Origin of the sequence: Kitasatospora sp. NPDC001540 (genome assembly GCF_042894345.1) — a bacterium.
In the GTDB taxonomy this organism is placed as follows: domain Bacteria; phylum Actinomycetota; class Actinomycetes; order Streptomycetales; family Streptomycetaceae; genus Kitasatospora; species Kitasatospora phosalacinea_C.
In genome coordinates this window covers 1-57,671 of record NZ_JBIAVO010000004.1, presented here as the reverse complement: position 1 = coordinate 57,671, position 57,671 = coordinate 1, and the positions used below count along the sequence as shown (strand labels likewise).

43 protein-coding genes, 1 pseudogene and 1 riboswitch (1 of these 45 running past the window's edge) are annotated in these 57,671 nt (G+C 73.7%); of the genes and pseudogenes, 31 read left to right on the top strand and 13 right to left on the bottom strand.

From position 1 onward, the window contains the following. The 7 genes from uca to glgX form a co-directional block, all read right to left on the bottom strand. Positions 1–2,392, bottom strand: partial view of an urea carboxylase gene (uca, locus tag ACFY00_RS07135; RefSeq protein WP_388028120.1) — the 5' portion only. Its footprint begins 1,181 nt before the window's first position; only the first 2,392 of its 3,573 coding nucleotides appear in the window; its start codon is at positions 2,390–2,392; the stop codon falls past the left edge of the window. Further along, the gene (locus tag ACFY00_RS07130) at positions 2,389–3,072 is read right to left on the bottom strand and encodes an urea amidolyase associated protein UAAP2 (RefSeq protein ID WP_388028118.1); all 684 of its coding nucleotides are present in this window, start codon (positions 3,070–3,072) and stop codon (positions 2,389–2,391) included. Before ACFY00_RS07130 ends, uca begins: the two co-directional genes overlap by 4 nt. Beyond that, entirely contained in the window at positions 3,069–3,878 is an 810-nt protein-coding gene (locus tag ACFY00_RS07125; RefSeq protein WP_388028116.1) for an urea amidolyase associated protein UAAP1, read from the bottom strand. Before ACFY00_RS07125 ends, ACFY00_RS07130 begins: the two co-directional genes overlap by 4 nt. Positions 3,879–4,033: 155 nt before the next feature. Then, positions 4,034–5,524 (bottom strand): amino acid permease, encoded by a 1,491-nt coding sequence (locus tag ACFY00_RS07120; protein WP_388028114.1) that lies wholly within the window; start codon positions 5,522–5,524, stop codon positions 4,034–4,036. 127 nt (positions 5,525–5,651) lie between these two features. Next, a complete protein-coding gene (locus tag ACFY00_RS07115; RefSeq protein WP_388028111.1) occupies positions 5,652–7,484 on the bottom strand; it encodes an ABC transporter ATP-binding protein in 1,833 nt (610 codons plus the stop codon). Next, the gene (locus ACFY00_RS07110) at positions 7,481–9,325 is read right to left on the bottom strand and encodes an ABC transporter ATP-binding protein (RefSeq protein WP_388028109.1); all 1,845 of its coding nucleotides are present in this window, start codon (positions 9,323–9,325) and stop codon (positions 7,481–7,483) included. Before ACFY00_RS07110 ends, ACFY00_RS07115 begins: the two co-directional genes overlap by 4 nt. Positions 9,326–9,437: 112 nt before the next feature. Then, positions 9,438–11,639 carry a glycogen debranching protein GlgX gene (gene glgX / locus ACFY00_RS07105; RefSeq protein WP_388028107.1) on the bottom strand — a complete coding sequence of 734 codons (2,202 nt, stop codon included), beginning with the start codon at positions 11,637–11,639 and terminating at the stop codon, positions 9,438–9,440. A gap of 220 nt (positions 11,640–11,859) precedes the next feature. Here glgX and ACFY00_RS07100 point away from each other — a divergent pair, with 220 nt between their 5' ends. The 4 genes from ACFY00_RS07100 to ACFY00_RS07085 all read left to right on the top strand — a co-directional run bounded on the left by ACFY00_RS07100 (position 11,860) and on the right by ACFY00_RS07085 (position 16,553). Beyond that, on the top strand, positions 11,860–13,053 hold the full coding sequence (locus ACFY00_RS07100; protein ID WP_388028105.1) for an Ig-like domain-containing protein: 1,194 nt from the start codon (positions 11,860–11,862) through the stop codon (positions 13,051–13,053). 176 nt (positions 13,054–13,229) lie between these two features. Continuing rightward, a complete protein-coding gene (locus tag ACFY00_RS07095; protein WP_388028104.1) occupies positions 13,230–14,501 on the top strand; it encodes an Ig-like domain-containing protein in 1,272 nt (423 codons plus the stop codon). A 182-nt stretch (positions 14,502–14,683) separates the two neighbouring features. Next, positions 14,684–15,892, top strand: a complete 1,209-nt coding sequence (locus ACFY00_RS07090) for an Ig-like domain-containing protein (protein ID WP_388028102.1) — start codon at positions 14,684–14,686, stop codon at positions 15,890–15,892. Positions 15,893–16,118: 226 nt separating this feature from the next. After that, entirely contained in the window at positions 16,119–16,553 is a 435-nt protein-coding gene (locus ACFY00_RS07085; protein ID WP_388028581.1) for an ATP-binding protein, read from the top strand. Positions 16,554–16,791: 238 nt separating this feature from the next. On the opposite strand, the gene ACFY00_RS07080 is transcribed toward ACFY00_RS07085, so the two are convergent. From ACFY00_RS07080 to gcvT, 4 genes are all read right to left on the bottom strand, one after another. Continuing rightward, complete coding sequence (locus tag ACFY00_RS07080; protein WP_388028100.1) at positions 16,792–18,159, bottom strand: L-serine ammonia-lyase; 1,368 nt, start codon at positions 18,157–18,159, stop codon at positions 16,792–16,794. Between the two features lie 163 nt (positions 18,160–18,322). Beyond that, entirely contained in the window at positions 18,323–19,591 is a 1,269-nt protein-coding gene (gene glyA / locus ACFY00_RS07075; RefSeq protein WP_388028098.1) for a serine hydroxymethyltransferase, read from the bottom strand. 16 nt (positions 19,592–19,607) lie between these two features. Then, positions 19,608–19,982 (bottom strand): glycine cleavage system protein GcvH, encoded by a 375-nt coding sequence (gene gcvH / locus ACFY00_RS07070; RefSeq protein WP_030919412.1) that lies wholly within the window; start codon positions 19,980–19,982, stop codon positions 19,608–19,610. A gap of 90 nt (positions 19,983–20,072) precedes the next feature. After that, positions 20,073–21,191 carry a glycine cleavage system aminomethyltransferase GcvT gene (gene gcvT, locus ACFY00_RS07065; RefSeq protein ID WP_388028095.1) on the bottom strand — a complete coding sequence of 373 codons (1,119 nt, stop codon included), beginning with the start codon at positions 21,189–21,191 and terminating at the stop codon, positions 20,073–20,075. Positions 21,192–21,342: 151 nt separating this feature from the next. After that, positions 21,343–21,446: riboswitch (glycine riboswitch) on the bottom strand. Between the two features lie 138 nt (positions 21,447–21,584). Between gcvT and ACFY00_RS07060 the strand changes: the two genes are divergently transcribed. The 10 genes from ACFY00_RS07060 (at position 21,585) to ACFY00_RS07015 (ending at position 32,610) form a co-directional block, all read left to right on the top strand. Beyond that, the gene (locus ACFY00_RS07060) at positions 21,585–22,352 is read left to right on the top strand and encodes an enhanced serine sensitivity protein SseB (RefSeq protein WP_388028094.1); all 768 of its coding nucleotides are present in this window, start codon (positions 21,585–21,587) and stop codon (positions 22,350–22,352) included. A 127-nt stretch (positions 22,353–22,479) separates the two neighbouring features. After that, complete coding sequence (locus ACFY00_RS07055) at positions 22,480–23,304, top strand: enhanced serine sensitivity protein SseB C-terminal domain-containing protein (RefSeq protein WP_388028092.1); 825 nt, start codon at positions 22,480–22,482, stop codon at positions 23,302–23,304. A 602-nt stretch (positions 23,305–23,906) separates the two neighbouring features. Then, positions 23,907–24,905, top strand: a complete 999-nt coding sequence (locus ACFY00_RS07050; protein ID WP_388028091.1) for an ABC transporter permease — start codon at positions 23,907–23,909, stop codon at positions 24,903–24,905. 28 nt (positions 24,906–24,933) lie between these two features. Then, entirely contained in the window at positions 24,934–26,718 is a 1,785-nt protein-coding gene (locus ACFY00_RS07045) for an ABC transporter substrate-binding protein (RefSeq protein ID WP_388028088.1), read from the top strand. A 117-nt stretch (positions 26,719–26,835) separates the two neighbouring features. Then, positions 26,836–27,834 (top strand): ABC transporter permease, encoded by a 999-nt coding sequence (locus ACFY00_RS07040; RefSeq protein WP_388028085.1) that lies wholly within the window; start codon positions 26,836–26,838, stop codon positions 27,832–27,834. Continuing rightward, a complete protein-coding gene (locus tag ACFY00_RS07035) occupies positions 27,831–28,895 on the top strand; it encodes an ABC transporter ATP-binding protein (RefSeq protein ID WP_388028082.1) in 1,065 nt (354 codons plus the stop codon). Before ACFY00_RS07040 ends, ACFY00_RS07035 begins: the two co-directional genes overlap by 4 nt. Before the next feature lie 28 nt (positions 28,896–28,923). Further along, positions 28,924–29,973, top strand: coding sequence for an ABC transporter ATP-binding protein (locus ACFY00_RS07030; RefSeq protein WP_388028080.1), 1,050 nt, complete (start codon positions 28,924–28,926; stop codon positions 29,971–29,973). A 99-nt stretch (positions 29,974–30,072) separates the two neighbouring features. Then, entirely contained in the window at positions 30,073–30,984 is a 912-nt protein-coding gene (locus tag ACFY00_RS07025; protein ID WP_388028079.1) for a DUF6891 domain-containing protein, read from the top strand. Positions 30,985–31,117: 133 nt separating this feature from the next. After that, on the top strand, positions 31,118–31,897 hold the full coding sequence (locus ACFY00_RS07020) for a ferritin-like domain-containing protein (protein ID WP_388028077.1): 780 nt from the start codon (positions 31,118–31,120) through the stop codon (positions 31,895–31,897). Between the two features lie 53 nt (positions 31,898–31,950). After that, entirely contained in the window at positions 31,951–32,610 is a 660-nt protein-coding gene (locus tag ACFY00_RS07015) for a trimeric intracellular cation channel family protein (RefSeq protein ID WP_388028075.1), read from the top strand. On the opposite strand, the gene ACFY00_RS07010 is transcribed toward ACFY00_RS07015, so the two are convergent. Continuing rightward, positions 32,546–33,367 (bottom strand): IclR family transcriptional regulator, encoded by an 822-nt coding sequence (locus ACFY00_RS07010; protein WP_388028073.1) that lies wholly within the window; start codon positions 33,365–33,367, stop codon positions 32,546–32,548. The two genes, ACFY00_RS07015 and ACFY00_RS07010, sit on opposite strands and share 65 nt — an antisense overlap. 103 nt (positions 33,368–33,470) lie before the next feature. Here ACFY00_RS07010 and ACFY00_RS07005 point away from each other — a divergent pair, with 103 nt between their 5' ends. The 4 genes from ACFY00_RS07005 (at position 33,471) to mnmA (ending at position 37,908) form a co-directional block, all read left to right on the top strand. Next, entirely contained in the window at positions 33,471–34,652 is a 1,182-nt protein-coding gene (locus tag ACFY00_RS07005) for a cysteine desulfurase family protein (protein WP_388028070.1), read from the top strand. A gap of 88 nt (positions 34,653–34,740) precedes the next feature. Continuing rightward, entirely contained in the window at positions 34,741–35,232 is a 492-nt protein-coding gene (locus ACFY00_RS07000; protein WP_388028068.1) for a MarR family winged helix-turn-helix transcriptional regulator, read from the top strand. Between the two features lie 94 nt (positions 35,233–35,326). Further along, positions 35,327–36,733 carry an MFS transporter gene (locus ACFY00_RS06995; protein ID WP_388028067.1) on the top strand — a complete coding sequence of 469 codons (1,407 nt, stop codon included), beginning with the start codon at positions 35,327–35,329 and terminating at the stop codon, positions 36,731–36,733. 41 nt (positions 36,734–36,774) lie between these two features. After that, positions 36,775–37,908, top strand: a complete 1,134-nt coding sequence (mnmA, locus tag ACFY00_RS06990; protein ID WP_388028065.1) for a tRNA 2-thiouridine(34) synthase MnmA — start codon at positions 36,775–36,777, stop codon at positions 37,906–37,908. Here mnmA and ACFY00_RS06985 read toward each other — a convergent pair. Next, complete coding sequence (locus tag ACFY00_RS06985) at positions 37,905–39,545, bottom strand: hypothetical protein (protein ID WP_388028063.1); 1,641 nt, start codon at positions 39,543–39,545, stop codon at positions 37,905–37,907. The genes mnmA and ACFY00_RS06985 overlap by 4 nt on opposite strands. 151 nt (positions 39,546–39,696) lie before the next feature. Between ACFY00_RS06985 and ACFY00_RS06980 the strand changes: the two genes are divergently transcribed. From ACFY00_RS06980 to ACFY00_RS06920, 13 genes and pseudogenes are all read left to right on the top strand, one after another. Continuing rightward, positions 39,697–40,233, top strand: a complete 537-nt coding sequence (locus tag ACFY00_RS06980) for a TIGR00730 family Rossman fold protein (protein ID WP_388028061.1) — start codon at positions 39,697–39,699, stop codon at positions 40,231–40,233. A gap of 11 nt (positions 40,234–40,244) precedes the next feature. Further along, positions 40,245–40,934: an SDR family oxidoreductase gene (locus tag ACFY00_RS06975; protein WP_388028059.1), complete on the top strand. Its 690-nt coding sequence runs from the start codon at positions 40,245–40,247 to the stop codon at positions 40,932–40,934. A gap of 117 nt (positions 40,935–41,051) precedes the next feature. Beyond that, positions 41,052–42,023 (top strand): methionine synthase, encoded by a 972-nt coding sequence (locus ACFY00_RS06970; protein WP_388028579.1) that lies wholly within the window; start codon positions 41,052–41,054, stop codon positions 42,021–42,023. 20 nt (positions 42,024–42,043) lie between these two features. Beyond that, positions 42,044–44,377 (top strand): NAD-dependent DNA ligase LigA, encoded by a 2,334-nt coding sequence (gene ligA, locus ACFY00_RS06965; RefSeq protein ID WP_388028577.1) that lies wholly within the window; start codon positions 42,044–42,046, stop codon positions 44,375–44,377. Positions 44,378–44,740: 363 nt separating this feature from the next. Then, positions 44,741–46,267 (top strand): annotated as a pseudogene (locus ACFY00_RS06960) (putative bifunctional diguanylate cyclase/phosphodiesterase); the annotation flags it as partial. A gap of 167 nt (positions 46,268–46,434) precedes the next feature. Further along, positions 46,435–46,731, top strand: coding sequence for an Asp-tRNA(Asn)/Glu-tRNA(Gln) amidotransferase subunit GatC (gene gatC / locus ACFY00_RS06955; protein ID WP_030460841.1), 297 nt, complete (start codon positions 46,435–46,437; stop codon positions 46,729–46,731). A 5-nt stretch (positions 46,732–46,736) separates the two neighbouring features. Beyond that, entirely contained in the window at positions 46,737–48,230 is a 1,494-nt protein-coding gene (gene gatA / locus ACFY00_RS06950) for an Asp-tRNA(Asn)/Glu-tRNA(Gln) amidotransferase subunit GatA (RefSeq protein ID WP_388028057.1), read from the top strand. Further along, entirely contained in the window at positions 48,227–48,466 is a 240-nt protein-coding gene (locus tag ACFY00_RS06945) for a hypothetical protein (protein WP_376052632.1), read from the top strand. Before gatA ends, ACFY00_RS06945 begins: the two co-directional genes overlap by 4 nt. A gap of 26 nt (positions 48,467–48,492) precedes the next feature. Continuing rightward, on the top strand, positions 48,493–49,995 hold the full coding sequence (gene gatB, locus ACFY00_RS06940) for an Asp-tRNA(Asn)/Glu-tRNA(Gln) amidotransferase subunit GatB (RefSeq protein ID WP_388028054.1): 1,503 nt from the start codon (positions 48,493–48,495) through the stop codon (positions 49,993–49,995). A gap of 226 nt (positions 49,996–50,221) precedes the next feature. Beyond that, positions 50,222–50,425 (top strand): hypothetical protein, encoded by a 204-nt coding sequence (locus ACFY00_RS06935; protein ID WP_388028052.1) that lies wholly within the window; start codon positions 50,222–50,224, stop codon positions 50,423–50,425. Between the two features lie 74 nt (positions 50,426–50,499). After that, complete coding sequence (locus tag ACFY00_RS06930) at positions 50,500–53,523, top strand: AAA family ATPase (protein WP_388028050.1); 3,024 nt, start codon at positions 50,500–50,502, stop codon at positions 53,521–53,523. A gap of 198 nt (positions 53,524–53,721) precedes the next feature. Beyond that, on the top strand, positions 53,722–56,676 hold the full coding sequence (locus ACFY00_RS06925) for a putative bifunctional diguanylate cyclase/phosphodiesterase (protein WP_388028047.1): 2,955 nt from the start codon (positions 53,722–53,724) through the stop codon (positions 56,674–56,676). A 276-nt stretch (positions 56,677–56,952) separates the two neighbouring features. Further along, the coding region (locus ACFY00_RS06920) for a thiamine pyrophosphate-binding protein (protein ID WP_388028044.1) at positions 56,953–57,671 on the top strand (719 nt) is incomplete at its 3' end.

The following is a 57,671-nucleotide window of genomic DNA, read 5'->3' as shown; positions in this document are numbered from 1 at the left end:
CGACCAGCAGGTTGTCGTCCCCGCTGCGCCGGTACGTCACCGACGGGCGGCCCGGGCCCTCGGGCAGTCGGTCCAGCACGCCGCCGTCCAGCACCGCCGGGCGCGAGGGGGCGGGCACCGCGGCCGGGGCGCGGCGCAGCGCCGCCGCGTCGTCGGCGGTCACCGGCACGAAGCGGACGGTGTCGCCCGGCCGCAACTGCCCCAGCTTCCAGCGCTGCCCCGAGACCACCGTCGCCGGGCAGACGAACCCGCCCAGCGAGGGCCCGTCCGGCCCCAGCAGCACCGGCATGTCGCCGGTGTAGTCGACCGCGCCGACCGCGTACGGGGTGTCGTGGATGTTCGACGGGTGCAGGCCCGCCTCGCCGCCGTCCCGGCGGGCCCAGGCGGGCTTCGGGCCGACCAGGCGGACCCCGGTGCGGGCGCTGTTGAAGTGCACCGACCAGTCGGCGGCGTAGAACTCGGCGACGTCCTGCTCGGTGAAGAACTCCGGGGCGGCGTGCGGCCCCTCGACCGCGGGCAGCAGCCAGGGCGAGGTGAACTCCGGGCGGTCGGCGACCGGGCCCGCGCCCGGGCCGAGCGGGCCGGTGCCGCCGTGCAGCACGTCGCCGGTGCGCAGCGCCCGGCCGCCGTGGCCGCCGAAGCCGCCCAGCGTGAACGTCGCCGCGCTGCCCAGGAACGCCGGGGCGTCCAGGCCGCCCGCCACCAGCAGGTAGCAGCGCAGGCCCGGGCCGGGCGGCGCCGGGACGTCCAGCAGCCCGCCCGCCGGGACGAGCACCGGCTCCCACTGCGGCACCGGCGCGCCGTCCACCGTCACCGCCGCGGGCGCGCCGGTCACGCACACCCAGGTCGGGGCGGTGAACCGCAGCGCCGGGCCCAGCAGCGTGCACTCCAGGCCGGGCGCGCCCTCCGGGTTGCCCAGCGCCCGGTTGCCGAGCCGGAACGACAGGTCGTCCATCGGCCCGCACGGCGGCACCCCGACGTGCCAGTAGCCGGTGCGGCCCGGCCAGTCCTGCACGGTGGTCTGGGTGCCCGCCCGGACCACCTCGATCCGGGGCGTCGGGTCCGCGACGCGCGCCAGCGTCCCCGTGTGGTGGGCGGCCGCGGCCACCTCCGGCACCGCCGGGACGGCCCGCAGCAGGCCCAGGTTGGTCTCGACGCCGTGGATCCGGGTGTCCGCCAGGGCCTTGGTCAGCCGCTCCAGCGCGTCGGCGCGGTCCGCGCCGTGCACGACCACCTTCGCCAGCATCGGGTCGTACGCGGTGGTCACCTCGGTGCCGGTCTCCACCCAGGTGTCCACCCGGACGTCGGCGGGGAAGGCCACCTCGGTCAGCAGGCCCGCGCTCGGCCGGTGCTCGCGCGACGGGTCCTCGGCGTACACCCGGGCCTCCACCGCGTGCCCGCGCGGCGGGCCGACCTCGCGCACCACCCCGCGCTCGCCCCGGGCCAGGCGCAGCATCCACTCGACCAGGTCGACCCCGTACACCGCCTCGGTGACCGGGTGCTCCACCTGCAGCCGGGTGTTGACCTCCAGGAAGTACGCCTCCTCGCGCGCCGCGTCGTACACGTACTCCACGGTGCCCGCCGAGCGGTAGCCCACCGAGGCGCACAACTGCCGTGCCGAGTCGGCCAGTTCGCGGCGGACGCGGTCGGGCAGGCCGGGCGCCGGGGCCTCCTCCAGCACCTTCTGGTGGCGGCGCTGCAGCGAGCAGTCCCGGTCGCCCAGGGTCACCACCCGGCCGGTGCCGTCGCCGAACACCTGCACCTCCACGTGCCGGGCCCGCTCCACCAGCCGCTCCAGGAACACCCCCGCGGTGGCGAAGTTCGCGGCCGCCACCCGCTGCACGCCCTCCCAGGCGTCGGCCAGTTGCGCCGCGTCCCGGCAGGCCCGCATGCCGATGCCGCCGCCCCCGCCGGTGGCCTTCAGCATCACCGGGTACCCCACCGCCTCCGCCGCGGCCAGCGCCGCGGGCAGGTCGGCCAGCAGCCCGGTGCCCGGTAGCAGCGGCACCCCCGCCGCCTCGGCCGCCGCGCGGGCGGTGTGCTTGGCGCCGAACACCTCCAGCTGGGCCGGGGTCGGGCCGACGAAGGCCAGGCCCGCCGCCTCCACCCGGCGGGCGAACGCGGCGTCCTCCGAGAGGAACCCGTACCCGGGGTGGACCGCGCCCGCCCCGCCCTCCAGCGCGGCCGCCAGCACCAGGTCCGCCCGCAGGTAGCTGTCCTTCGCCGCGGCCGGGCCCAGCCGCACCGCGCGGTCGGCCATCCGCACGTGCGGGGCCGAGCGGTCCGGGTCGGAGAACACCGCGACGGTGGACAGGCCGATCCGGCGGGCGGTGCGGACGATCCGGGCCGCGATCTCGCCCCGGTTGGCGACCAGCAGGGTGTCGAAGCTCATCGCGGGCCCTCCCCGGCGGTTGCGGCGGGCACGGTGGCTCCGGTGCGCCCGGTGACCGTCATCCGCACCGGGGTCGGGTCGAAGCCGTTGCACGGGTTGTTGACCTGCGGGCAGTTCGAGACCAGCACCAGCACGTCCGCCTCGGCCCGCAGCACCACCCGCAGGCCCGGCGCGGAGAGCCCGTCCACGATGCCCAGCGTGCCGTCCGCCTCCACCGGCACGTTCATGTACCAGTTGAGGTTCGACACCAGGTCGCGCTTGCCCAGCCCGTGCCGGGCCCCCTCGGCCAGGAAGTTCTCCACGCAGGCGTGCTGCGACCAGGTGTGGTGGCCGTAGCGCAGCGTGTTCGACTCCTTCGAGCAGGCGCCCGCGATCGTGTCGTGCCGCCCGCAGTCGTCCGCCACCACCGTCATCAGCGGGGTGTGCTCGTTCGACATCAGCACCGTGCCGGTGGACACGAAGACACTGCCGGACGCCTGCAGGGTGTCGGCGGCGCTGTAGCGCACCGCGGTGTCGTGCGCGTCGTACAGCAGGCAGTCGACGGCCTGGTTGCCGTGCAGGTCGGTGACGGTCAGGAACTGCCCGCGGCGGACCACGGCGGACCAGGCGGCGCGGGCGGGGACGACCTCGTCCAGGACGACGGTCTCCGGGACGGCGGCGGGGATGGCGGTGGTGGTCATCGGGCCCCCAGGGCGGCGGTGTTGAGGTGGGCGCGGTGGCGCTCGGGCGTGGCGTCCCAGTGCGGGTCGCCGGGGGCGGTCACGGCGCCCGGGGTGACGGTGACCCGCAGCGGGGTGCAGTGCCAGGCCGGACGCGGGTCCAGCGGGTGGGCGGTGTTGGCCAGCAGCAGGGTGGTGCGCTGCTCCAGCCGCAGCACCACCTCGGCCCCCGGGCCGGCCGAACCGGTGGGGCGCAGCGAACCGTCCGGGTCCACCGTGACGCCGCGGAAGAACGAGACCGGGGCGGGCAGGTCGCGCGGGGCCAGCCCCTGCTTGGCCGCGGCCAGCAGCAGCAGTTCGCGCCCCGCCGGGGACGGGCCGTGCGCCGCGCCGTCCCCGTAGCGGGCGCGGTTTCGGGCCGCGGTCGACGCGCCCGCGAGGGCGTCGTGCCGACCGGAGGTGTCCGCGACCAGGGTGGCCAGCACCCGGCCCTGGTCCGAGAGCAGTTGGCTGCCGAGCCGGAGGTAGGCGTTCCACTGCACCTTCACGGTGTCCGCCGGGTTCAGCCGCTCCCAGGGGCGGTCGGTCACGAACAGCAGCAGGTGCGCGCAGGCATCCCCGTCCCGGTCGGTCAGCGCGACGTGCGCGCCCGCCGGGAGGGCCAGCTGGGTGTAGCCGCCGCCCGCGACGGTCTCCGACCACAACGTGCCTGCGGGCGGCGGCAGTTGCGGCATGCAGTCCACGACCGTGCCCGCCTGGGACCTGGCGTGGGCGCGGGCGGCCGTGGTGGTGGCGGTGCCGGCCTCGGCGTGGGGGGTTTCTGTCATGCGACAGAAATTAGGGAGGGGTGGATTCGGCGCCATTGCCCCGGCGTGACACGGGAGTTACCGTCCCCTCACGGTGAGGGCGGTGCGGTGCGGGCGGGGCGGACGCGCGGAGGCCGCCCGGGGTGCGGGCGGCCGTGGGCGGGTGGCGGGGGAGGTCAGGGGCGTCGGCGGCGCAGGCGGTAGGCCGCGCCGGTGGCGAGGGCGGCGGCGAAGGTCAGCAGGGCGAACCAGCGCAGGTACCAGTGGCCGCCCTCCGGGTCGTACACGGCGGCGCGCGGCCACGCCAGGTTCACCGTCATCGCCACCCCGTACAGCAGCGCCGCCGCGTTCACCGGCAGGCCCCAGCGGCCCAGCGAGAACAGCGGACGGCCCGTCTCGTCCGTCGCGGGCGCGCCCTCGCCCAGCGGCAGGCCGCGCAGGCGGCGGACCAGCGCCGCGCCCACCACCAGGGCGTACGCCGCGTAGACCAGGGCCACGCAGGTCGAGGAGAGCGCCACGAACGCCGCCGGGGACGCCAGGTTGAGCAGCAGGAAGCCGACCGCCGGGGCGCCCACCGCGAGCGCCGCCCGGCGCGGCATCCCGCTGCGCGGGGCGACCGCGGACAGGCGGCGCCACCCCGGCAGCGCGCCGTCCCGGGCCATCGAGAACACCATCCGGGCCCCCGCCGTCTGCATCGCCAGGGTGCCGACGCACACCGCGACCGCGACGTCCGCGAGCAGCACCCGCCCCAGCCCCTCGCCCAGCCGGCTGGTCAGCACGTACGGCAGCCCCTCCGCCGCCAGTCGCCCGTCGGTCAGGCTCGGCGCGGCCAGCACCCCGCCGAGCAGCAGCAGTCCGCCGCTCAGGCCCGCGGCGGCCAGCGCGGCCAGGATCGTCCGGGGCGCCGTCCGGCGCGGGGCCAGGGTCTCCTCGGAGAGCTCGCCCGCGCTGTCGAACCCGATCATCACGTACGCCGCGGTGAACGCCCCCACCAGCAGCGCCCACCCGCCGCCGCTACCCGGCGCGGTGTGCAGCAGCTCCCGCGGGGGCTGTTCGGCGTGGCCGAACAGCGCCACCACGATCAGCGCGATGCCCAGGATCTCCGCGCCCACCCCGACGCCGTTGACCAGCGTCAGCACCCGGTTGTCGACGGCGTTCACCACGGTGGTCAGCGCGATCAGCGCCGCCCCGAGCAGGACGGCGTTCGCCGCGCCGCTCGCCGTGGTCGGCGACGGGTCGCCGCCCAGCAGCTGGAAGCCCGACCACAGGGCGGGCAGCACCACCTGTAGCGCGAGGGCGGCGGCCGCCACCACGACGACCTGGCCCAGCACCATCAGCCAGCCCGTGAACCACCCGTACACCGGACCGGCCATCCGGCTCGCCCACTGGTAGATCGCGCCCGAGAAGGGGTGCCGGGCCGCGAGTTCGGCGAAGCACGCGGCCACCAGCAGTTGGCCGAGCAGCACGACGGGCCAGGTCCAGACGAAGGCCGGGCCGGCCGCGCCGTAGCCGAACGCGAACAGTTGGAAGACCGTGGTGAGCACCGAGATGAAGGAGAAGCCGGCCGCGAAGGAGCCGAACCGGCCGATGGTGCGGTGCAGTTGCTGGGGGTAGTCGGCCGCGACGGCGGTGGCGGCCGGGGGCGCGGACGTCGTGCTGGTGGTCATGGGGCACCGGCCTTCCGCAGGCGTTTTCTGTCGGGTGACAGAAATTAGGGGGCTGCGGATTCCCGGGTGTTGCACGGGAGTTGCCCGGTGGTTGCCGTCTCCTCACGGGGGAGCACCTGGTCCGTCCCTACACCAGGCTGTCCTTCCAGGTCCGGTGGAGGGTGGCGAAGCGGCCCTCGCCCGCGATGAGGGCGGCGCGGGTGCCGTCCTCGACGATGCGGCCCTGGTCCATGACGAGGACGCGGTCGGCGATCTCGACGGTGGAGAGGCGGTGGGCGATGATCACGGCGGTGCGGCCGGCCAGGACCGTCCGCATGGCGTGCTGGACGGCCTGCTCGCCCGGGACGTCCAGGGAGGAGGTGGCCTCGTCCAGGATCAGGACGGCCGGGTCGGCGAGCAGGGCGCGGGCGAAGGCGACGAGTTGGCGCTGCCCGGCGGAGATGCGGCCGCCGCGCTTGCGGACGTCGGTGTCGTAGCCGTCGGGGAGGGCGGCGATGAACGGGTGGGCGCCGATCGCGCGGGCGGCGGCCTCGACCTCGGCGCGGGTGGCGTCGGGCTTGCCGACGGCGATGTTCTCGGCGACCGTCCCGGAGAAGAGGAAGGACTCCTGGGTGACCATCACGACGTTGGCGCGCAGGTCGGCGGTGGAGAGCCCGCGCAGGTCGACGCCGTCGAGGGCGACGGTGCCGGAGGTGGGGTCGTAGAAGCGGGCCAGCAGCTTGGCGAGGGTGGACTTGCCCGCGCCGGTGGCGCCGACCACGGCGGTGGTCCGCCCGGCCGGGAGCCGCAGGTCGAACGGGGGCAGCACCTGCTTGCCGTTGGCGTAGGCGAAGGAGACCTCGCGGAAGACGACCTCGCGGCCCTTGCCCGCGGCGGCGGGCAGCGCGACGGGTTCGGCGGGCTCGGGGACGGACGGCTCGTGGGCGAGCAGGCCGGCCATCTTCTCCAGGGCGGCGGCCGCGGACTGGTAGCTGTTGAGGAACATCGCCAGCTGGTCGATCGGGTCGTACAGGCGGCGCAGGTAGAGCACGAAGGCGGTGAGGACGCCGAGTTCGAGGCTGCCGTCGGTGACCAGGAAGGCGCCGAGGACGACCACGCCGGTGATCCAGACGTTGGCGGTGAGCCGGGAGAGGAAGACGTACCGGGCCATCTCCAGCAGGCCGTCCGCGGTGGCGGTGGCGGACTGCCGGTTGAGGGTGCCGAACGCCTTCTCGTTGGCGGCCTCGCGGCGGAACGCCTGCACCGGGCGGATGCCGTTCATGGTCTCGGTGAAGCGGACGATGAGCCCGGCGGTGACGGTGCGGGAGCGGCGGTAGACCTGCTGGGAGCGGCGCCGGAAGGAGCGGATGACCAGGTACATCGGCAGGAAGGAGACCAGCGCGGCCAGGCCGAGGCGCCAGTCGACCACGACCAGGACGACCGTGATGTAGCCGACGGACAGGCAGACCATCAGGAGCTCCTGCAGGCCCTCGGCGAGCAGTTCGCGCAGGGTGTCCACGTCGCTGGTGGCGCGGGAGATGATCCGGCCGGAGGTGTAGCGCTCGTGGAAGTCGAGGCTGAGCCGCTGGGCGTGCCGGAAGATCCGGCCGCGCAGGTCCAGCAGGACGTCCTGGTTGATCCGGGCGGCGAACCGGATGAACGCCCGCTGCAGCAGGGTGGCGAGCAGCGCGCAGCCCAGGTACGCGGCGGTGACGGCGACCAGCGGCCCGGCGCGGTGGTCGCGCAGGGCGGGGATGCCGCGGTCGATGGCGACGGCGACCAGCAGCGGCCCGGCCTGCAGGGCGGCCTGCTGGAGCAGGACGGTGAGGACGGCGACGACGATCCGGCGGCGGTGCGGGGCCAGCAGCGAGCCGAGCAGGGCGCGCGGGGCGCCGGGCGGGACGGGGATGTCCTGGTCGTCGGCGGCCGGGGGGAGGAGGTCGTCCTCCGCGACGGCGGGTTCGGCGACGGCGGTGCTCATCGGGCCAGCGCCCCTTCCAGCTCGGACTCGCCGGACATCAGGGCCCGGTAGGCGGGACAGGAGCGCAGCAGCTCCTGGTGGGTGCCGACGGCGGCGATCCGGCCGTCGGCGAGCAGCGCGACCCGGTCGGCGAGCAGCACGGTGGACGGGCGGTGCGCGACGACCAGGGCGGTGGTGTCGGCCAGGACCCGCCGCAGGGCCCGCTCGACCAGGGCCTCGGTGCGCACGTCGAGCGCGGAGAGCGGGTCGTCCAGGACGAGGAAGCGGGGCCGGCCGACCACGGCGCGGGCCAGCGCCAGGCGCTGGCGCTGGCCGCCGGACAGGCTCAGGCCCTGCTCGCCGACCTCGGTGTCGAGCCCGTCGGGGAGCCGGTCGACGAAGCCGGCCTGCGCGGTGGCGAGGGCGGCGGCGACCTGCTCGGGGGCCGCGTCGGGGGCGCCCATCAGGACGTTCTCCCGGACGGTGGCGGAGAACAGGGTGGGCTCCTCGAAGGCGACGGCGACCTCGCGGCGCAGCCGCTCGCGCGGCAGGTCGCGGATGTCGGTGCCGTCCAGCGTGATCGAGCCCGCGGTGGGCTCGTACAGCCGGGGGAGCAGCGCGGTGAGGGTGGTCTTGCCGCTGCCGGTGGCGCCGACCAGGGCGAGCGTCTCGCCGGGGCGGACGTGCAGGTCGACGCCGGCCAGCAGGTCGGGGCTGTCGGCGGGCGCGTCGGGGTAGCGGAAGCGGACGCCGGTGAAGCGGATGCCGCGGTCCCCGGAGGGGGCCGGGCCGGACGGCGGGTCGGCCGGTTCCGGCTCGTCCATCACCTCGAAGTAGCGGTTGGCGGCGCTGGCGGCCTCGGCGGCGAAGCCGAGCAGCCAGCCGAGCGACTCGACCGGCCAGCGCAGGGCGAGCGCGGTGGACAGGAAGGCGACCAGGGTGCCGACCGAGAGCTGGTCGTGGGCGACCAGGACGGCGCCGGTGGCCAGGACGCCGCCGAGGGCGAGCTCGGGCAGGCCGACGATGGCCGCCCAGAGGTTGCCGAGCAGCCCGGCCTTGCGCAGTTCGGTCCCGCGCAGCTCGGCGCTGCGGCGGCGGAACTCCTCGGCCATGGTGCGGTGCCGGCCGAAGGCCTTGAGGATCCGGATGCCGAGCACCGACTCCTCGACCACGGTGGCGAGGTCGCCGTTCTGGTCCTGGGCGAGCCGGGAGGCGGCCGAGTAGCGGGCCTCGAAGTGGCGGGTGAAGAACAGCAGCGGGACGGCCGGGACGAGGGGGATCAGGGCGAGCCGCCAGTCCAGCGCGAACATCAGCGCGGTGCCGGTCAGGAAGACCGTGGAGTTGACGACCAGGAAGACCAGCGGGAAGGCCAGGAACAGCCGCAGCACGAACAGGTCCGAGGTGGCCCGGGAGAGCAGTTGGCCGGAGGGCCAGCGGTCGTGGAAGGAGATCGGCAGCCGCTGGAGCTTGGCGAACAGGTCTCCGCGGAGCCTGGTCTCGACCTTGGCGAGCGGGCGGGCCACGATCACCCGGCGGACGCCGAACAGCACCGCCTCGGCGACGCCGAGCAGCAGCAGCGCCCCGGCCAGCGGCCACAGGCCGGACAGGTCGCGCTCGGCGACCGGGCCGTCGACGATCCGGCGCAGCACGACCGGGACGGCCAGCACGCTGAGCGAGGCGAGCCCGGCGGCGGCCATCGAGCCGAAGATCCGCCAGCGGACCTCGCGCGCGTAGGGCCACAGGCGCAGCAGCGAGCGCACCGCGGACCGGGGTGCCGGTGCGGGTGGGGCCTGGGCGCCGTCGGTGGACGGTTCGTTCGGATCCGCGGGGGTGGGCGGAGCGGAGGTCTGGTTCTCGGCCATCGCCGAGAGGGTAGGCCGTCCCGCCGACATTTCTCATCCGGTTTTTTGCCCCTGTCGGCGAGATCCGGCCAGGCCGCGGCGGCCCGGTCCCGCCGCCACGGCCCGGCCGCGTTCACCCCGCGGTCAGCAGCACCGCCGAGCGGCCGGTCAGCAGCGCCTCCGTCACCGCCACCGCCTCCGGCGCCCCGGCCAGCGCGGTGTCCAGCACCGGGACGTGCGGGCCGGGCAGGGTGAAGCGCCGGGGCTCGGCGGCGGCGTTCAGCAGCAGCAGGAAGTCGGCGTCCCGGACCTCGCGGCCCTGCGGGTCGCGCTCGGACATCGCCCGGCCGGACAGCCGCATCGCCAGCGCCTGCCCGGGCGAGAACCAGTCCGCGTCGGTCATCTCCCGGCCCGCCGGGGTCAGCCAGGTCAGGTCCCGCTGCCCGTCCGGCCCGGCCGGGCGGCCGGAGAAGAACGCCCGCTGCCGCAGCACCGGGTGGGCCCGACGCAGGTGCACCAGCTTGGCGGTCAGCTCGGTCAGCGAGCGCCAGTCCGGGTCGTCCAGCAGCGACCAGTCCAGCCAACTGGTCTCGTTGTCCTGGCAGTACGCGTTGTTGTTGCCGCCCTGGGTGCGCCCCATCTCGTCGCCCGCGGTGATCATCGGCACCCCGCTGGAGAGCAGCAGCGTGGTCAGCAGGTTGCGCAACTGGCGCACCCGCAGCGAGCGGACGGCCGGGTCGTCGCTGTCGCCCTCCACGCCGTGGTTCCAGGACCGGTTGTCGTCGGTGCCGTCCCGGTTGTCCTCGCCGTTGGCGCCGTTGTGCTTGCGGTCGTAGCTGACCAGGTCGCGCAGCGTGAAGCCGTCGTGCGCGGTGACGAAGTTGACCGAGGCGTACGGGCGGCGGCCGCCGCGCTGGTACAGGTCGGAGGAGCCGGAGAGCCGGGTCGCCAGCTCGCGGACGTCCGGCCGGGCGCCGCGCCAGAAGTCCCGGACGGTGTCCCGGTAGTGGTCGTTCCACTCGCCCCACAGCGGCGGGAAGCCGCCGACCTGGTAGCCGCCCGGGCCGACGTCCCACGGCTCGGCGATCAGCTTGACCCGGCTGAGCAGCGGGTCCTGCGAGACGGCGGCGAGGAAGGGGTGCTCCATCTCCACGCCGTCCCCGCCGCGGGCCAGCGCGGCGGCCAGGTCGAAGCGGAAGCCGTCCACGCCCATCTCGGCGACCCAGTACCGCAGCGAGTCGGTGATCAGCCGGATCACCTGCGGGCGGCGGGTGTCCAGCGTGTTGCCGCAGCCGGTGTAGTCGGCGTAGCCGCGGCGGGAGCGGTCCGGCCGGTAGTAGCCCGGGTTGTCGATGCCGCGCAGGGAGAGCGTCGGGCCCATCACGCCCTGCTCGGCGGTGTGGTTGTAGACCACGTCGAGGATCACCTCGATGCCCGCGGCGTGCAGCGCCCGCACCATCCGCTTGAACTCGCCGACCTGCTGGCCCCGGCTGCCGCTCGCCGAGTAGCCCGCGTGCGGGGCGAAGTAGCCGAGCGTGTTGTAGCCCCAGTAGTTGACCAGCCCGCGGGCCTGCAGGTGGTCCTCGCTGACGTGGTGGTGCACCGGCAGCAGCTCCACCGCCGTCACCCCCAGCCGGGTCAGGTGCGCGATCGCCGCCGGGTGCGCCAGCCCCGCGTAGGTGCCGCGCAGCTCCGGCGGCACCTCCGGGTGGCGCATGGTGAAGCCGCGCACGTGCAGCTCGTACAGCACCGTCTCGGCCCACGGGGTCTTCGGCCGCTGGTCGTCGTACCAGTCGTCGTCGTCGTGCACGACCACGGCCTTGGGCACGTACGGCGCGGAGTCCCGGTCGTCCCGGACGGTGTCCGCCACGTCCCGCTCGGGCCAGTTGCGGACGGCCGCGCAGGTCGCGTCGTGGGCGGTGTAGGCGCCGTCGACCGCCCGGGCGTACGGGTCGAGCAGCAGCTTGGCGGGGTTGTGCCGGACGCCGGTCCACGGGTCCCACCGGCCGTGCACGCGGAAGCCGTAGCGGGTGCCGGGCAGCACGCCGGGCAGGTAGCCGTGCCAGGTCTGGTACGTCTGCTCGGTCAGCCGGTGCCGGCTCTCCCGGCCGCGCTCGTCGAACAGGCACAGGTCGACGGCCTCGGCGGTCGGCGCCCAGAGCGCGAAGTTGGTGCCCCGGCCGCCCTCCGCGTCGCTGCGGAACCGGGCGCCCAGCGGCTGCCAGCTGCCCGGCCACGGCGGGGCGGCCCCGGGCCGGGGCGCCGAGCCGTTCCACCGGACGGCCGACCGCGCCTGACGGCCCGTGCCCGCACCCAGCTCCTGCCACGCCGTCATGGCGACCCTCCCAGCCATCCGGGGGCCCGTCCCCGTTCTTCCGGTTGTTCCCTGTCCGACGGCCCTCGTCACCCCGGGTCGGGCGGAGTGACGCACCGTGATCGATCATGTGCCCAGCGGAGCCGGATGCGGAAACCCATTCGGCCGTGTCCGGCGGACGGAATCGCTCGTTGTGTCCGGTATCGGGTGGTAGCTGACGAAAACGGACACGGAGGACGGCATGCGCGCCGCGGTACGGCTCTGGGCACGGCGGGCGGCGGCGCTCGGGCTGCTGCTGCTGGCGGGCTGCTCCGGCGGCGACCGGGCCCCGGACGGCGACGCGGCCCCGCCGGTCTCCCGCGCCCAGCTCGCGGTGGAGCCCGGCGACGGCGCGCAGGACGTCCCGGTGGACGGCCGGGTCGCGGTGTCGGTCACCGGCGGACGGCTGCTGACCGTCCGGCTCGCCGACGACCGCGGCGCGACCGTCCCCGGCACGCTCACCGCCGACCGCACCGGCTGGCTGGCCGACCACCGGCTCGCCACCGCGACCGCGTACACCCTGGACGCGGTCGCCGAGGACGGCGCGGGCCTGCGCGCCGTCCAGCACGCGGGCTTCACCACCGTCGCCCCCGAGCACACCTTCGTCGGCTTCTTCACCCCCGAGGACGGCTCCACCGTCGGCGTCGGCATGCCCGTCTCGCTGCGCTTCTCGCACCCGATCGCCAACCGGGCCGCGGTCGAGAAGGCGGTCGCCGTCACCGCCGACCCGCCGCTGGAGATCGCCCCGCACTGGTTCGGCGACCAGCGGCTCGACTTCCGCCCCCGCGCCTACTGGCCGGCCGGCACCCGGGTCACCCTGCTGCTGCGGCTCAAGGACGTCGAGGGCGCGCCCGGCTACCTCGGCACCCAGGACAAGGACGTGCGCTTCACCGTCGGCCGCTCGCTGGTCGCCACCGTCGACCTGGACGCCCACACCATGACCGTCCGCCGGGACGGTCGGGTGCTGCGGACCCTGCCGGTCAGCGGCGGCAGCCCCGAGCACTCCACCTACCTCGGCACCATGGTGGTCTCCGAGCGCTTCGAGGAGACCAGGATGAACTCCCGGACGGTCGGGCTCGGCGACGAGTACGACATCAAGGACGTCCCGCACGCGCTCCGGCTGACCGCCTCCGGCACCTTCGTCCACGGCAACTACTGGAGCGACCCCGCGGTCTTCGGCGCCGCCAACACCAGCCACGGCTGCATCGGCCTGCCCGACGCCAAGGGCGGCTCGGACGACTCCCCGGCCGGCTGGTTCTACCGGCACACCATCACCGGCGACGTGGTCGAGGTCCGCGGCTCCCGCGGCGAGCGGGTCGCCCCCGACAACGGCCTCTCCGACTGGAACCTGGACTGGGCGCACTGGACCGCGGGCAGCGCCCCGGGCCGCGGCTGAGGGTTCACCGAACCGGCACCGGGCTCCCGCCGAAGATTCACCCGGACGGGCCCGTTATCCTGACCGCGCGCGACCGGGTCGGCACAGGGCGGACCCCGGATCGGGCCGACCCGGTGCAACCGATCCCGGGCGTCAGCACGTGTATTCGTCGGGAATACCGGGAGGGGAGCAGCGCAGTGGAGACGGTTCGTACGGCCGGAGCGGTGGCGGGACGCGGACGGCGGGCCAGGCGGTCCGCGACGGCGCTGCTGGTGGGCGGCGTCCTGCTGCTCGGCACCGCGGCCTGCAACGACAACGGCGGCGGTTCGACCGACGCCAAGGGCAGCGCGGGCGCGACCGCGGGCGGCGGGGGCGGGGGCGGCGGGTCCGCGAGCGACGCCCCGCCGAAGACCTCGGCGGCGCAGCTGACCGTCACGCCCGCCGACGGCGCGACCGACGTGCAGCCGAAGGACGGTCTGCAGGTGGCGGTGGCGAGCGGGAAGCTCACCTCCGTCGCGGTGACCGACAAGAACGGCAAGGCGGTCGAGGGCAAGATCGCCGACGACGGCCTGAGCTGGAAGCCCACCGGTCAGCTGGCCGTCGGCACCACCTACACCATCGCCGCGCAGGCGGTGGACTCGGCGGGCCTGGTCGCCGCCTCGACCACCAGCTTCACCACGCTGACCCCGGCGAAGACCGTCTCGACCAACGACAACATCGCCGACAACGGCACCTACGGCGTCGGCATGATCGTCTCGGTGCGCTTCGGCAAGTCGATCAAGAACAAGCAGGCGGTGGAGGCGGGCGTCACCGTCACCGGCTCCGACGGCACGGTGGCCCGCGGCCACTGGTACGAGAACAACACGCGGCTGGACTTCCGGCCGGAGAACTTCTGGGCGCCCGGCACCAAGGTGACGGTCAAGTACCGCCTGAAGAACGTCGAGGTGGCCCCCGGCGTGTACGGCGACATCGACAAGGACGAGCCGTTCACCATCGGCCGCTACCAGGTCTCCACGGTGGACGCGGCGGCCCACACCATGACGGTGGACCACGGCGGCGGCAAGACCGAGGTCATCCCGATCACCGCGGGCAACGACCAGAACCCGTCCTGGAACGGGACCATGGTGATCTCCTCCAGGGAGAAGGTCACCCGGATGAACTCGGCCACCGTCTCCAACGTCAAGGGCGACGAGTACGACGTCCCCGACGTGCCGCACGCGATGCGCCTGACCTCCACCGGCACCTACGTGCACGGCAACTACTGGAGCAGCGCCTTCGGCAAGTCCAACGCCAGCCACGGCTGCGTGGGCATGGCCGACGTCAAGGGCGGCGGCGACGCCACGGCGGCGGGCAAGTTCTTCAACTCCTCGATGATCGGGGACGTGGTGAAGATCAAGAACTCCAAGGGCCAGACCGTCGCCGGCGACAACGGCTGGAGCGGCTGGACCGTCCCGTGGAGCAAGTGGTAGGCCCGGTGCCCGTGCGGTGACGGCCCGGCGGTCGACCGACCGCCGGGCCGTCGGCCGTTCGTGACCGGACCGGGACACTTCACCCGCAACGTTTCCGCCGCCCGACCCGTCATATCAACCGAAAGGCCGGTCACCGGACCGGCCCGGGTGTGCGGTGTGGGGAGAGCGGAAGCGTGAAGGCGATGCGCGCGGGATACGCGGTGGGGGCGCTCGCGGGCGCCCTGGTCCTGATGGTGACGACGGCCGGGTGCAGCACCGGCTCGGCGAAGGCCGAGAGCCCCAAGGGCTCGGCCGCGGCCGGCGCCTCCGGTGACGCCAGCCCCAGCCCCGCGGTCTCGGCCGCGAGCATCGCGATCGAACCCGCCAACGGCAGCACCGGCGTCAAGCCGACCGGCGCGGTCAAGGTCTCGGCCGCCAACGGCAAGCTCACCTCGGTCAAGGTCACCGGCCCGGACGGCACCGAGGTCCCGGGCGAGCTCACCGCCGACGGCACCGGCTGGGCCCCCAAGGCGGGCCTGGCGGTCAGCACCGCCTACACCGTGGACGCGCTCGCCGAGGACGCCAAGGGCGTGGTCACCAACGCGCGCTCCACCTTCACCACCCTCACCCCCGACAAGGAGGCCGGCACCAGCGACAACATCGCCGACGACGGGACCTACGGCGTCGGCATGATCGTCTCGGTGCGGTTCGACCGCTCGGTGAAGAACAAGGAGGCGGTGGAGGCCGGCATCACCTTCGAGGCCTCCGACGGCACCAAGGTCAAGGGCCACTGGTTCGGCGACAAGCGGGTCGACTTCCGGCCGGAGAACTACTGGAACCCCGGCACCAAGGTCACCATCCACTACAAGCTGAAGAACGTGGAGACCGCGCCCGGCGTCTACGGCGACGTGGACAAGGACGAGCCGTTCACCATCGGCCGCTCGCAGGTCACCACCGTCGACGTCAACACCCACAAGATGGCGGTCGTCCGGGACGGCCAGCAGGTCGACACCGTCGCGTTCACCGCGGGCAAGCCCGGTTTCGACACCTGGAACGGCGTCATGGTGGTGGAGGCCAAGGAGGGCACCACCCGGATGACCTCGGCCGGCGTCACCAAGGAGGGCTCCGGCGACGAGTACGACCTGGTGGTTCCGCACGCCATGAGGTTGACGGACTCGGGCACCTACGTGCACGGCAACTCGTGGAGCGGCAGCGCGATCGGCAGCGCCAACGCCAGCCACGGCTGCATCGGCGTCACCGACACCAAGTCCGGCAGCCCGAGCGCCCCGGCGGGCAAGCTCTACGACTCCAGCCTGGTCGGGGACGTGTTCAAGGTGGTCAACTCCAAGGGCCCGGTGGTCGACTCGTCCAACGGACTGGGCGGCTGGAACACCCCCTGGACGCAGTGGTGACGCTCGGGCGTCCGTTCGGTTGCTGAGGGCATATGCCAAACGAATAGTGATCGTTTGCTCATTGTCCGTACGCGCCTGCTCGCGTTCCGCAATGATGGGGCGCATGGCGGCATGGGGCGAAGCAGAGCGGTCATCACTTCCACCGGCCCGCACCCACGGTGACGACCCGTCAGGGATCGCCCCCGGCGTGGTGCTGGCCGACCTGGAGCGGCTGACGCCGGAGGAGATGGAGCACCTCTTCTTCGGCGTCCTCAGCGACCCCGACGCCGCGGAGGAGGTCCGCCTCCCCTCCCGCCCGCAGTCCGCCGGGGTGGCCCGGCGCCTGGTCCTCTCGGTCTTACGGACGTGGAAACTCCACCAGCTCATGGAGGCGGGGGAGTTGCTGACCGGTGAACTCGTCGCCAACGCCGTCCGGCACACCGGCGGCCGGATGATCGGCCTCAAGGTCACCCGTCGCCCCGGCTGGCTCCGGATCGAGGTCCGCGACTCCTCCCGCGCCCTGCCCTGCCTGATCCAGGCCCCCGAGGTCGGCTACCAGAACGGCCACGGCCTGCGCCTGGTCGAGTCCCTCGCCGACCGCTGGGGCGCGGACCTGCTGCCGCGCGGCAAGGGCGTCTGGTTCGAGATGAAGATCCGCGAACGGGCCGCCGCCGCCGTCTGACCCCACCTCTCCGCCGCTGCCTGGCATCCGAAGGTGAACTGAGCCACACGCCTTGGTTTCGATTTTGTCCCCCCGCCCATAGCGTGCGATAGTCATGCAAGTCGGGCAGCACAACCCGGCACTCCCCATCCGGTGGGCACGCACCCCCTTGGCCCCCGGATGACGCACAGGGGCCCCGGACCGCGAACAACCGCGGACAGGGGCCCCGTACCGTTTCCGGGGGTGCGCCGCAGGCGCCTCAGCACTCGATGACGTTCACGGCGAGGCCGCCGCGCGAGGTCTCCTTGTACTTGACCTTCATGTCGGCACCGGTCTCCTTCATGGTCTTGATCGCCTTGTCGAGCGACACGTGGTGCCGCCCGTCGCCGCGCAGGGCCATCCGGGCGGCGGTGACGGCCTTCACGGAGGCCATGCCGTTGCGTTCGATGCAGGGGATCTGGACCAGGCCGCCGACCGGGTCGCAGGTGAGGCCGAGGTTGTGCTCGATGCCGATCTCGGCGGCGTTCTCGACCTGTTCGGGGCTGCCGCCGAGGACCTCGGCGAGGCCGCCCGCGGCCATCGAGCAGGCGGAGCCTACCTCGCCCTGGCAGCCGACCTCGGCGCCGGAGATGGAGGCGTTCTCCTTGAAGAGCATGCCGATCGCGCCCGCGGCGAGCAGGAAGCGGACGATGCCGTCCTCGTCCGCGCCGGGGATGAAGTTCAGGTAGTAGTGCAGGACGGCGGGGATGATGCCCGCGGCGCCGTTGGTGGGGGCGGTGACGACGCGGCGGCCGGAGGCGTTCTCCTCGTTGACGGCCATCGCGTAGAGGGTGACCCACTCCATCGCGTTGCCCGGGCCGACGCCCTCGGCGCGCAGGGCGCGGGCGGCGCTGGCGGCGCGGCGGCGGACCTTGAGGCCGCCGGGGAGGATGCCCTCGCGGGCCATGCCCGCGGCGACGCACTCCTTCATGACGGCCCAGATCTCCAGCAGTCCGGCCCGGATCTCGGCCTCGGTGCGCCAGGCCTTCTCGTTCTCCAGCATCAGGCCGGAGATGGACAGGCCGGTCTCCCGGGTGAGGCGCAGCAGTTCCTCGCCGGTGCGGAAGGGGTGGCGCAGGACGGTGTCGTCGGGCTTGACCCGGGCCTCGCCGATGGCGTCCTCGTCGACCACGAAGCCGCCGCCGACCGAGTAGTAGGTCTTCTCCAGCAGCACCTCGCCGGAGGCGTCGTACGCCCACAGGGCCATGCCGTTGGCGTGGTACGGGAGGGCCTTGCGGCGGTGCAGGACGAGGTCGTGGTCGGGGTCGAAGGGGATCTCGTGGCGGCCGAGCAGGCTGAGCCGCTTCTCGGCGCGGACGCGTTCGACGTCGAGGTCGGCGCGGTCGACGTCGACCGTGCGGGGGGAGTGGCCCTCCAGGCCGAGCAGGACGGCCTTGGGGGTGCCGTGGCCGTGGCCGGTGGCGCCGAGGGAGCCGTACAGCTCGGCCCGGACGGTGGCGACCCGCTCCAGCAGGCCCTCGGAGCCCAGCCGACGGGCGAACATCCGGGCGGCGCGCATCGGGCCGACGGTGTGCGAGGAGGAGGGGCCGATGCCGATGGAGAAGAGGTCGAAGACGCTGATGGCCACGGGGTGACGTCCTTGTCCGGTCTCGTGGTGGTGCTGGGTCCCGTCTCGTGGACGGGGCGCGGCATGGGACGGGGCACCGCGCGCACGTCTTCCAGTGTGCGCGGTGCCCCGGGAAAGCTCGGGCGGGCCGCCGGTCGGGCGGCCGGAACGAGCGGGGTGCTGCTTACAGCTCGGGGTAGAGCGGGTGCTTGGCGGCGAGCGCGCTCACCCGGGCCTTGAGGGCCTCGGCCTTCGCCTCGTCGAAGCCGGGCTTGAGGGCCTCGGCGATGACGTCGGCGACCTCGCGGAAGTCCTCGGCGCCGAAGCCGCGGGTGGCCAGCGCCGGGGTGCCGATGCGCAGGCCTGAGGTGACCATCGGCGGACGCGGGTCGTTCGGGACGGCGTTGCGGTTGACCGTGATGCCGACCTCGTGCAGGCGGTCCTCGGCGTCCTGGCCGTTGAGCTCGCTGTTGCGCAGGTCGACCAGGACCAGGTGGACGTCGGTGCCGCCGGACAGCACGGAGACGCCGGAGGAGGTCACGTCGTCCTGGAGCAGGCGCTCGGCGAGGATCTTCGCGCCCTCCAGGGTGCGGCGCTGGCGCTCCTTGAACTCCTCGGAGGCCGCGACCTTGAACGCGACGGCCTTGGCGGCGATCACGTGCTCCAGCGGGCCGCCCTGCTGGCCGGGGAAGACCGCGGAGTTGATCTTCTTGGCGTGCTCGGCCTTGGAGAGGATGACGCCGCCGCGCGGGCCGCCCAGGGTCTTGTGGGTGGTGGTGGTGACCACGTCCGCGTACGGCACCGGGGAGGGGTGCAGACCGGCGGCGACCAGGCCGGCGAAGTGCGCCATGTCGACCATCAGCAGGGCGCCGACCTCGTCCGCGACCCGGCGGAACTCGGCGAAGTCCAGCTGGCGGGGGTAGGCGGACCAGCCCGCGATGATCAGCTTCGGCCGGTGCTCCTTGGCGAGGCGCTCGACCTCGGCCATGTCGACCTGGCCGGACTTCTCGTCCACGTGGTAGGCGACCACGTTGTAGAGCTTGCCGGAGAAGTTGATCTTCATGCCGTGGGTCAGGTGACCGCCGTGGGCCAGGTTCAGGCCCAGGATGGTGTCGCCCGGCTGGATCAGCGCGAACATCGCCGCGGCGTTCGCCTGCGCGCCGGAGTGCGGCTGCACGTTGGCGTGCTCGGCGCCGAACAGCTCCTTGATCCGGTCGATGGCGATCTGCTCGACCACGTCGACGTGCTCGCAGCCGCCGTAGTAGCGGCGGCCGGGGTAGCCCTCGGCGTACTTGTTGGTGAGCACCGAGCCCTGGGCCTCCATGACCGCCACCGGGGCGAAGTTCTCGGAGGCGATCATTTCCAGGGTGGTCTGCTGGCGGTGCAGCTCGGCGTCGACCGCGGCGGCGATCTCCGGGTCGAGCGCGTGCAGGGACTGGTTGAGAACCGTCATCAGGGGGGTCTCCCGGTCAGGCGCCGGTGAAGGCGGTGTAGCCGTCGGCGTCGAGCAGCTCGTCGGTCGCCTCGACCCGGACCTTGAACAGCCAACCGCCCTCGAAGGGCTCCGAGTTGACCAGGGCCGGCTCGTCGATGACGGCCTGGTTGACCTCGGTGACCTCGCCGGTGGCGGGGGAGAAGAGGTCGCTGACCGACTTGGTGGACTCAAGCTCGCCACAGGTCTCACCCGCGGTGACGGTGTCGCCCACCGCCGGGAGCTGGACGTAGACGATGTCGCCGAGGGCGTCGGCCGCGTGCGCGGTGATGCCGACCGTCGACACCCCGTCCACGGCGGCGGTCAGCCACTCGTGCTCCTTGGTGTACTGCAGGTGCGTGGGGTTGCTCATGGCGTCATTCTCCAGGATCGCGGGAGGGGAGGGCGCGGCCGTCCGCTGGGCGGACGAACCGGAGGAGGACTGCTCGGGGGAGGTGCGGGGTCAGCGGGCGCGCTTGTAGAACGGCAGCGCGACGACCTCGACCGGCTCGGCCTTGCCGCGCACGTCCACCGCGACGGCGGTGCCGGGCTCGGCGTGGACGGCGTCCACGTACGCGATGGCGATCGGCCTGCCCAGCGTCGGGGACGGCGCGCCGGAGGTGATCCGGCCGATCACGGCGCCCTCGGCGTCCACCACCGCGTACTCGGCGCGCGGGACGCGCTTGCCCTCGGAGACCAGGCCGACCAGCTTGCGCGGCGGGTTGGACTCGGCCTGCGCCGCGGCCTCCTCCAGCGCCTTGCGGCCGACGAAGGCGCCGTCGTTGGTGGTCTTGTCGAAGCGCACCACCCGGCCCAGGCCCGCGTCGAACGGGGTCAGCTCGGTCGACAGCTCGTGCCCGTACAGCGGCATGCCCGCCTCCAGGCGCAGCGTGTCGCGGCAGGACAGGCCGCACGGGACCAGGCCCTCGGCGGTGCCCGCCCCGGTCAGCGCCGTCCACAGGTGCTCGGCGTCGGCGGGGGCGCAGAACACCTCGAAGCCGTCCTCGCCGGTGTAGCCGGTGCGGGCCAGCCAGACCCGGCGGTCGGCCACCGTGGCGGGCAGCAGGGCGTAGTACTTGAGGCCGGGCAGGTCGGCGTCGGTCAGCTTGGCCAGGATGCCGTTCGCCTCCGGGCCCTGGACGGCGAGCAGCGCGTAGGCGTCGCGGTCGTCGCGGACGGTGGCGTCGAAGCCCGCCGCGCGCTCGGTCAGCGCGTCCAGCACGACCTGGGCGTTGGAGGCGTTGGCGACCACCAGGTACTCGTCCTCGGCGGTGCGGTAGACGATCAGGTCGTCCAGGATGCCGCCGTCCTCGCGGCAGATCATGGTGTAGCGGGCGCGCAGCACGCCGAGCGCGGAGATGAAGCCGACCAGCGCGTGGTCGAGCAACTCGCCCGCCTGCGGGCCGGAGACGGTGATCTCGCCCATGTGCGAGAGGTCGAACAGGCCGGCCCGGGTGCGGACGGCGAGGTGCTCCTCGCGCTCGCTGCCGTAGCGCAGCGGCATGTCCCAGCCCGCGAAGTCGGTCATGGTGGCGCCGAGCGAGCGGTGCAGCGCGTCGAGCGCGGTCAGGCGGAGGGACACGACGGGACTCCCGGGATCTGGAAACGGGCAGGCTGGGGCGAATCTCCCCCATCTGTCGTCGAACCTGAGAGCTTCGCCGCCTCCTGAACAGGATGGCGGCTTGCACCGTGGGTGGGCGCACGGCGCGGCCGTGTCCACTTTCCAGATCTGCCTAGCCCGGGCGGTAGGGGTGCCTGAGAGATTCCGGGGAGGACTTGCTCCTTCGGCGCCGGTCGCGGCCTGAGCAGGCCGTTCCGGCTCTCCCGCGCGGGTTCGAGCGGCCGGTATGAAGTTTGGGCGGGCCCATCATGGCACGCCGGGGCCCACTCGTGGGAGAGGGGTCCGGCCGTCGGCGCACCGGGACGCCCCCGCGCGCCGCTAACCTGATCGCAACTGCGGACGTGGAGGGGCGACATGGGGTTCCCGCTGGGCGGGGTTCCGGAGGGCGGGGCCTGGCCGGTCAACGAGCTGGAGCGGGTGCTGACCGCCGCGCTCGGCGATCCGGGCGCGACGCCCCGGGTGATCGAGGTGCTGGCCCGCAGCCAGGTGTGGATCCCGCTGCCCTCCGGCACCACCCCGGACGCCGAGGCGCTCGACCTGCCGACGCTGGAGCTGGCCGGGGCGCCGTACGTGCCGGTGTACTCCTCGCAGGAGCAGTACCTGCAGCACTGCCCGGGCATCCCGTTCGCGATCGCCCCGATGTGGGAGTTCGCCCGCGGGCTGCCGCTGGGCATCGGCATCGCGGTCAACCCGGAGGCGCCGGTGGGCATCCCGGTGCCGCCGGAGGGCGTCGGCGAGCTGCGGCGCGGGCCGCGCGGCGAGGAGTGGGAGGCGCGGGGCGTCACCGAGGGCGCCCGGGTGGCGCTCAAGGAGCCCGAGCCGCACCAGGAGCCGTTCGCCTTCCTGGCCGCCGCGACCAGCGAACTCGTCGCGCTGCCGGGGGTGTTGACGGCCCGTCGGGCGCTGGCCCGGGTGGAGGGCGAGCCGACCCTGCTGTACGTCGGCGTCCAGCTCGACCCGGTGGCCCCCGCCGACCCGGTCGAGGTGAACACCGCGCTGGGCCGGGCGCTGGGAACCGCGCCGCCCGCCTGGGGCGTCCACCTGGTGCTGCTCGACCTGGTCGCCGATCCGGTGGTGGACTGGCTGCTGGGGCGGGTACAGCCCTTCTACGTGCGTCCGTGACGGCCGCTCGGGCCCGCTCCTCGGCCGCACGCGGTACGGCGGCATGACGGCCGTCGGGTGCGCCCCATAGGGTTGCCCCGGCACACCGGAGCACGGTGGCGAGCGGACGAGAGAGTAGGGCGGCGACGTGACGGGAGCAGCCGGCGACCCGGGGGCGGTCGAGCACGCCCTCGCAGCGGTCGCACCGGAGCGCTGGGAGGCGTACGAGGGCCTGCTGCGCGCGCTGGCCGGCGGGCAGGTCTGGATGCTGCTGTGGCACGGCAGCCCCGGCAGCCCGGACGCCCAGTACGGGAACATGGACGTCGGCGGGCACGGCTACGCGCCCTGCGCCACCTCCCCGGCCCAGTTGGCGGCCAGCGGCTGGACGCGGGCCCACGAGGTGGTCTCCGGCCCGGAGATCGCCGCCGCGCTCTACCGCTCGCGCTGGGGCCTGTGGCTGGACCCGCACCGCCCCGGTGGCGGCGTCGGCGTGCCCTGGGCCGACCTGCGGCGGATCGCGCTCGGCCTGGACCGGCTGCCGGCCGGCCCGCTGCGGATCTCCGAACCCGCCGTGCAGGCCTCCCCGTTCTTCGCCGTGCTGGAGCAGCAGGCGGGCGAGGTGCGCCCGCTGCGCTCGCTGCGGCGGGCCTGGGTGCAGCCGGCGCTGGGCGAGGCGTACCTGGCGATCGGGCTCGACCTGTACGACGCCTCCCCGCCGTCGGTGGAGGCGGCCCGGGCGCTGGTGCAGCGGGCCGCCGCGCAGGCGCCCGACGGGCCCGGGGTGTCCACCGTGATGATGGCGGACGAGTACGACCCGGTGGCGATGTGGATGTGGGCCAACGCCCGCCCGTTCTTCGACCGGCAGGGCCCCCCGCAGGCCCACCCGACCGGCTTCGGTTACGCAGCGCAACCGCCCGCCGGGCCCGCCCAGGGCTGGCCGCAGGCCCCCTGGCCGGGCTACCCGGGCCGTTGAACCTACCCTGACGCACTGCCGAAAAACCCCCGTCCCGCCCTTTCCCCAGGGTCGGCGGGGGTTTTTTGCCAGCTCTTGCCACCCCGTGATCTACGCGCGCAACCCCCGGCGCCAACTGGCGTTTTCCCGCCAGTGGCGGGGTGTCGTCAGCGTACCCCTTGACGGACATGTAACAGCCGTGTGAAGAGCGATATGCGTGCGCAACGGAAGTGCATGCCGACAGATCACAGTTGGGCATCCTTCGGCATGAGGGTCTTCCGCCGGGCACTTCCCATGACAGAGAGTGCTGCGCAATGCGGGGTGCGAGTCGATCCTCACGAAGGTGAACGCGCCCCGGCCACCGCATGAACCGCACGATGCTCATCTCGTGCGTCCGCACCGTGCACGTCGGAGGCGTCCCGCCCGGGATCGTCGCCGTCCCGGGCGCCCCCCTGACCGGAGGGCCGTCCGGAGGAAACCCGGCACCACCAGCAACGCCCTGCTTGCTCAACGCACTTCTGCACCGCCGCACCGGCACCCGGCACCACCGAACCGCTCTGCACCTCCGCACCGCACGCGACTCCGTGGGCCGGCCACCGTCGGCGAGGGGAACGAACTGACTCATGACCACACCCACCGAGACCTCGGGTCCGGCGTCCGGGGCGCAGCCTGACGGCGCGTCAACTCCCGAGCCGCCCAAGAAGATCGAGGGCCGCTCGCCGGGCCGCATCGCCTGGAGCCGGCTCAAGCGCGACAAGGTCGCGCTGGTCGGCGGCGCCGTCGTGGTGCTGCTGATCCTGGCGGCGGTCTTCGCCCCGGTGCTGACCGCGCTGTTCGGACACCCGGTCGACGAGCCGCACCCGGACCAGATCAACCCCGACCTGGGCCTGCCCAAGGGGGCGTTCGGCGGCATCAGCGGCGACTTCCTGCTCGGCGTCGACCCGACCTTCGGCCGCGACGTGTTCTCCCGGATCGTCTACGGCGCGCAGATCTCGCTGCTGGTGGCCTTCCTGGCCGCCGCGCTGTCGGTCTGCATCGGCGTCGTGATGGGCATCATGGCCGGGTACTTCGGCGGCTGGGTGGACTCGGTCATCAGCCGGGTCATGGACGTCCTGCTGGCCTTCCCGCAGCTGCTGTTCAGCATCGCGCTGGTCTCGGTGATGCCCAACAAGCTGTTCGGCCTGGGCGACACCGGCGTGCGGGTGGCGGTCCTGGTGACCGTGATCGGCTTCTTCGGCTGGCCGTACATCGGGCGCATCGTCCGCGGCCAGGCCATGTCGCTGCGCGAGCGCGAGTTCGTGGACGCCGCCCGCAGCCTCGGCGCGGGGCGCGCGCACATCCTGTTCCGCGAGCTGCTGCCGAACCTGACGGCGCCGATCCTGGTCTACGCGACCCTGATCATCCCCACCAACATCCTGAACGAGGCGGCGCTCAGCTTCCTCGGGGCCGGCGTCCGGCCGCCCACCCCGTCCTGGGGGCAGATGCTCTCGGACGCGGTCGGGATCTACCAGGCGGATCCCACGTACATGGTGATCCCCGGTCTCGCCATCTTCATCACCGTGCTCGCCTTCAACCTCTTCGGTGACGGCCTGCGTGACGCTCTCGACCCCAAGGGCAACTGAGCCCGCAACTCTGGAGGTTCCCCAACCCATGAAGCGAAACAGGACGCTCGCGGCCGCCGCTCTGGTGGCCACCCTCGCCCTCACCACGGCCGCCTGCGGCGGCAGCAAGGGCGGCGGCAGCAACGGCGGGGGCGACAACGCCTCGGGCAAGGCCGGTGCGGCGGCGGGCTTCAACGCGGCGGCCGACAAGGTGGTGAACCCGTCCACCAAGAAGGGCGGGACCCTGGAGATGTGGACCACCACCGACGTGGACTCGCTCGACCCCGGTCGCGCGTACTACGCCTCGGTGTGGAACTACGAGCGCTTCTACACCCGCACCCTGCTCGCCTTCGACGGCAAGCCCGGCAAGGACGGCCTGAAGCTCGTCCCCGACCTGGCCTCCGCCCAGCCGGAGATCTCCGCCGACGCCAAGACCTACACCTTCAAGCTGAAGCCCGGCCTGAAGTTCGAGGACGGCTCGGTCATCACCTCGAAGGACATCAAGTACGGCATCGAGCGCATCTTCGCGCAGGACGTCGTCTCCGGCGGCCCGACCTACCTGATCAACGAGCTGGACCAGGGCCAGGGCTACAAGGGCCCCTACACCGACTCCGACCCGAACAAGCTCGGCCTCAAGACGGTGGAGACCCCGGACGACACCACGATCGTCTTCCACCTGGCCAAGCCGAACTCGGACTTCCCGTTCCTGCTGGCCATGGGCTCCGCCGCCCCCGTCCCGCAGAAGCTGGACACCGGCTCCAAGTACGGCGACAAGCCGGTCTCCTCCGGCCCGTACAAGTTCAAGTCGGTCGAGCCGGGCAAGGGCTACGAGCTGGTCCGCAACGAGAACTGGGACCCGGCCTCCGACCCGTTCCGCAAGGCGCTGCCGGACGTCGTCAAGCTGACCGTCACCACCAACGCCGACGACATGGACGCCCGCCTGCTGGGGAACACCGCCGACCTCGACTGGGCCCAGACCGGCCTGTCGCAGGCCGCCCAGGTCAAGGTGCTGCAGGACCCGGCGCTCAAGGCCAACACCGACGACCCGTACAACGGCTTCATCCGGTACGTCACGATGGCCCCGTCGGTCGCCCCGTTCGACAACCAGCACTGCCGCAACGCGGTGCTGTACGCGGCCGACACCACCGCCCTGCAGACCGCCCGCGGCGGCTCGGTGGCCGGTTCGCTGTACGGCTCGATGCTGCCCCCGAACATCCTCGGTTCCGACGACTACGACCCGTTCGGCCTGACCAAGGGCAAGCCGAACCTGGACAAGGCCAAGGAGGAGCTGAAGGCCTGCGGCAAGCCGGACGGCTTCAAGACCACCATCGCGGTGCGCGGCAACAAGCCGAAGGAGGTCAACTCCGCGGTGGCCCTGCAGACCGCGCTCAAGGCGGTCAACATCGACGTCACCGTCGACCAGTACGACGGCAAGCTGATCTCCTCGGTCATCGGCGCGCCCGACGTGGTCAAGTCCAAGGGCTACGGCCTGATCGTGATGGGCTGGGGCGCCGACTACCCGACCGGCTCCGGCTACCTGCAGCCGCTGGTCGACGGCCGCTTCATCACCCAGAACGGCAACAACAACTACGCCGAGATCAACGACCCGGAGATCAACGGCTGGTTCGACGAGGCCGCCCAGGCGACCGACCCGGCCAAGGCCGCCGAGCTCTACAAGAAGATCAACCACAAGGTCGTCGACGGCGCCTACTACCTGCCGATGGTCGCCGACAAGGCCCTCAACTGGCGCAACCCGCGCCTGACCAACGTCTACATCTCCGACGCCTTCGGCGAGGTGGACTTCCAGGCGCTCGGCGTCTCCGACGGCAAGTGACCTGGCCCGCCCCTTAGTTCTCACCGCTAGTCCGAAGGGCAGGTGAAGGCCCTGCCCGGGCCGGCCGGGACGCCCCCCACCGGGGGACCCGGCCGGCCCGCGGCAGGGCCGACCGCAGTGCTCGTGTATCTCTTCAGGCGACTGGTCAACGTCGTCTTCATGCTGTTGGTGGTCGCCGCGGTGACCTTCGGCATCTTCTTCATGGTGCCGAAACTCACCGGGACCGACCCCGCGATGCTCTACGTGGGCAAGATCGCGGACAAGGTGGCCGTCGAGGGCATCCGCCACAAGATGGGTCTCGACAAGTCGATCATCGAACAGTTCTGGCTCTTCCTGAAGGGCGTGTTCGTCGGCCGCGACTACAACGCAGGCACCGACATGACCCACTGCGCGGCCCCCTGCCTGGGCTACTCGTTCAAGACCGAGCGGGAGGTCTGGCCGCTCCTGCTCAACCGGGTCGGCGTCGACTTCTCGCTCGCGGTCGGGGCCTCCGTGCTCTGGCTGCTGTTCGGCACCGCCACCGGCGTGGTCTCCGCGCTGCGCCGCGGCACCGCGCTGGACCGGATCACCATGACCGTCGCGCTGGCCGGCGTCTCGCTGCCGATGTACTTCACCGGCCTGGTCGCGCTCGCCCTCTTCGTCCACCAGCTCGGTTGGTTCCCCAACAACTACACCGACTTCACCGACGATCCGGTCTCCTGGTTCCAGGGGCTGGTGCTGCCCTGGGTGACCCTGGCGTTCCTGTTCGCCGCCACGTACGCCCGACTGAGCAGGGCCACCCTGCTGGACGTCCTCGGCGAGGACTACATCCGCACCGCGCGCGCCAAGGGCCTCAAGGAGCCGGTGGTCATCGGCAAGCACGCCATGCGCTCCACGCTGACCCCGATCCTGACCATCTTCGGCATGGACCTCGGCGGTCTGCTCGGCGGCGCCGTGCTCACCGAGAAGACCTTCAACCTGCGCGGGCTCGGCTACGAGGCGGTCACCTCGATCCAGTCCAGCGACCTCCCGGTGATCATGGGCGTGACCCTGTTCGCCGCGTTCTTCATCGTCATGGCCAACCTCGTGGTTGACCTGCTGTACGCCGTCGTCGACCCCCGGGTGAGGCTGACATGAGCAACACCGACAAGCCCAGCCTGGGAGACAAGAGCTTCCTGTCTGTTCGCGACCTGAAGGTGCACTTCCCCACCGACGACGGACTGGTCAAGTCCGTCAACGGGCTGAGCTTCGACCTGGAGCGCGGCAGGACCCTCGGCATCGTCGGCGAGTCCGGCTCCGGGAAGTCCGTCACCTCGCTGTCGATCATGGGCCTGCACCGCACCGGCACCAAGCGCGGTGCCCCGCGGATCTCCGGCGAGATCTGGCTGGACGGCGAGGACCTGGTCGCCGCCAGCCCCGACCGGGTGCGCAAGCTCCGCGGCCAGAAGATGGCGATGATCTTCCAGGACCCGCTGACCGCGATGCACCCCTACTACACGGTCGGCGCCCAGATCGTCGAGGGCTACCGGGCCCACCACCCCGGCGCCTCCAAGAAGGAGGCCCGCAAGCGCGCGGTCGAGATGCTCGACCGGGTCGGCATCCCGCAGCCCGACAAGCGGGTCGACAACTACCCGCACGAGTTCTCCGGCGGCATGCGCCAGCGCGCCATGATCGCGATGGCGCTGGTCAACGACCCCTCGCTGTTGATCGCCGACGAGCCGACCACCGCCCTCGACGTCACCGTCCAGGCGCAGATCCTCGACCTGATCCGCGACCTGCAGAAGGAGTTCGGCTCGGCGGTCATCATCATCACCCACGACCTGGGCGTGGTCGCCGAGCTCGCCGACGACATCCTGGTCATGTACGGCGGCAAGCCCGTCGAGCGCGGCCCCGCCGCCACCATCTTCGAATCCCCCGAGCACCCCTACACCTGGGGCCTGCTCGGCTCGATGCCCCGCCTCGACCGGGAGCTCCAGGACCGGCTGATCCCGGTCAAGGGCACCCCGCCGAGCCTGATCAACGTGCCGTCCGGCTGCGCGTTCCACCCGCGCTGCCCGTACGCCGAGCTCACCGGCGGCCGCTCCACCAGCGAGGTGCCCGCGCTCGCCGAGGCCGCGCCCCGGCACCACGCCGCCTGCCACCTGCCGATCGCCGAACGCCACCGGATCTTCACCGAAGAGATCGCGCCCCGGCTGTGAGCACGTACCACCCATTTGGAGAGCAGCGATGACGGACAGTCAGGCGGCGGTGCCGCAGCTCGCGAAGGTGCCCGCCCAGGCGCCCGGGCCCGACCGCGGACCCCTGTTGAAGGTCGCCGGACTGACCCGGCACTTCCCGGTCACCAAGGGGCTGCTGAAGCGCCAGGTCGGCGCGGTGCGGGCGGTCGACGGCATCGACTTCGAGGTCCGGGCCGGCGAGACCCTCGGCGTGGTCGGCGAGTCCGGCTGCGGCAAGTCCACCATGGGGCGGCTGGTCACCCGGCTCGACGAACCCACCGGCGGGACGATCGAGTTCGAGGGCACCGACATCACCCACCTGGGCGTCGCGGCGATGCGGCCGTACCGGCGCGACATCCAGATGATCTTCCAGGACCCGTACTCCTCGCTGAACCCCCGGCACACCATCGGCACCATCGTCGGCGCGCCCTTCCGCCTCCAGAAGGTCGCCACCGAGCACGGCGTCAAGCGGGCCGTCCAGGACCTGCTGGAGCTCTGCGGCCTCAGCCCCGAGCACTACAACCGCTACCCGCACGAGTTCTCCGGCGGCCAGCGCCAGCGCATCGGCATCGCCCGCGCGCTGGCCCTGCGCCCCAAGATGATCGTGGCCGACGAACCGGTCTCCGCGCTGGACGTCTCCATCCAGGCCCAGGTGGTCAACCTGCTGGACGACCTCCAGAAGGAGCTCGGCCTCACCTACCTGATCATCGCGCACGACCTCTCGGTCGTCCGGCACGTCTCCGACCGGGTCGCCGTCATGTACCTCGGCAAGGTGGTCGAGATCGCCGACCGGGACGCGCTCTACTCCCGGCCGATGCACCCCTACACCAACGCGCTGATGTCCGCGGTGCCGGTGCCCGACCCGCGCCGCAAGGAGCGCCGCGAGCGCATCCTGCTCACCGGCGACGTCCCCTCCCCGCTCAACCCGCCGTCCGGCTGCCGCTTCCGCACCCGCTGCTGGAAGGCGCAGGACGTGTGCGCGAGCCAGGAGCCGCCGCTCGCCACCACCGAGGCCGGGCACCAGGTGGCGTGCCACTTCCCGGAGAACGCGGGCGAGTAGTCCTCCGTCCACGAGGTCCGTCCGGCGAGGGGGTTCCCCCCGCCGGACGGACCTCGTCGTTCGTGCGGGAGTGACAGTGGCCGATGGCAGGGTGGGGGCATGCTGGAGATCGCGGTGCAGGACAGGTCCGGTCGGGTCGGGGTCCGGGTCTCGGAGGACGAACTCCGTGACCTGGTGCGGGACATGGGGCGGTGGCCGGACGCCTTCCTGGTGCTCCAACGGGTGCCGGACCTGCCGGACACCTACGCGCAGGCCTGTCCGGAGGACGGCGCCTGGACGGTCGAGCACCGGGACGGCGCGCAGTCGCGGCACTTCGCGACGCGGGTGGCCGAGCTGGAGCGGGTCGCCGAGCTGCTGACCGGGTGGGCCCGGCAGGACGCGGACTGGGCGGCGGGGGAGGAGTGGGAGCGGCTCGACTTCGGACCGGATCCGGAGCCCGCGCCGCTGGAGCTCCCGGCGGAGGACGAGGAGAGCCTGCTGGAGACGCTGCGACTGCAACTGGCGGGCGGGTACGCGACGTTGGCGCAACTGGCCGAGACCGCCGAGGAGCACCTCGTCCGGGACGGGAACCGGCCGGTCAGCGCGGAGCAGGCCAAGCAGCTGGTCGACCGGATGTGGCTGGAGCGGGTCGCCGAGCAGCGCACCTGGGTCGGCGAGACCGACCCGGAGCGGCTGGCCCGGGCGTTCGCCGCGCTGCAGGCGACCGGGATCACCGCCCGGGAGAACTTCACCTGCTGCCGCAGCTGCGGCAACGGCGAGATCGGCGCGGAGGACCCGCAGGCCCGCGGCTTCGTCTACTTCCACTTCCAGTGCACCGAGCACGCCGTCCTCGGCCACGGCCTGTCGCTGTACTACGGCGGCTTCGACGGCTCCCCGGAGACCACCGCCGCCGTCGGCCACGAGGTGGCGGCGGCGCTGCGCGCCGTCGGCCTCACGGTCAGCTGGGACGGCGACCCGTCGCGGGCCGTCGAGGTCGTCGACCTGGACTGGCGGCGCCGACTGGTCGGCTAGGCCCCCTGTCCGGCCGCCGCGGGCCGGGCCGTCCTTCGTCCGGCGCAGCCCGCGGCCCGAGCTGTTGCCGGGGGTCGGGGCGGTGCCTTGACTGGAGCGGAATGTCCCAGCTCCCGCGCGAGGGTAGGTCACCATGCTGTCGGCCCGCAGTCTGTTCCAGGAGATCCACGACGACGACCAGGCGTTCCGGCTGTTCTGCTCGATCGCCGCGAAGGGCGAGGACCAGGGCGGCTGGGAGAACGGCCGGATCGCCCGGCTGGTGCCCGACCCGGTGCTGGCGCCGAAGGTGGCCCGGCACGGCGCCGACGAGGACAAGCACGGCCGGATCTTCAAGGCGCTGATGCACAAGCGCGGCCTGACCGAGCGGGACGTCCCGGACGACACCGACTACACGATGATCCTGGAGCGGCAGGGCATCGGCCTGGCGCACGCCCGGCTGCGCCGCGACGAGCCGCTGACCGAGCAGGACGTGATCACGTACCTGGCGCACAGCCGGGTCACCGAGCAGCGGGCCTCCGAGCAGATGCTGATGCTGAAGCGGATCTTCGGCGACCACCCGGAGCTGGGGCGGGCGGTGCGGATGATCTCCAACGACGAGGACAACCACCTCGCGTTCTGCCACGAGGAGCTGCTGCGGCTCGCGTACCACGGGCACGGGCGGGCGATCCTGGACACCCTGCAGGCCACCGCCCGGGCGGAGATCCGCACCTACCGGGACGTCAGCCTGGCCGTGATGGCGCACCTGGGGGAGCTGCTGCGCTGGCCGAGGGCGAAGTCGGCGGCGCTGGCGGCGGGCATCCACGCGGTGTACGCGTACGAGCGGGCGGGCGGCTGGCGGCGGATGACCACGCTGAGGATGCCGACCCGGCTGAACGCGCTGGGCGGGCCCGCGCCGCACGAGCAGTTCGCCTGACCGCCCGGCGGCCGGGGGCATGGGGGGCGTGAGCCGGCGTGCAGACTGACCAGGTGACCTCCGAGATCTTCCCGCACACCGTCCAACAGGTCCTCGACCTGGTCGGCATCTTCGTGTTCGCGCTGTCCGGCGGCCTGATGGCCGTCCGCAAGAACATGGACATCTTCGGCATCTGCGTACTGGCCGAGGCCACCGCGCTGGGCGGCGGCATCCTCCGGGACCTGGTGATCGGGGCGCTGCCGGTGGCCGCGTTCACCAGCTTCGGGTACTTCCCCACCCCGCTGGTCGCCGGGGTGGTGGTGTTCTTCCTGCACCCCGAGGTGGAGCGGATCACCCGGGCGGTGATGGTGCTGGACGCGGCGGGCCTGGGCCTGTTCTGCGTCACCGGCACCATCAAGGCGCACACCTACGGGCTGGGCGCGATCGCCTCGGTGGCCTGCGGCATGCTGACCGCGGCGGGCGGCGGCGTGATCCGCGACCTGCTGGCGATGGAGCCTCCCTCGCTGCTGCGCTGGGACCGCGAGATCTACGCCGTCCCGGCGCTGGTCGGCTCGGCCGTGGTGGCGGTCCTGATCGGCACCGGGCGGCTGACCCCGCTGAACGCCTCGCTGGCCGCCGTGGTCGCGTTCACCATGCGGATGCTGGCGCTCAGGTACGGCTGGCGCGCACCTCGTGCTTGGCACCGCAACGGTTCTCGCACCAGCGAGGAGTAGGGGAGCCGCCGTACGCCAGCGAGATCGCCTCGACCGTGCAGAGCAGCTCCGGCAGCAGCTTGCTCAGCTCGGTCACCGAGGCGACCCGGACCGGGGCGGAGATCGAGCAGGCGGCGATGGCGGTGCCCTCGGTGCCCGCGATCGGGGCGGCGATGCAGTTCACCGACTCCTGGTACTCGGCCTGGTCCACCGCCCAGCCGCGGCGGCGCACCTCGGCCAGCTCGGCCCGGAACTCCTCCGGGTCGCGGATCGACTGCGGGGTGCGGGCCGGGAAGTCGGCCTCGGCGAGGAACGTGGTCAGCTTCTCCGCGGGCAGGTCGGCCAGCAGCACCTTGCCCGCCGCGGTGGCCACCGCGGGGGCGCGCCTGCCGATCCGGCTGGCCTCGCCGAGCCAGCTGCGGCCGTGGTCCGGGTACTTGGCCTCGACCTTGTCGAGGTACAGCACCTCGTCCTCCTCCAGCACGGACAGGTGCACGGTGTGCCCGTAGCGCTCGTTCAGCACCGCCAGGTACGGGGCGGCGACCTGCCGGATGTCGATGCCCTCCAGCGCCTGGTGGGCGAGCGCGAACAGCCGGCCGCCGAGCCGGTAGCGCTGGTCGGACTGCCGGTGGACGAAGCCGTGCTCCTGCAGGGTGCGCAGCAGCCGCAGCGCGGTGGACTTGTGCACGCCGATCTTCGCGGCGGCCTGCTCCAGCGACGCCGGACCCTCGCCGAGCGACGCCAGGATGGTCAGCGCGCGGTCGACCGTCTGGGACACGTCCCCTCCCTCTCACATCGGCGTGGCCGGAAGGCTAACGGCGCGTTGCAGAGGGTGCAATGGCCAAATCGTGACTCTTCGGCCGCCTACACTGGGTCCCGCTATGGCATACCTCGACCACGCCGCCACCACGCCGATGCTGCCCGAGTCGATCGCCGCGATGACGGCGCAGTTCGGGACCGTCGGCAACGCCTCCTCCCTGCACGCCGCCGGTCGGCGGGCCCGCCGGGTGGTCGAGGAGTCCCGGGAGTCGCTCGGCGAGGCGCTGGGCGCCCGGCCCAGCGAGATCGTGCTCACCGGCGGCGGCACCGAGTCCGACAACCTGGCGGTCAAGGGCCTGTACTGGTCCCGGCGGGACGCCGACCCGGCCCGCCGCCGGGTGCTGTGCAGCCCGGTCGAGCACCACGCGGTGCTGGACGCGGTGCACTGGCTGGCCGAGCACGAGGGCGCCGAGGTCGAGTACCTGCCGGTGGACGGGCTGGGCCGGGTGCACCCCGAGGCGCTGCGCGCGGCGATCGAGCGCGGCCCGGAGACGGTCGCGCTGGTCACCGTGATGTGGGCCAACAACGAGGTCGGCACCGTCCAGCCGATCCGCGAACTCGCTTCCGTCGCCGCCGAGTTCGACGTGCCGATGCACTCCGACGCGGTGCAGGCGCTGGGCCAGGTGCCGGTCTCCTTCGCCGACTCCGGGCTGACCGCGCTGACCGTCACCGGCCACAAGGTCGGCGGCCCGTACGGGGTCGGCGCGCTGCTGCTGGCCCGCTCCGCCAAGCCCGTCCCGCTGCTGCACGGCGGCGGCCAGGAGCGCGACGTGCGCTCCGGCACGCTGGACGCGCCGGGCGCGGCCGGGTTCGCGGTGGCCGCCGCGCTGGCCGTCGAGCGGCAGCCCGGGTACGCGGGCGCGGTCGGCGCGCTGCGCGACGAGCTGCTGGCCGTGGTCCGCTCGGCCGCGCCGGACGCGGTGCTCAACGGCGACCCGGGCGCGGACGGGCGGCTGCCCGCCAACGCGCACTTCTCCTTCCCCGGCTGCGAGGGCGACGCGCTGCTGATGCTGCTGGACGCGGCGGGCGTCGAGTGCTCCACCGGCTCGGCCTGCTCGGCCGGCGTCCCGCAGCCCAGCCACGTGCTGCTGGCGATGGGCGTCGACCCGGAGCTGGCCCGGGCCTCGCTGCGCTTCTCGCTCGGCCACACCTCCACCGCCGCCGACGTGGCGGCGCTGGCCGCGGCGCTGCCCGGCGCGGTGGAGCGGGCCCGGCGGGCCGGGCTGGTGCGGGCCGCCCGCTGAGGCCGGGGCCCCACGGCGGGCACGACGTTCCGTGCGGCGGCGTGACGTTCCGTACGGAACCTTCTGCTTCCGGACGTATTCTGGGGGCATGAACGCACCCCTCCCCGAGCGCACCGTCCGCGACCTCACCGGGATGCTGGTCCAGGCCGCGCACGCGATGAACACCCGGCTGTCGCTGGCCCTGGCCGAGATCGACAGCTCCCCGCGCAAGCACTGCGTGCTGGTGCACGCGATGGAGGCCGAGCGCACCCAGTCGCAGCTGGCCGCGATCGCCGGCCTGGACAAGACCACCATGGTGGTCACCGCCGACGAGCTGGAGCGCGACGGCCTGGCCGAGCGCCACCCGTCCGCGACCGACCGGCGGGTGAAGGTGATCCGGGTGACCCCCGCGGGGGCGGAGCTGGTGCGGCGCGGCGAGGTGATCGTCGACCGGGTGCACGGGGAGGCGCTGGGCGAGCTGTCGGCGGGGGAGCGGCAGGTGTTCGTGGACGCGCTGGACCGGCTGCAGCAGGCGAAGGAGTTCCCGATGGTCGGGGAGGGCGGCGTGGTGCGCAGGCCGCGGCGGGCCCGGCAGAGCTGACCGTCCGCTTTTAAATCGTCTACTATAAAACTATCTGCTACGGTCTCTCTTATCGGGAGAGCGCGCCCGCGCATCCCCGGGGAGGGAGAGAACCGTGTCCGAGAACCCGTCACGCGCCCGCTGGCTGGCCCTCGCGGTGGTGTGCGCCGGAATGCTGATGGTGATCCTCGACGGGTCCATCACCACCGTCGCGCTGCCCGCCATCCAGGCCGACCTGCACACCGGCACGGCCGGGCTGGCCTGGGTGGTGGACGCCTACGTGGTCGCCTTCGGCGGACTGCTGCTGCTCGCCGGGCGGCTCGGCGACCTGCTCGGCCGCCGCCGGATCTACCTCGCCGGGATCGCCGCCTTCACCGCCGCCTCCGTGCTGTGCGGCCTCGCCGTGAACGCCGGGACGCTGATCGCCGCCCGCTTCCTGCAGGGCGCGGGCGGGGCGATGGCCTCCGCCGTCGGCCTCGGCATGGTCGTCGCGCTCTTCCCCGACCCCGCCGACCGGGCCAAGGCCTTCGGCGCCGTCGGCTTCACCGGCGCCGCGGGCGCCTCGCTCGGCCAGGTGCTCGGCGGCGTCCTCACCCAGGGCCTCGGCTGGCACTGGATCTTCTTCATCAACCTGCCGATCGGCGCCGCCGCCCTGCTCGCCGGGCGCCGCCTGCTCGCCGCCGACCGCGGCCCCGGCCTCGGGGCGGGCGCCGACGCCCCCGGCGCCGTCCTGGTCACCACCGGCCTGATGCTCGGCGTCTACACCATCGTCGAGGGCGGCCCGGCCGGCTGGACCTCCGCCCGCACCCTGGCCACCGGCGCCGCCGCCCTCGTCCTGCTCGCCGCCTTCCTGCGCCGACAGGCCCGCACCGCCACCCCGCTGCTCCCGCTGCGGATCCTCGCCCGGCGCACCACCGCGCTCGCCAACCTGATCCAACTGCTCATGCTGGCGGCCCTGTTCGGCTTCCAGGTCCTGCTCGCCCTGTACCTCCAGCAGGTCCAGCACTACAGCGCCCTGGCCACCGGCCTGGCCATGCTGCCCGCCGCCCTCACCATCGCCGCCGTCTCCCTGCTGCTGGCCGCCCGCGCCATCGCCCGGCTCGGCGAACGCCGCACCCTGCTGCTGGGCCTGGCCCTGCTCACCGTCGGCATCGCCCTGCTCACCCGACTCCCGGCCGGACACCTGAACTACGCCGCCGACGTGCTGCCCACCACGCTCAGCGCCGCCGGGTTCGGCCTCGCCGCCACCGCCCTCACCGCCCTCGGCATGGCCGACGCCCGACCCGAGGACGCCGGGCTGCTCTCCGGCCTGCTCAACACCACCCAGCAGGTCGGCGCCGCGCTCGGCGTCGCCGTCCTCACCGCCCTGGCCGCCGGGCGCGGCACCGGCGGCTTCCACCTCGCCTTCGGCACCGGCGCCGCCCTGCTGGCCGCCGCCTTCCTGCTGACCCTCGCCCTGCCCCGCCCCGGCCGCCCGGCCGCGCCCGCCGACGCCGAGCCGCCCGTCCTGGTGCACGGCTGACCGCCGGGGCGCAGCCCGCCACCGTTACGCTTGGAGGCACCATGACTGACTTCCCCGGCGCCCCGACCACCCCGTCCACCGGCCGCCTGCGCGTGCTTGCCGCGATGTCCGGCGGCGTCGACTCCGCCGTCGCCGCCGCCCGGGCCGTCGAGGCCGGCCACGAGGTGACCGGCGTCCACCTGGCGCTCGCCAGCAACCCGCAGTCCTTCCGCACCGGTGCCCGCGGCTGCTGCACCCTGGAGGACTCCCGGGACGCCCGCCGCGCCGCCGACGTGATCGGCATCCCGTTCTACGTCTGGGACTTGGCCGAACGCTTCCGCGAGGACGTGATCGAGGACTTCGTCGCCGAGTACGCCGCCGGGCGCACCCCCAACCCGTGCCTGCGCTGCAACGAGAAGATCAAGTTCGCCGCGCTGCTCGACAAGGCGATCGCGCTCGGCTTCGACGCCGTCTGCACCGGCCACTACGCCCGGATCGTCGACCACCCCGACGGCACCCGCGAACTGCACCGCGCCGTCGACGCCGCCAAGGACCAGTCGTACGTCCTCGGCGTGCTCGACGCCGAACAGCTCGCCCACTCGCTCTTCCCGCTCGGCGACACCACCAAGGACGTCATCCGCGCGGAGGCCGAACGGCGCGGCCTCGCCGTCGCCAAGAAGCCCGACAGCCACGACATCTGCTTCATCACCGACGGCGACACCCAGGGCTTCCTGGCCGAGCGCCTCGGCACCGCCCCCGGCGACATCCTCGACACCGACGGAACCAAGCTCGGCGAGCACGACGGCGCGTACGGCTTCACCATCGGCCAGCGCAAGGGCCTGCGGCTCGGCCGCCCCGCCGCCGACGGCAAGCCCCGCTACGTGCTCGACATCTCGCCGGTCAACAACACCGTCACCGTCGGCCCGGTCGAGGGGCTCGACGTGCACGCCCTCACCGCCATCCGCCCCCGCTGGTGCGGCACCCCCGCCGTCGGCGAGGGCCGCTACACCGCCCAGCTGCGGGCGCACGGCGAGGAGGTGCCCGTCACCGCCGTGCTGAGCGACGACCGGCTGCACGTCCGGCTCGACACCCCGGCCCGCGGCATCGCCCCCGGGCAGGCCGTGGTGCTGTACGACGGCACCCGGGTGGTCGGCTCGGCGACCATCGCGAGCACCGAGCGGGCCGTCGGGGTCTAGTGACCCAGCTCGAAGTCGAGCTCGCTCAGGTGTGACAGCGGCGGTACGGTGACCGCCTCGCCGCGCAGCGCCCCGCGCAGGACCTCGCGCAGCCGCTCGTCGTCCAGGACCGCCCGGTAGTCGCCGAGCCAGGACAGCCGGCGGTCCAGCGACAGCGCGTGCTCCGCGGCGGCCCGGACCCCGGGGGAGAGCGGGCCGCGCCGGGAGAGTTCGGCGACGGCCCGGGTGCCGAGCAGGTACGGGGCGGGGTCCTCGTAGGAGCGGCGGACCGGCGGCGTCCGGAGCAGCCCGCGGGCCGCCGCCTCCGGGTCGGCGGGCGGCTTCGGGCCCTCGGCCGTGCCGTCCCAGGCCGCCAGCAGCCGGACACCCGGGTGGTGGTGCGGCCAGGCGTGCGACTCGCCCTCCCGGGCCCACTCGGCGACCTGCGGGCGCAGCACCGCCGCGTGCTCGTGCAGCGGGAGCAGCGCGTCGTACGGTTCGGGGCGGCGCGGGCCGCCCGTGTCGTAGCCCCGGCCCGCCTCCCTCTCCGGCGCGGTCAACCGCCACACCAAGCCGGGCAGGGCGCGCGGGTCACCGGTTCGGGCCAGTGCCCAGTGCGCCTGGTCGCCGACGCTGCCGTCGAGGAACTCGTCGCCGCTGTCGGCGTCGTCCAGCAGGGCGTGCAGCGCGTCGGCGTACGGGGCGGCCGCGCGGCCCAGGACGGCGAGGAAGGCCGTGGCCCAGTAGCGGACCTCGGGGGCGGGCGAGGAGAGCAGCGCGCCGGCGGTGGCGAGCCAGAGCGGGCCGGTGGACGGGAGGTCCAGCAGCGGGCGCCAGCCGGCCTCCAGGGCGGCCGCGCACAGCTCGTGGCGGCCCGCGTCCGCCGCCGCCCGGGCCAACCGGGCGCAGAGGTGGGTGGTGAGGCGCGGCGGCAGCCCGTGGCCGGTCCAGGCGACCTCCCGGTCCAGCGCCGCCGGGTGGTCGTCGCCGGGCTCGCTCCAGAGCCGTTCGACGGCGGCGGGCGCCGCCGGGTCGAGGACGGCCGCCACCCATCGCTCGGCCCAGCGTTCCGGTTCGGCGGCGTCCAGCGCGGCCAGCCCCCACAGGGCGGCCAGCCGGTGGGCGGCGGCGTCCGGCCCGGTGGCGCGGTGCAAGGTGTCGGTGAGCAGGGCGCGGGCCGCGTCGACGGCCGGGTCGGCGACCTCGCCCAGGCGTCTCAACTGCCTGATCCGGAGCCAGGGTTCGGGCTCCTCCGGGATCCGTGCCAGCAGTGGTGCGGCCCGCTCCACCAGGTACAGGGCCGTGCGGCGGACCTCCGGGTCCGGGTCGTCGAGCAGTGGTTCCAGGGCGGTGCGGTGCTCGCGCCAGGCGGCGGCCCAGCCGGGCGCGTGGCGCTCGGCGGCCTCCTGCCGGGCGACGCCGACCAGGTGCACCAGGACGCTCAGCAGCTCTTCTCGGTTCGGCCGGTCCGGGTCGCGGACCAGGGCGACCAGGAACGGCAGCGCGGCGGGCGCGGCCAGGTCCATGCCCCTCTCCCAGTGGTACAGCGACAGCGCCCAGGCGGTCGGCTCGCCCCGGGCGGCCCGCCGCAGCTGCTCCAGCACCGGTTCGGGGGCCCACGCCGTCAACCGCCGCCATGCTTCGTCCACTGCCGTCACGCGCGGCATGGTGGCAGGTCGGGGGAGCGGTGGGCCAAGGGTTTTCCCGGTCGTGCGGGTGGGCTGCCGGGAGGGCGGCGCGCCGTTCGGGATCGGCGGTCCGCAAACGGTTTGACCCGGGTGCGGCGGGCGGTGATAGGACTGGAGCACTATGAACATCACGGTCTTCTGCTCCGCCAACCCCCTCGACGCCAAGTACACCGCCCCGGCGGCCGAGTTCGCCCGGCTGCTGGGGGAGGCCGGGCACACGCTGGTGTGGGGCGGGTCGCACGCCGGGCTGATGGGCGAGCTCGCGGACGGGGTCAAGGCCGCCGGGGGGCGGCTGGTCGGGATCTCGGTGGAGTTCCTGCGGCACAAGGCGTACGAGGGCGCGGACGAGCTGGTCACCATGCCGGACCTGCCGACCCGCAAGGCCGAGCTGCTGGCGCACGGGGACGCGCTGGTGGTGCTGGCCGGCGGGGTGGGGACGCTGGACGAGATCACCGAGGTGCTGGAGCTCAAGAAGCACGGCCTGCACGACAAGCCGGTGGTCGTCCTGGACAGCGAGGGCTTCTACACCGGTCTGCGCCTCCAGCTGGAGCGGATGGACGCCGAGGGCTTCCTGCCCCGTCCGCTCGCCGAGCTGGTGACCTTCGCGCAGACCCCGGCCGAGGCCTTCGCCCACCTGTCCGCCCACCAGAACCAGTAGGGAAGATCGAATTGGGTGTTCACCTGATCACCGGAGCGGGCTCCGGCATCGGCGCCGTCGTCGCCGACCGGCTCGCCGCCCGCGGCGAGGAGCTGTGGCTGCTCGCCCGGGACGCCCGCCGCGCGGCCCAGTTGCGCGAGCGGTTCCCCGCCGCGAAGACCCTGGTCGGCGACCTGGACGACCCGGCCAAGCTGTCCTGGGCCTTCGGGCACCAGAGCCTCCCGGTCGAGCTCGACTCGCTGCTGCACGTCGCCGGGGTGGTCGAGCTCGGCACGGTCGCCGAGACCCCGGTCAAGGCCTGGCAGCACCAGCTCAACGTCAACGCCGTCGCGCCCGCCGAGCTGACCCGGCTGCTGCTGCCCTCGCTGCGGCTGGCCCGCGGCCACGTGGTGTTCGTCAACTCGGGCGCCGGGCTGCGCGCCGACCCGACCTGGGGCTCGTACGCGGCCAGCAAGTTCGCGGTGCGCGCGCTGGCCGACGCGCTGCGGCAGGAGGAGCACGCCAACGGCGTCCGGGTGACCAGCGTCTACCCGGGGCGGACGGCCACCCCGATGCAGGCCAAGGTGCACCAGCAGGAGGGCGCGGAGTACGACCCGGAGCGCTGGATCGCGCCGGAGTCGGTGGCCACCGCCGTCCTCACCGCGCTCGACCTGCCCAGGGACGCCGAGATCACCGAGATCACCGTCCGGCCGGGCAAGTAGCACGACCGCGGGGGCGCGGGTCGTTTCCCGCGCCCCCCGCGCGCCTCGTAGGCTCTCCCCGTGACTGACGTGGACGTTTTCGCGGAACTGTCCGGTGCGGCGACCGGAGTCGGGTCGATGCCCGGCGGGGACGTGCGGGAGATGGCCCGGGGCGTGGCGGCCGAGCTGGAGCAACTGCCGCACCTGCCCGAACTGCCCGCGCGCGGGCCGGGCGCCGACATGATCGGGCGCGGCGCCGGGCTGCTGACCGAGCTGTTCGTGCAGACCGAGCCCAGCGGCTGGCGCTTCACCGACCGCCCCGGGCGCGACACCAGGCGGGCGGTGTCCTGGCTCGGCGAGGACCTCGACGCGCTGGAGGAGTACACCCAGGGCTACGCCGGCCTGCTCAAGGTGCAGGCCGTCGGGCCGTGGACGCTGGCCGGGTCGATCGAGCTCAAGCACGGCGAGAAGGCGCTCAGCGACCCCGGCGCCTGCCGCGACATCGCGGGCTCGCTCACCGAGGGCCTGCGCCGCCACCTCGCCGACGTCCGCCGCCGCGTCCCCGGCGCCACCGTCGTCCTGCAGCTCGACGAGCCGCTGCTGCCCGCCGTCCTCGCCGGGTCGGTGAAGACCGCCAGCGGCTTCCAGCGGCTGCGCGCGATCGACCGCCAACACGCCGAGCAGACCTTGCGCGAGGTGATCGGCGGCCTCGGCGCGCCCGTCCTGGTGCACAGTTGCGCGCCCGGGGTGCCGATCCCGCTGCTGCGCCGGGCCGGGGTGGCCGGGATCAGCCTGGACTTCGGCCTGCTGACCGAACGCGACGACGACGACCTGGGCGAGGCGGTCGAGGGCGGCACGCTGATCCTGGCCGGTGTGGTGCCCTCCACCGACACGACCCCCGCCGAATCAAAAGCGGTGTCAGACCCGGCCGGTAGTGTCCAGGGTGTCAGGACGTTGTGGCGCAGGCTCGGGCTGGCCCCCGAGCTGCTGGGCCGCCGGGTGGTGGTGACGCCGACGTGCGGGCTGGCGGGGGCGTCCCCGGCGTACGCGCGGCGGGCACTGGCCGTGGCGGTGCGGGCGGCCCGCAGCCTGGTGGACAACCCCGAGTGACGAGCGAGGAGGACGGCGCGGTGGCGGCTGTGGAGGGCTGGGAGGACGTCCCGTTCGAGGTGCGGGCGCGGCACGCCGGGTTGGCGTCCGAGATCGAGGAGCACCGCTTCCGGTACTACGACCACGACGCCCCGGTCATCAGCGACGGCGAGTTCGACGCCCTGATGCGGGAGTTGGAGGCGCTGGAGGCCGCGCACCCGGCGCTGGTGACGCCCGACTCGCCGAGCCAGAAGGTCGGCGGCAGTTCGAACGAGCAGTTCGCCGCCGTGGTGCACCGGGAGCGGCTGCTCAGCCTGGACAACGCGATGGACGACGAGGAGCTGGCCGCCTGGGCCGAGCGGGTCGCCACCGAGCTGTCCGGCATCGACTACCACTACCTGTGCGAGCTGAAGGTGGACGGCCTGGCCGTCAACCTGACGTACCAGCGCGGCGAGCTGACGCTGGCCGCCACCCGCGGCACCGGCACGGTCGGCGACGACATCACCGCCAACGTCCGCACCATCGAGGGCATCCCGCACCGGCTGCACGGCGAGGACCTGCCGGAACTGGTCGAGGTCCGCGGCGAGGTCTACCTCTCCAACGACGCCTTCGACGCGCTGAACGCCGCCATCGCGGAGGAGAACGAGCGCCGCCGCCTGGAGAACGTCGAGCGCGCCGCGGCGGGCAAGCGGCTGCTGGCGATGACCAAGCTGTACATGAACCCGCGCAACGCCGCCGCCGGTTCGCTGCGCCAGAAGGACCCGCTGATCACCAAGGCCCGCGGGCTGCGGATGGTCGTGCACGGCATCGGCGCCCGGAAGGGCTTCGACATCGACTGCCAGTCGCACGCGTACCAGCTGCTGCACGACTGGGGCCTGCCCACCGCCAAGCACAACCAGGTGGTCGGCACGCTGGACGAGGTGCGGGCGTTCATCAAGCGCTTCGGCGAGCAGCGGCACTCGGTCGAGCACGAGATCGACGGCGTGGTGGTCAAGGTCGACGAGATCCCGCTGCAGGGCCGGCTCGGCTCCACCTCCAAGTCGCCGCGCTGGGCGATCGCCTGGAAGTACCCGCCGGAGGAGGTCACCGGCAAGCTCGCCGAGATCAAGATCGGCATCGGCCGCACCGGCCGGGCCACCCCGTACGCGGTGCTGGCCGAGCCGGTGAAGGTGGCCGGGTCGATGGTGCAGTACGCCACCCTGCACAACCAGCAGGTGGTGAAGGCCAAGGACGTGCTGCTCGGCGACACCGTCGTGCTGCGCAAGGCGGGCGACGTGATCCCGGAGATCCTCGGCCCGGTCTACGACCTGCGGGACGGCAGCGAGCGGGAGTTCGTGATGCCCGCCGAGTGCCCGGAGTGCGGCAGCGGGCTGCGCCCGATGTCCGAGGGCGACATCGACCTGCGCTGCCCCAACGCCCGGTACTGCCCGGCCCAGATCCGCGAGCGGATCGCCTTCCTCGGCGGCCGCAGCAGCCTGGACGTCGAGGGCCTCGGCTACGTCGCCGCCACCGCGCTCACCCAGCCGCTGCCGCCGGTCGAGCCGCCGCTGCGCAACGAGGGCGACCTCTTCGACCTGACCGAGGAGCAGCTGCTGCCGATCAAGGTGCTGGTGCGCGACCCGAAGACCGGCATGCCCAAGCTGGACGACGAGACCGGCGAGGAGAAGGAGGTGTTCTTCTTCGCGAACAACGCGGGCACGGCCAAGAAGAACACCACCGCGCTGCTCGACAACCTGCGGGCCGCCCGGAGCAGCCAGCTGTGGCGCTTCCTGAACGGCCTGTCGATCCGGCACGTCGGCCCGGTCGCCGCCCGGGCGCTGGCCCGCGAGTTCCGCGACCTGGACCGGATCTTCGCCGCCGACGAGAGCGAACTCGCCGCCGTCGAGGGCATCGGCCCGACCATCGCCCGCGCCGTCAAGGAGTGGTACGCCGAGGACTGGCACCGGGAGATCCTGGAGAAGTGGCGCGCTGCGGGCGTGGTCTTCACCGAGGAGGCCGGGGACGAGCCGGCCGAGCGCCCGCTGGAGGGCCTGACCGTGGTGGTCACCGGCACCCTCGCCGGGCACACCCGGGACGGCGCCAAGGAGGCGCTGACCTCGCGCGGCGCCAAGGTGACCGGCTCGGTGTCGAAGAAGACGCACTTCGTGGTGGTCGGCGACAATCCCGGTTCCAAGCACGACAAGGCCCTGCAACTCGGCGTTCCGGTGCTGGACGACGAGGGATTCGCCGTCCTGCTCGAACGGGGGGCGGACGCCGCCCGGGAACACCTCGGCCTGGAGCCGCTCGCCGCCCCGGAGGCCGCCGGAACCGGTGCGAACGAGCCGGACGCGGTGGGGGAGAATGTCGCAGAAGAGACGGAGAAGAAGGTTTCCTGACGGGTCGTTATCGTCCTGATGCCGCGTCAGTCGGGTGTTCGAGAAGGAAATCGGGCATTGTGTCACTGAACAACGCGCGGATATGACGTTGCGCTCGGAGCTGGCCCGAAAGTGCGCCCAGGTGGGGCACCCCGGCTTACCCTGGGCGCTACGAACTGTCAGCAGGAGTGTGTGGCGCCGGCCTTGCGCCGGAGTCCCGGGGACACGCCCTCGTCTGACGTCCACCGGCACCTCCCGGAGAGGGGTGCCTCACCGTGAGGCGGCCCCGCCGGGGGGCGGGCCCGACGGAGGACTGGGCTTATGGATCGTACGACCGGCGGCGCGCCCACACGCCCGCCGCAGGGGGTGGCGGGGGCGGTACTGCTCCTCGGCGTGCTGCTGGCCGGGGCCGCGCCGCTCATCCCGCTGGCCGTCCTGGTGTACCGCTACGAACCCGAACTGCTCCCGCTGTTCGCGGTTCCCCTCGCCGTGCTGGTCGCCGCCTGGAGGATCGCCCGGGACCGGGCGCGGGACCAGCTCACCGACCCGCTGACCGACCTGCCCAACCGGCAGGCCCTGCTGATCGCCACCCAGGAGGCGCTGGCCAGGCACGAGGCCGAACCCGGCCACGGCGTCGGCCTGATCCTGCTCGACCTGGACCGCTTCCGCTCCCTCAACGACGCCCTCGGCCACACCGCGGGCGACCGGCTGCTGGTGCACATCGCCCGCCGGCTGCACCGCGCCCTGCGCACCGGCGTGGGCGGCCCGCGGGAGGGCGAGGACGGCACCGCGCTGCCCCCGGCCGTCGGCCGCGGGGAGCGCCCGGTGGTGGCCCGGATGGGCGGGGACGAGTTCGCCGTGCTGCTGCCGGGGATGGGCAGCACCGAGGCGCTGGAGCGGACCGCGAAGGCGCTGATCGCCGAACTCGCCGCGCCGATCCGGCTGGACGGCTTACTGCTCGTCCTGGAGGCCAGCGCCGGAGTGTGCGCCTACCCCGCCCACGCCCAGGACGCAGAATCGCTTCTGCGCCGGGCCGACGTCGCGATGGGCCACGCCCAGCACGGCCGCAGCGGCGTCGAGTGCTACGACGAGTCCCGCGACCTCGACACCCCGTACCGGATCGGCCTGCTCGGCGACCTGCGGCGGGCCATCGAGATGAACGAGGTCCAACTGCACTACCAGCCCAAGGTCGCCTTCGACGGCAGCGTCGTCGGCCTGGAGGCGCTGGTCCGCTGGGAGCGGCCCGGGCAGGGGCGGGTCGCGCCCGACGAGTTCATCGCCCTCGCCGAGTCCTCCGGGCTGATGCCCCGGCTCACCGACTACGTGCTGGAGAGCGCCGTCGGGCAGATCGCCCGCTGGCGCCACCAGGGCCTGATGGTCCCGGTCGCCGTCAACGTCTCGCCCCGCGACGTCCTCAGCCCCGGCTTCGCCGCCCGGGTCGCCGGACACCTCACCCGGCACCAGGTCCCCGCGGTGGCCCTCCAACTGGAGATCACCGAACGGCTGCTGCTCGACGACAGCCGACGCGCCGCCGACACCCTCGCCGAACTGCGCCGCTACGGCGTCCGGATGTCCCTGGACGACTTCGGCACCGGCCACTCCTCGCTGGTGCGGCTGCGCAGCCTGCCGGTCGGCGAACTCAAGATCGACCGCTCCTTCGTCTCCCGGATGGTCGCCGACGACCACGACGCCGCGGTGGTGCGCTGCTCGGTGGAGCTCGCCCACTCGCTGGGCCTGACCGTGGTCGCCGAGGGCGTCGAGGACGACGAGACCTGGGAGCGGCTGCAGGACATGGGCGTCGACGCCGTCCAGGGCTGGCTGGTCTCCGCGGCGCTGCCCGCGGACCAGGCCACCGCCTGGCTGCTGGTGCGGCGCAACGACGCGCCGCCGGTGGAGTCGCTGCCGCGCTGAGCGCACCCGTGGGGGCCGTCCCGGGAACGCTCCCGGGACGGCCCCCACGCGTGCGGCCGGTCGGCCGTCCCCCTTCTGCCCATAGGATGGCCCCTTAGGACCGAAAGGACCGGCACGCCCCGAGGGCGCCGCCCGGCCCACCAGAACTCACCCTTGAGGATCGCTGCATGCCTGGCATCACGCGCGAGGAGGTCGCCCACCTCGCCCGGCTGTCGCGTCTGGAGTTGCAGGCGGAGGAGTTGGACCACTTCGCCGAGCAGCTCGACGTGATCATCGGCGCGGTCGCCCGCGTTTCCGAGGTCGCGGGGCAGGACGTCCCGCCGACCTCCCACCCGCTCCCGCTCACCAACGTGATGCGCGCGGACGAGGTGCGACAGTCGCTGACCCCGGAGCAGGCGCTGTCCGGCGCCCCGGCGAGTGAGGACCAGCGTTTCCGCGTGCCGCAGATCCTCGGGGAGGACTGACCGAGATGACCGAGCTGATCAAGTACACGGCGGCCGAGACGGCCACCGCGATCGCCGCGGGCGAGGTCACGGCGGTCGAGGTCGCCCAGGCCCACCTGGACCGGATCGACGCCGTCGACAAGAAGGTCAACGCCTTCCTGCACGTCGACCACGAGGGCGCGCTCGCCGCGGCCCGCGCCGTCGACGCCAAGCGCGCCTCCGGCGCCGAGCTGGGCCCGCTCGCGGGCGTGCCGCTCGCGCTCAAGGACGTCTTCACCACCCGGGGCATGCCGACCACCTGCGGGTCGAAGATCCTGGAGGGCTGGGTCCCGCCGTACGACGCGACCCTGACGAAGCGCCTGAAGGACGCCGACGTCGTCATCCTCGGCAAGACCAACATGGACGAGTTCGCGATGGGCTCCTCCACCGAGAACTCGGCGTACGGCCCGACCGGCAACCCGTGGGACCTCACCCGCATCCCCGGCGGCTCCGGCGGCGGCTCGGCGGCCGCGCTGGCCGCCTTCGAGGCCCCGCTGGCGATCGGCACCGACACCGGCGGCTCGATCCGCCAGCCCGGCGCCGTCACCGGCACCGTCGGCGTCAAGCCCACCTACGGCTCGGTGTCCCGCTACGGCCTGGTCGCCTTCTCCTCCTCGCTCGACCAGGGCGGCCCGTGCGCCCGCACCGTGCTCGACACGGCGCTGCTGCACGAGGCCATCGCCGGGCACGACCCGCTGGACTCCACCTCGATCGACGCCCCCGTCCCCGACGTGGTCGCCGCCGCGAGGATGCGCGACGTGCGCGGCATGCGGATCGGCGTGGTCAAGGAGTTCGCGGGCGAGGGCTACCAGGCGGGCGTGATGCAGCGCTTCGAGGAGTCCGTCGAGCTGCTGCGCGAGCTGGGCGCCGAGGTCGTCGAGGTGTCCTGCCCGTCCTTCACCCTGGCGATGCCCGCCTACTACCTGATCGCCCCGTCCGAGGCCTCCTCCAACCTGGCCCGGTTCGACGCGATGCGCTACGGCCTGCGGGTCGGTGACGACGGCACCCGCTCCGCCGAGCAGGTCACCGCGCTCACCCGCGAGGCCGGCTTCGGCGCCGAGGTCAAGCGCCGCATCATCCTCGGCACCTACGCGCTGTCCTCCGGCTACTACGACGCCTACTACGGCTCGGCGCAGAAGGTCCGCACCCTGATCTCCCGGGACTTCGACGCCGCCTTCGCGGGCGTGGACGTGCTGGTCTCCCCGACCACCCCGACCACCGCCTTCCGCCTCGGCGAGCGCACCGACGACCCGCTGGCGATGTACCTCGCCGACCTGTGCACCATTCCCTCGAACCTCGCGGGCAACGCGGCCATGTCGCTGCCCTGCGGGCTCGCCCCGGAGGACAATCTCCCGGTCGGCCTGCAGATCATCGCCCCCGCGATGGCGGACGACCGCCTCTACCGCGTGGGCGGCGCCGTCGAGGCCGCGCTCAACGACAAGTGGGGCCACGCCCTGCTGGAGGAGGCACCGGCACTATGAGCAAGATCGAGAAGGCCAAGGGCTGGAAGCACTCGAAGCCCGGCCTGTGGCTGTCCATCGGCACCAGCGCCTTCGGCGCGCTCTCCATCGCCAAGGACGTCCGCAAGGCCCGCGAGGACAACGACACCCTCAAGCTGGTCAACGCCCTGGTCGGCGCCGCCGCCCTGATCACCGGCACCGCGCTCCTCGTCCGCGAGCTCAAGCGTCTCGGCGACGACGACGTCCTGCTCGGCTGAACCTCCATGACTGAAGAAGGGACGCTGTGAGCGTCATGAGCCTGGTCTCCTACGAGGAGGCTCTCGCCTCGTACGACCCGGTGATGGGCCTTGAGGTCCACGTCGAGCTGGGTACCAAGACCAAGATGTTCTGCGGCTGCTCCACCGAACTCGGTGCCGAGCCGAACTCGCAGACCTGCCCGACCTGCCTCGGCCTGCCCGGTTCGCTGCCGGTGGTCAACGCGGTCGGCGTGGAGTCGGCGGTCCGGATCGGTCTCGCGCTGAACTGCGAGATCGCCGAGTGGTGCCGGTTCGCCCGGAAGAACTACTTCTACCCGGACATGCCGAAGAACTTCCAGACCAGCCAGTACGACGAGCCGATCGCCTTCAACGGCTACCTCGACGTGCAGCTGGAGGACGGCGAGGTCTTCCGGGTGGAGATCGAGCGCGCCCACATGGAGGAGGACACCGGCAAGTCCACCCACGTCGGCGGCGCCACCGGCCGCATCCACGGCGCCGAGTACTCGCTGCTGGACTACAACCGGGCCGGCATCCCGCTGATCGAGATCGTCACCAAGCCGATCGAGGGCGCGGGCCACCGGGCACCGGAGGTCGCGAAGGCGTACGTCGCCGAACTGCGCGAGCTGATCCGGGCGCTGGGCGTCTCCGAGGCCCGGATGGACAAGGGCCAGATGCGCTGCGACGTCAACCTGTCGCTGCGCCCCAACGGCACCTCGACGTTCGGCACCCGCAGCGAGACCAAGAACGTCAACTCGCTGCGCAGCGTCGAGCGGGCCGCCCGGTTCGAGATCCAGCGGCACGCCACCGTCCTCGCCGACGGCGGCACCATCGTCCAGGAGACCCGGCACTTCCACGAGGACGACGGCTCCACCACGGCCGGCCGGATCAAGGACAACGCCGAGGACTACCGGTACTTCCCCGAGCCCGACCTGGTGCCGGTCGCCCCGGCCCGGGAGTGGGTCGAGGAGCTGCGGGCCTCGCTGCCCGAGCTGCCGCGGGTCCGCCGGGCCCGGCTGCAGGCCGAGTGGGGCCTGAGCGACAAGGACATGCAGTCGGTGCTCAACGCCGGCGCGGTGGAGCCGATCTCGGAGACCATCGCGGCCGGCGCCCCCGCCGACCAGGCCCGCAAGTGGTGGATGGGCGAGCTGGCGCGGCGCGCCAACGAGACCGGCACCGAGCTGTCCGAGCAGCCGATCACCCCGGCCCAGGTCGCCCGGGTGTGCGCGCTGGTCGCCGAGGGCAAGCTCAACGACAAGCTGGCCCGCCAGGTCATCGAGGGCGTCCTCGCGGGCGAGGGCGAGCCGGACGACGTGGTCGCCGGGCGCGGCCTGGCCGTCGTCTCGGACGACTCGGCGCTGGGCGCGGCCGTCGACCAGGCCATCGCCGACAACCCGGACGTCGCGGCGAAGATCCGCGACGGCAAGGTGCAGGCGGTGGGCGCGCTGGTCGGCGCGGTCATGAAGACCACCCGCGGGCAGGCCGACGCGGCGCGGGTCAAGGACCTCATCCTGGAGCGGCTTGCCGCGTAAGGATCGTCAAGCGCAGCCTGGAGAAGCTCGTCTGAGGTTCCTAAGGCGGTACGCAGGCGCCTAAGGAGGCTCCTTAGGCCCGCCGAGCACGGTGCCCGCCCCCTCCCGGGGGCGGGCACCGGCGTTTTCCCCGCCCGGGGCCCGCGGAGATCGGGCAGGCTCCCGATGTGGCGCACCCCCCTGGGAGCGGAGGCTGGACACCAGCAGACGACGAGGGGAAAACACCGTGTACGAGTACGAGTTGTTCAAGGTCAGGGAACGCGAACTGCACGGCCGGGCCGCCGCCGAGCGGCTGGTCCGCGAGGCGGCCGGCGCCCGCGCCGGGCTGGTCGAGCGGGTGGTGCGGGCGGTCCGCCGGGAGGGCGCGCCGCGCGTCAAGCCGGTTGCGGGGAAGGGCCGTTCGGCCGCCACGGCCGGCTGCGCCGGATGACCGGCGGGCCCGGTCCGTCCGTGGGCCGGGATAACCGTTCGGCGGGGTCCGAGGGCTGTGGCATGCTCACGGACATGGAGCAGACAGTCAGCCCGGTCTTCGTCGGACGCGGTCGGGAGACCGACCTGCTCGGCGCGGCCCTGGGCCGGGCGAGGGCGGGGGAGCCGCAGGCCGTGCTGGTCGGCGGCGAGGCGGGGGTCGGCAAGACCCGGCTGGTCGAGGAGTTCCTGGCGCAGGCCGAGGCGGACGGGGCGGTGACCGCGCTCGGCGCCTGCCTGGAGGTCGGCGCCGAGGGCCTCCCGTACGCCCCGCTCTCGGCCGCGCTGCGCCGCCTGCACCGGCGGCTCGGGCCCGAACTGGACGCGGCCGCGGCCGGGTTGGAGGGCCACCTCGCCCGGCTGCTGCCGGACTTCGGGGAGGCCGACGGGGAGGGCAACGACGAGTACGGCCGGGCCCGGCTGTTCGAGCACACCGCCCGGCTGTTCGAGCGGCTGACCGAGGACCGGACGCTGGTCCTCGCCGTCGAGGACCTGCACTGGTCCGACCGCTCCACCCGGGAACTGCTCGCCTACCTGGTCCGCACCCTGCACCGCTCCCGGGTGCTGATCGTCACCACCTACCGCACCGACGACCTGCACCGCCGCCACCCGCTGCGCCCGTTCCTGGCCGAACTGGAGCGGCTGCGCACCGTCCAGCGGCACGAACTGGACCGCCTGGACCGGCCGGAGGTGGCGGCCCAACTGGCCGGCATCCTCGGCCCCGAGACCCCCGGACGGGACGTGGTGGACCGCATCCACCGCCGCTCCGAGGGCAACCCGTTCTTCGTCGAGGAACTCGCCGCCGCCTACCGCGACGGCTGCCTGGCCTGCGTCACCGAATCCCTGCGCGACATCCTGCTGGTCCGGGTCGAGGCGCTGCCCGAGGAGACCCAGCGGATCGTCCGGATCGCCGCCGAGGGCGGCTCCCGGATCGAGCACGCCCTGCTCGCCGCCGTCGTCGCCGAGAGCGGCGCCGGCGGCGAGGACGCGCTGATCTCCGCGCTGCGCACCGCCGTCGGCGCCAACATCCTGCGGCCCGACACCGACGGCGAGGGCTACCGGTTCCGGCACGCGCTGGTCCGCGAAGCGGTCTCCGACGACCTGCTGCCCGGCGAGCGCCAGGGCATCAACCGGCGCTTCGCCACCGTCCTGGAGGCCGACCCGGAACTCGTCCGCGCCGAGCAGCGCACCGCCCGGCTCGCCGACTACTGGTACCACGCCCACCAGCCCGCCCGGGCCCTGCCCGCCGCCCTCGACGCCGCCCGGGACGCCCGCCGCCGCAACGCCTTCGCCGAGCAGCTCAAGATGCTCGAACGCGCCATCGAACTCTGGGACACCGTCTCCGAACAGGCCCTCGCCACCACCCTGCGCCCCTACGACTGGGCCGACACCTACCCGCCCTGCGCCTGCGACGACGGCGAGCACGACGGCTGCGACCGCCTCCAACTCGTCGACGTGCTGGCCGAAGCGGTGGTCGCCGCCCGCCGCGCGGGCGACCGCGACCGCGGCCAGAACCTGGCCCGCCGCGCCCTCTCCCAGGTCGACGAGGCCCGCAACCCGCTGCGCGCCGCCTGGTTCCGGCTGCAGCGCGCCAAGATGCTCGACCAGCTCAAGCGCAGCGGCGGCCTGGAGGAGATCCAGTACGTGCACCGGCTGGTGCAGGACCTCGGCCCGTCCGTCGTCCAGGCCGAGGCGCTCTCCCTGGAGGCCGCGCACGGGCTGCTCCGCAACCCCGGCCCCGCCGCCGTCGCCGCCGCCGAACGCGCCGTCGCCGTCGCCCGCCAGGTCGGAGCCCCCTCGATCGAGGTGCACGCCCGGGTCACCCTGGCCGGGCTGCTCGGCGACTTCGACGAGGGCGAACGCGCCGTCGACCTGCTCACCGAGGCCGTCGAACAGGCCCACCGGCTCGGCAACGACGACGTCCACGTCCGCAGCCTCAACAACCTCGCCAGCCTGCTGCTCTCCTACGGCCGCGCCGAGGAGGCCGTCACCGCCGCCCGCACCGGCCTCGACACCGCCCGCCGCAGCGGACTGCTGCTCAACACCGGCCCGATCCTCACCGGCAACCTCGCCGAGGCCCTGCTCGCCGCGGGCCGCACCGAGGAGGCCGCCGCCGTCCTCGCCGACTGGGACGACAAGCCCGAGGCCGACACCCACGGCGAGTTCATGGACCGCCTGCGCGGCGAACTCGCCCTGCTGCGCGGCGACACCGCCGAGGCCGAGATCCACTGGGCCGCCGCCCACGCCAGCGGCGGCGGCGGCGCCCAGCCCCAGCACGTGCTGCCCACCGCCGCCCTCGGCATCCGGCTCGCCGTCCGCCTCGGCCGCCCCGACCAGGCCCGCGCCCGGCTCGCCGAGGCGCTCGACGGCACCGTCCTGGCCGGGCAGGACGGCCACCTGCTCCCGCTGCTCACCCACGCCGCCGAGGCCGAGGCCGACCAGCACCCGCGCACCCCCGAGGGCGAGGCCGCCCTCGCCCGGATCGCCGACCTCGCCGCCCGGCTCAACCCGCGCTGCGCCCTGCACCGCGGCTGGGCCGCCCTGCTCGCCGGGGAACTCGCCCGCGCCGCGGGCCGCCCCACCGCCGAGCACCGGCACACCGCCGTCGCCGAACTGCGCGCCGCCGCCCTGCCTGGCCCGCTCTCGCTCGCCCTGCTGCGCGCCGCCGAGGACGCCGCCGCGTCCGGCGACCGCGATCGGGCCGCCGAGCTGCTCCGCGAAGCCGCCGAACTCGCCCGCCGACGCGGCGACCTGACCACCCGCCGGGACGCCGACCTGCTCGCCGACCGGCTCGGCCTCGGCCTCCGCGCCACCCCCGCGCACGGCCCCGGCGACGGCCTCGGCCTCACCCCGCGCGAACGGGACGTGCTGCGCCAGCTCACCCTCGGCCGCAGCAACCGGCAGATCGCCGAGCACCTGTTCATCTCGCCGAAGACCGCCAGCGTGCACGTCTCCAACATCCTCGCCAAGCTCGCCGTCGGCGGCCGCGGCGAGGCCGCCGCCCTGGCCCACCGGCTGCGGCTGTTCCCGGAGGAGGAGCCCGCGACGCAGGGCTCCTGACGCCTCGTCGGCCGCCCGCCGACCGCCCCCGCCGACCCCCGCGCCTGCGCCGAACGGGCGATCCCCGTCCCAACCCGCTCCGCGCCACCTGCGGTTCATTACTCTAAGTTGAGAGTGCGTGCCAGTGCGTGACCGCAGTGGTGTAGGGTCCGAAGCGGGAACACCGGTACGGCCGCGGGCCGGAGGGGGAGATGTCGATTGAACTCCACCGAGTCGGCGCCGCCTGCCCGAACCCCGTTCCGCCGCTGGACCGCCGGGCTGCTCGCGCTGCTCTGCGCCGGGTACGCCGCGGGCGCCGCGGTCAGCTGGGGATCGACCGAACTCGCGCTGGTGATGGGGGACTTCGGTCTCGCCGGGGCGGCCCTCGCGGCCGCCCTGTCCTGTCTCGCGCACGGCATCGCGGTGGGGGGCCACACCCGGCCGGCCTGGCTGCTGTTCGGGCTCTCCTCGGCCATGGTCGCGTTCGGCAACGGCGCCTGGGGCTGGTACGAGGTGGTGCTGCGGCGGCCGCTGCCCCAGGACTCCTTCGCCGACTACGCCTTCCTGCTGTTCGCCCCGCTGGCCATCACCGGCCTGCTGGTGCTGGCCCAGCGCCCGCGCACCCCGGCGGGCTGGCTCTGCCTGCTGCTGGACGGCTGGCTGGTGGCCGGTTCGCTGTTCACGCTGAGCTGGAGCCTGGCGCTGGGCCGGGTCGCGGCGGGTGACGGCGACGACCCGCTGAAGCTGGCCCTCGCCCTCGGCTACCCGGTGCTGGACATCCTGCTGGTCAGCCTGGTGGTCGGCCTGCGCTTCCGCGGCCGGGACGGCAACCGGGCCGCCGTGCACACCGCGATGATCGGCCTGGCGCTGACCGTGGTCTGCGACGCGCTGTTCACCACCCCGCAGTTCCACAGCGACTACCACTCCGGCGAACTGCTGGACGCGGGCTGGTTCGCCGGTTCGCTGCTGCTGGCCTGGGCGCCCTGGCAGCACGGCCGCCGCCCGTCCCGCCAGCACCCGTCCGCCCAGGGCCTGCCGCGCCGCCGGGTGGCCTCCACGTTCAGCGCGCTCACCCCGTACGCGGCCGCCGCCGTCTGCACCGCCGGGATCCTCTACAACGCGCTCGGCGGCCGCCCGCTGGACCGGGTGATGCTGGCCGCCGCCAGCACGGTCGGCCTGGCGCTGATCGTCCGGCAGGGCGTGATGCTGCTGGACAACCTCTCGCTGGCGCAGGAACTCGCCACCAAGGAGGCGCACTTCCGCTCCCTGGTGCAGGGCTCCAGCGACGTCATCATGATCGCCGGGCCGTCCGGGGCGCTGTCCTACGTCAGCCCCGCCGCGCTGCGGGTCTACAACCGCGACCCGGAGGACCTGGTCGGCGGCAACCTGCTCAACCTGGTCCACCCGGAGGACGTCGACCGGGTGCTGGCCGAGGTCCGCCGGATCCTGGCCCGCACCAAGGGCGCCCGGTTCAGCAACGGCGAGCCCTCCGCCCGGGTCGAGTGCCGGATCCGCTCCGGCGAGGGGGAGTGGCTGCACGTGGAGTCCACCGTCAACCCGTACCGCGACGGCCTGATCCTCAACAGCCGCGACATCACCGAACGCGTCCGCCTGCAGGCCCAGTTGCAGCACAACGCGTTCCACGACCCGCTCACCGACCTGCCCAACCGCGCGCTGTTCGCGAACCGGGTCCGGGCCGCGCTCTGCGCGCAGGGGCCTGTCGGCACCGCCGTCGCCGTGCTCTTCCTCGACCTGGACGGCTTCAAGGCCGTCAACGACACCGCCGGGCACCAGGTCGGCGACGAACTGCTGGTGCAGGCCGCCCGCCGCCTGCAGTCCGCCGTCCGCAGCGAGGACACCGTGGCCCGGTTCGGCGGCGACGAGTTCGCCGTGCTGGTGCGCGGCCGGCTCGGCCACCCGCAGGTCCGCGACCTGGCCGAGCGGATCCGCGGCGCGCTCTCCGAGCCGTACTGGATCGGCGGCGCCGAACTGGGCGTGGCCGCCTCCATCGGCATCGCCTTCGGCCCGGACGCCCCGCTGCCGCTGCCGGTGCCCGAGGGCGTCCCCGCCGGTTCCGGGGGCGCGGAGGACGCCGCCGGGGCCGCCGCCGACGAACTGCTGCGCAACGCCGACCTGGCGATGTACCGGGCCAAGTCCAACGGCAAGGGCCGGGTGGTGCTCTACACCCCGGCGATGCGGGCCGAGCTCGACCGCCGCAGCGAACTGGAGGAGCGGCTGCGGGCGGCCGTCCGGGAGGGCTCCTTCGCGCTGCTGCACCAACCCGTGGTCGAACTCGCCGGGGGCCGCCTCACCGGCGTCGAGGCGCAGGCCCGCTGGCGCTCGGCCGACGGACTGCTGCTCACCCCCGCCGAGTTCCTGCGCACCGCCGACTCCGGCGACGCCGCCACCCGCTTCACCCGCTGGCTGCTCACCGAGGCGGTCGCCGCCGCCGCCCGCCGCCGCGCCGACGGCCCCGCCGCCCCGCCCGTCCCGGTCACCGTCCGGCTCGCCGCCGAACGGATCTGCGCCCCCGGCCTGTACGAGACCCTGGCCGGAGCGCTGCGCGACACCGGGCTGCCGCCCGACCTGCTGGTGATCGAGGTCGCCCGGACCGGGCCGGACGCGCAGGCCGACGAACTCGGCCGCCGCCTGGCCGCGCTGCGCCGCCTCGGGGTCTCCACCGCGCTCGCCGGGTTCGGCGCCGGGGGCGGCTCGCTCGGCGCCCTCGTCCGGCTGCCGTTCGACGCGCTCAAGCTCGACCGCACCCTCGTCCAGGACGTCGCCGACTCCCCCCTCACCCGCGCCCTGGCCGGGCACGCGCTGCGGCTGGCCCGCGACCTCGGCATGGTCAGCGGCGCCGACGGCGTGGACCACCCCCGGCAGGTCGCCGTCCTGCAGGAGCTGGGCTGCCGCCGCGGCCAGGGGCTGGCCTTCGACCGGCCGCTGGACGAACTGCGGTTGCGCCGCGCGCTGCTGCGCCGCGGCTACCCGGTGCCGCGCCAGCCCCAGGGCGGCTCGGGCCGCCGTCCGCTGCTCACCCCCGACCTGCGGACGGGCGGCCTGGCCGAGGCCCGCCCGGGCCCCCAGCCCTCCGGCCCGGAGCTGCCGCAGCGGCACGCCGTGGGCGGTCCGAGCGGTGGCCCGCATGGTGAGACGGCGGTTCCACCAGCTTGACACCCGCCACTGCGTGGGAGGAAGGTCGGTGCCATGACCACCCGAATTCTCGTACTTGGCGGGCGCGTCGGCTGAACAGCAGCCCGACGCGCCTCCCCCTCGCATGCCCTTGGCACGAGGGGTTTTTTGTTGCACGAATCCTGGTGGGCCACCGCACCACAACTGGCCTCGACCACCTGAAATCCGGACGATTGAGGCAGAGCCGGAGACCGGCCAGGGACCGTCCGACGGCCCGGACCGGCACCCCCCGAGCAGAACCCGAGAAGAGACAGGCAGATGACTGAGCACGCCGCAACCCCCCGCCGCGGGGACCACCCGGCCGCCCACGCTCCGGGTCCCCAGACCACCGAGACCATGACCGGCGCGCAGTCGCTCATCCGCTCGCTCGAGGCCGTGGGCGCCGACACGGTGTTCGGCATCCCGGGTGGTGCGATCCTGCCGGCCTACGACCCGCTGATGGACTCCACCAAGGTCCGCCACATCCTGGTCCGGCACGAGCAGGGCGCGGGCCACGCCGCGACCGGCTACGCGCAGGCCACCGGCCGGGTCGGCGTCTGCATGGCGACCTCCGGTCCGGGCGCGACCAACCTGGTCACCCCGATCGCCGACGCGTACATGGACTCGGTGCCGATCGTCGCGATCACCGGCCAGGTCGCCTCCAAGGCGATCGGCACGGACGCCTTCCAGGAGGCGGACATCTGCGGCATCACGATGCCGATCACCAAGCACAACTACCTGGTCACCGACCCGGCCGAGATCCCCCGGGTGATCGCCGAGGCCTTCCACATCGCCGCCACCGGCCGCCCCGGCCCGGTCCTGGTCGACATCGCCAAGGACGCCCTGCAGGCGCAGACCGTCTTCCGCTGGCCGGCCGAGGCCGCGCTGCCCGGCTACCGCCCGGTCACCAAGCCGCACGCGAAGCAGATCCGGGAGGCCGCGAAGCTGCTGGTGAACGCCAAGCGCCCGGTGCTGTACGTCGGCGGCGGCGTGCTGAA

Excerpts from the sequence above, each read along its gene's own strand:
- ACFY00_RS07130 (WP_388028118.1), bottom strand. The coding sequence starts at position 3,072 with ATGACCACCACCGCCATCCCCGCCGCCGTCCCGGAGACCGTCGTCCTG.
- ACFY00_RS07125 (WP_388028116.1), bottom strand. The coding sequence starts at position 3,878 with ATGACAGAAACCCCCCACGCCGAGGCCGGCACCGCCACCACCACGGCC.
- ACFY00_RS07120 (WP_388028114.1), bottom strand. The coding sequence starts at position 5,524 with ATGACCACCAGCACGACGTCCGCGCCCCCGGCCGCCACCGCCGTCGCG.
- ACFY00_RS07115 (WP_388028111.1), bottom strand. The coding sequence starts at position 7,484 with ATGAGCACCGCCGTCGCCGAACCCGCCGTCGCGGAGGACGACCTCCTC.
- ACFY00_RS07110 (WP_388028109.1), bottom strand. The coding sequence starts at position 9,325 with ATGGCCGAGAACCAGACCTCCGCTCCGCCCACCCCCGCGGATCCGAAC.
- glgX (WP_388028107.1), bottom strand. The coding sequence starts at position 11,639 with ATGACGGCGTGGCAGGAGCTGGGTGCGGGCACGGGCCGTCAGGCGCGG.
- ACFY00_RS07100 (WP_388028105.1), top strand. The coding sequence starts at position 11,860 with ATGCGCGCCGCGGTACGGCTCTGGGCACGGCGGGCGGCGGCGCTCGGG.
- ACFY00_RS07090 (WP_388028102.1), top strand. The coding sequence starts at position 14,684 with ATGCGCGCGGGATACGCGGTGGGGGCGCTCGCGGGCGCCCTGGTCCTG.
- ACFY00_RS07085 (WP_388028581.1), top strand. The coding sequence starts at position 16,119 with ATGGAGCACCTCTTCTTCGGCGTCCTCAGCGACCCCGACGCCGCGGAG.
- glyA (WP_388028098.1), bottom strand. The coding sequence starts at position 19,591 with ATGACGGTTCTCAACCAGTCCCTGCACGCGCTCGACCCGGAGATCGCC.
- gcvH (WP_030919412.1), bottom strand. The coding sequence starts at position 19,982 with ATGAGCAACCCCACGCACCTGCAGTACACCAAGGAGCACGAGTGGCTG.
- ACFY00_RS07060 (WP_388028094.1), top strand. The coding sequence starts at position 21,585 with ATGGGGTTCCCGCTGGGCGGGGTTCCGGAGGGCGGGGCCTGGCCGGTC.
- ACFY00_RS07050 (WP_388028091.1), top strand. The coding sequence starts at position 23,907 with ATGACCACACCCACCGAGACCTCGGGTCCGGCGTCCGGGGCGCAGCCT.
- ACFY00_RS07045 (WP_388028088.1), top strand. The coding sequence starts at position 24,934 with ATGAAGCGAAACAGGACGCTCGCGGCCGCCGCTCTGGTGGCCACCCTC.
- ACFY00_RS07035 (WP_388028082.1), top strand. The coding sequence starts at position 27,831 with ATGAGCAACACCGACAAGCCCAGCCTGGGAGACAAGAGCTTCCTGTCT.
- ACFY00_RS07030 (WP_388028080.1), top strand. The coding sequence starts at position 28,924 with ATGACGGACAGTCAGGCGGCGGTGCCGCAGCTCGCGAAGGTGCCCGCC.
- ACFY00_RS07025 (WP_388028079.1), top strand. The coding sequence starts at position 30,073 with ATGCTGGAGATCGCGGTGCAGGACAGGTCCGGTCGGGTCGGGGTCCGG.
- ACFY00_RS07020 (WP_388028077.1), top strand. The coding sequence starts at position 31,118 with ATGCTGTCGGCCCGCAGTCTGTTCCAGGAGATCCACGACGACGACCAG.
- ACFY00_RS07005 (WP_388028070.1), top strand. The coding sequence starts at position 33,471 with ATGGCATACCTCGACCACGCCGCCACCACGCCGATGCTGCCCGAGTCG.
- ACFY00_RS07000 (WP_388028068.1), top strand. The coding sequence starts at position 34,741 with ATGAACGCACCCCTCCCCGAGCGCACCGTCCGCGACCTCACCGGGATG.
- mnmA (WP_388028065.1), top strand. The coding sequence starts at position 36,775 with ATGACTGACTTCCCCGGCGCCCCGACCACCCCGTCCACCGGCCGCCTG.
- ACFY00_RS06980 (WP_388028061.1), top strand. The coding sequence starts at position 39,697 with ATGAACATCACGGTCTTCTGCTCCGCCAACCCCCTCGACGCCAAGTAC.
- ACFY00_RS06970 (WP_388028579.1), top strand. The coding sequence starts at position 41,052 with ATGCCCGGCGGGGACGTGCGGGAGATGGCCCGGGGCGTGGCGGCCGAG.
- gatC (WP_030460841.1), top strand. The coding sequence starts at position 46,435 with ATGCCTGGCATCACGCGCGAGGAGGTCGCCCACCTCGCCCGGCTGTCG.
- gatA (WP_388028057.1), top strand. The coding sequence starts at position 46,737 with ATGACCGAGCTGATCAAGTACACGGCGGCCGAGACGGCCACCGCGATC.
- ACFY00_RS06945 (WP_376052632.1), top strand. The coding sequence starts at position 48,227 with ATGAGCAAGATCGAGAAGGCCAAGGGCTGGAAGCACTCGAAGCCCGGC.
- ACFY00_RS06930 (WP_388028050.1), top strand. The coding sequence starts at position 50,500 with ATGGAGCAGACAGTCAGCCCGGTCTTCGTCGGACGCGGTCGGGAGACC.